Annotated in this window: 49 protein-coding genes, 1 tRNA gene and 2 pseudogenes (1 of these 52 only partly in view); 22 read left to right on the forward strand and 30 right to left on the reverse strand. The window is 74.8% G+C overall.

What is annotated here, in order from left to right; genetic code table 11:
* Window positions 1-53 precede the first annotated feature (53 nt).
* A complete protein-coding gene (locus tag DMP17_RS14600) occupies window positions 54-902 on the forward strand; it encodes a class I SAM-dependent methyltransferase (protein WP_337829819.1) in 849 nt (282 codons plus the stop codon).
* Between the two features lie 4 nt (window positions 903-906).
* Here the strand turns inward: DMP17_RS14600 and DMP17_RS14605 are convergent, their stop codons facing one another.
* Window positions 907-1,500: a carbonic anhydrase gene (locus DMP17_RS14605; protein ID WP_226356470.1), complete on the reverse strand. Its 594-nt coding sequence runs from the start codon at window positions 1,498-1,500 to the stop codon at window positions 907-909.
* Window positions 1,501-1,613: 113 nt separating this feature from the next.
* Entirely contained in the window at window positions 1,614-2,351 is a 738-nt protein-coding gene (locus DMP17_RS14610) for a carbonic anhydrase (RefSeq protein ID WP_226356469.1), read from the reverse strand.
* A 144-nt stretch (window positions 2,352-2,495) separates the two neighbouring features.
* Between DMP17_RS14610 and DMP17_RS14615 the strand changes: the two genes are divergently transcribed.
* The 6 genes from DMP17_RS14615 (at window position 2,496) to DMP17_RS14640 (ending at window position 8,309) form a co-directional block, all read left to right on the forward strand.
* Window positions 2,496-2,945, forward strand: a complete 450-nt coding sequence (locus tag DMP17_RS14615; RefSeq protein WP_226356468.1) for a PaaI family thioesterase — start codon at window positions 2,496-2,498, stop codon at window positions 2,943-2,945.
* A gap of 239 nt (window positions 2,946-3,184) precedes the next feature.
* On the forward strand, window positions 3,185-4,411 hold the full coding sequence (locus DMP17_RS14620; protein ID WP_374203873.1) for a branched-chain amino acid ABC transporter substrate-binding protein: 1,227 nt from the start codon (window positions 3,185-3,187) through the stop codon (window positions 4,409-4,411).
* A gap of 125 nt (window positions 4,412-4,536) precedes the next feature.
* Window positions 4,537-5,547 carry a branched-chain amino acid ABC transporter permease gene (locus DMP17_RS14625; RefSeq protein ID WP_178375070.1) on the forward strand — a complete coding sequence of 337 codons (1,011 nt, stop codon included), beginning with the start codon at window positions 4,537-4,539 and terminating at the stop codon, window positions 5,545-5,547.
* Window positions 5,544-6,698, forward strand: coding sequence for a branched-chain amino acid ABC transporter permease (locus tag DMP17_RS14630; protein ID WP_178375071.1), 1,155 nt, complete (start codon window positions 5,544-5,546; stop codon window positions 6,696-6,698). The genes DMP17_RS14625 and DMP17_RS14630 overlap by 4 nt, the downstream gene beginning before the upstream one ends.
* Window positions 6,695-7,609 carry an ABC transporter ATP-binding protein gene (locus tag DMP17_RS14635; RefSeq protein ID WP_226356466.1) on the forward strand — a complete coding sequence of 305 codons (915 nt, stop codon included), beginning with the start codon at window positions 6,695-6,697 and terminating at the stop codon, window positions 7,607-7,609. The genes DMP17_RS14630 and DMP17_RS14635 overlap by 4 nt, the downstream gene beginning before the upstream one ends.
* Entirely contained in the window at window positions 7,596-8,309 is a 714-nt protein-coding gene (locus tag DMP17_RS14640) for an ABC transporter ATP-binding protein (protein ID WP_178375072.1), read from the forward strand. Before DMP17_RS14635 ends, DMP17_RS14640 begins: the two co-directional genes overlap by 14 nt.
* A 72-nt stretch (window positions 8,310-8,381) precedes the next feature.
* On the opposite strand, the gene DMP17_RS14645 is transcribed toward DMP17_RS14640, so the two are convergent.
* From DMP17_RS14645 to DMP17_RS14670, 6 genes are all read right to left on the reverse strand, one after another.
* Entirely contained in the window at window positions 8,382-9,014 is a 633-nt protein-coding gene (locus tag DMP17_RS14645; protein WP_062402721.1) for an ANTAR domain-containing response regulator, read from the reverse strand.
* A 192-nt stretch (window positions 9,015-9,206) separates the two neighbouring features.
* Window positions 9,207-9,494, reverse strand: a complete 288-nt coding sequence (locus tag DMP17_RS14650) for a hypothetical protein (RefSeq protein ID WP_337829820.1) — start codon at window positions 9,492-9,494, stop codon at window positions 9,207-9,209.
* 93 nt (window positions 9,495-9,587) lie between these two features.
* A tRNA-Leu gene (locus DMP17_RS14655) sits at window positions 9,588-9,664 on the reverse strand.
* Between the two features lie 73 nt (window positions 9,665-9,737).
* On the reverse strand, window positions 9,738-10,448 hold the full coding sequence (locus DMP17_RS14660) for a metallophosphoesterase (RefSeq protein ID WP_337829821.1): 711 nt from the start codon (window positions 10,446-10,448) through the stop codon (window positions 9,738-9,740).
* Window positions 10,445-11,605, reverse strand: a complete 1,161-nt coding sequence (locus DMP17_RS14665) for a class I SAM-dependent RNA methyltransferase (protein WP_337832688.1) — start codon at window positions 11,603-11,605, stop codon at window positions 10,445-10,447. Before DMP17_RS14665 ends, DMP17_RS14660 begins: the two co-directional genes overlap by 4 nt.
* Before the next feature lie 32 nt (window positions 11,606-11,637).
* On the reverse strand, window positions 11,638-13,719 hold the full coding sequence (locus DMP17_RS14670; protein WP_226356463.1) for an APC family permease: 2,082 nt from the start codon (window positions 13,717-13,719) through the stop codon (window positions 11,638-11,640).
* 140 nt (window positions 13,720-13,859) lie between these two features.
* On the opposite strand from DMP17_RS14670, the gene DMP17_RS14675 reads away from it, so the two are divergent.
* Both DMP17_RS14675 and DMP17_RS14680 read left to right on the forward strand, forming a co-directional pair.
* Complete coding sequence (locus DMP17_RS14675; RefSeq protein WP_226356462.1) at window positions 13,860-14,522, forward strand: potassium channel family protein; 663 nt, start codon at window positions 13,860-13,862, stop codon at window positions 14,520-14,522.
* A complete protein-coding gene (locus tag DMP17_RS14680; RefSeq protein ID WP_226356461.1) occupies window positions 14,522-15,175 on the forward strand; it encodes a potassium channel family protein in 654 nt (217 codons plus the stop codon). The genes DMP17_RS14675 and DMP17_RS14680 overlap by 1 nt, the downstream gene beginning before the upstream one ends.
* 45 nt (window positions 15,176-15,220) lie before the next feature.
* On the opposite strand, the gene DMP17_RS14685 is transcribed toward DMP17_RS14680, so the two are convergent.
* The 4 genes from DMP17_RS14685 to dut all read right to left on the reverse strand — a co-directional run bounded on the left by DMP17_RS14685 (window position 15,221) and on the right by dut (window position 20,840).
* Window positions 15,221-16,000 (reverse strand): DUF3159 domain-containing protein, encoded by a 780-nt coding sequence (locus tag DMP17_RS14685; protein ID WP_226365516.1) that lies wholly within the window; start codon window positions 15,998-16,000, stop codon window positions 15,221-15,223.
* Between the two features lie 48 nt (window positions 16,001-16,048).
* Window positions 16,049-16,426, reverse strand: coding sequence for an OB-fold nucleic acid binding domain-containing protein (locus tag DMP17_RS14690; RefSeq protein ID WP_020622832.1), 378 nt, complete (start codon window positions 16,424-16,426; stop codon window positions 16,049-16,051).
* Window positions 16,427-16,676: 250 nt separating this feature from the next.
* On the reverse strand, window positions 16,677-20,324 hold the full coding sequence (locus tag DMP17_RS14695) for a DUF3710 domain-containing protein (RefSeq protein ID WP_337829822.1): 3,648 nt from the start codon (window positions 20,322-20,324) through the stop codon (window positions 16,677-16,679).
* On the reverse strand, window positions 20,325-20,840 hold the full coding sequence (gene dut / locus DMP17_RS14700; protein WP_226356458.1) for a dUTP diphosphatase: 516 nt from the start codon (window positions 20,838-20,840) through the stop codon (window positions 20,325-20,327). It abuts the gene before it with no gap.
* Window positions 20,841-20,865: 25 nt separating this feature from the next.
* Here dut and DMP17_RS14705 point away from each other — a divergent pair, with 25 nt between their 5' ends.
* Window positions 20,866-21,363: a DUF3093 domain-containing protein gene (locus DMP17_RS14705; protein ID WP_226356457.1), complete on the forward strand. Its 498-nt coding sequence runs from the start codon at window positions 20,866-20,868 to the stop codon at window positions 21,361-21,363.
* Between the two features lie 72 nt (window positions 21,364-21,435).
* Here the strand turns inward: DMP17_RS14705 and DMP17_RS14710 are convergent, their stop codons facing one another.
* Window positions 21,436-21,738 carry a DUF4193 domain-containing protein gene (locus DMP17_RS14710; RefSeq protein ID WP_010223990.1) on the reverse strand — a complete coding sequence of 101 codons (303 nt, stop codon included), beginning with the start codon at window positions 21,736-21,738 and terminating at the stop codon, window positions 21,436-21,438.
* 313 nt (window positions 21,739-22,051) lie between these two features.
* Here DMP17_RS14710 and DMP17_RS14715 point away from each other — a divergent pair, with 313 nt between their 5' ends.
* Both DMP17_RS14715 and cei read left to right on the forward strand, forming a co-directional pair.
* Window positions 22,052-23,137, forward strand: a complete 1,086-nt coding sequence (locus tag DMP17_RS14715; RefSeq protein ID WP_226356456.1) for a phosphotransferase family protein — start codon at window positions 22,052-22,054, stop codon at window positions 23,135-23,137.
* A complete protein-coding gene (gene cei / locus DMP17_RS14720) occupies window positions 23,137-23,766 on the forward strand; it encodes an envelope integrity protein Cei (protein ID WP_226356455.1) in 630 nt (209 codons plus the stop codon). The genes DMP17_RS14715 and cei overlap by 1 nt, the downstream gene beginning before the upstream one ends.
* 20 nt (window positions 23,767-23,786) lie before the next feature.
* Here the strand turns inward: cei and DMP17_RS14725 are convergent, their stop codons facing one another.
* Window positions 23,787-24,617, reverse strand: coding sequence for an inositol monophosphatase family protein (locus tag DMP17_RS14725; protein WP_226356454.1), 831 nt, complete (start codon window positions 24,615-24,617; stop codon window positions 23,787-23,789).
* Between the two features lie 230 nt (window positions 24,618-24,847).
* On the opposite strand from DMP17_RS14725, the pseudogene DMP17_RS14730 reads away from it, so the two are divergent.
* Window positions 24,848-26,308 (forward strand): annotated as a pseudogene (locus tag DMP17_RS14730) (RNA polymerase sigma factor); the annotation flags it as partial.
* Window positions 26,309-26,371: 63 nt separating this feature from the next.
* Here the strand turns inward: DMP17_RS14730 and DMP17_RS14735 are convergent.
* The 6 genes and pseudogenes from DMP17_RS14735 to DMP17_RS46410 form a co-directional block, all read right to left on the reverse strand.
* Window positions 26,372-27,229, reverse strand: coding sequence for an alpha/beta fold hydrolase (locus tag DMP17_RS14735; RefSeq protein ID WP_337829823.1), 858 nt, complete (start codon window positions 27,227-27,229; stop codon window positions 26,372-26,374).
* Between the two features lie 73 nt (window positions 27,230-27,302).
* Entirely contained in the window at window positions 27,303-28,160 is an 858-nt protein-coding gene (locus tag DMP17_RS14740; RefSeq protein ID WP_337829824.1) for a vWA domain-containing protein, read from the reverse strand.
* An 86-nt stretch (window positions 28,161-28,246) separates the two neighbouring features.
* Window positions 28,247-29,155 (reverse strand): AAA family ATPase, encoded by a 909-nt coding sequence (locus tag DMP17_RS14745; RefSeq protein ID WP_337829825.1) that lies wholly within the window; start codon window positions 29,153-29,155, stop codon window positions 28,247-28,249.
* Window positions 29,152-29,964 carry a mycofactocin-coupled SDR family oxidoreductase gene (locus DMP17_RS14750; RefSeq protein ID WP_226365521.1) on the reverse strand — a complete coding sequence of 271 codons (813 nt, stop codon included), beginning with the start codon at window positions 29,962-29,964 and terminating at the stop codon, window positions 29,152-29,154. The genes DMP17_RS14745 and DMP17_RS14750 overlap by 4 nt, the downstream gene beginning before the upstream one ends.
* Window positions 29,965-29,974: 10 nt before the next feature.
* Entirely contained in the window at window positions 29,975-30,811 is an 837-nt protein-coding gene (locus tag DMP17_RS14755; protein ID WP_226365522.1) for a mycofactocin-coupled SDR family oxidoreductase, read from the reverse strand.
* A 169-nt stretch (window positions 30,812-30,980) separates the two neighbouring features.
* A pseudogene (locus DMP17_RS46410) lies at window positions 30,981-31,736 on the reverse strand (SDR family NAD(P)-dependent oxidoreductase); the annotation flags it as partial.
* Window positions 31,737-31,813: 77 nt separating this feature from the next.
* On the opposite strand from DMP17_RS46410, the gene DMP17_RS14765 reads away from it, so the two are divergent.
* Window positions 31,814-32,527 (forward strand): helix-turn-helix domain-containing protein, encoded by a 714-nt coding sequence (locus DMP17_RS14765; protein WP_337829827.1) that lies wholly within the window; start codon window positions 31,814-31,816, stop codon window positions 32,525-32,527.
* Window positions 32,528-32,532: 5 nt separating this feature from the next.
* Here the strand turns inward: DMP17_RS14765 and DMP17_RS14770 are convergent, their stop codons facing one another.
* Window positions 32,533-33,102, reverse strand: coding sequence for a CHRD domain-containing protein (locus tag DMP17_RS14770; protein WP_226356445.1), 570 nt, complete (start codon window positions 33,100-33,102; stop codon window positions 32,533-32,535).
* A gap of 240 nt (window positions 33,103-33,342) precedes the next feature.
* On the opposite strand from DMP17_RS14770, the gene DMP17_RS14775 reads away from it, so the two are divergent.
* The gene (locus DMP17_RS14775; RefSeq protein ID WP_337829828.1) at window positions 33,343-36,840 is read left to right on the forward strand and encodes an ABC transporter ATP-binding protein; all 3,498 of its coding nucleotides are present in this window, start codon (window positions 33,343-33,345) and stop codon (window positions 36,838-36,840) included.
* 25 nt (window positions 36,841-36,865) lie between these two features.
* On the opposite strand, the gene DMP17_RS14780 is transcribed toward DMP17_RS14775, so the two are convergent.
* The 4 genes from DMP17_RS14780 to DMP17_RS14795 are packed head-to-tail and all read right to left on the reverse strand — an operon-like array spanning window position 36,866 to window position 39,750.
* Window positions 36,866-37,639, reverse strand: coding sequence for an alpha/beta fold hydrolase (locus DMP17_RS14780; RefSeq protein ID WP_337829829.1), 774 nt, complete (start codon window positions 37,637-37,639; stop codon window positions 36,866-36,868).
* A complete protein-coding gene (locus tag DMP17_RS14785) occupies window positions 37,636-37,785 on the reverse strand; it encodes a hypothetical protein (RefSeq protein ID WP_226356442.1) in 150 nt (49 codons plus the stop codon). Before DMP17_RS14785 ends, DMP17_RS14780 begins: the two co-directional genes overlap by 4 nt.
* Before the next feature lie 38 nt (window positions 37,786-37,823).
* A complete protein-coding gene (locus DMP17_RS14790) occupies window positions 37,824-38,753 on the reverse strand; it encodes a cation diffusion facilitator family transporter (RefSeq protein ID WP_226356441.1) in 930 nt (309 codons plus the stop codon).
* Between the two features lie 55 nt (window positions 38,754-38,808).
* A complete protein-coding gene (locus tag DMP17_RS14795; RefSeq protein WP_337829830.1) occupies window positions 38,809-39,750 on the reverse strand; it encodes a hypothetical protein in 942 nt (313 codons plus the stop codon).
* 215 nt (window positions 39,751-39,965) lie between these two features.
* Here DMP17_RS14795 and DMP17_RS14800 point away from each other — a divergent pair, with 215 nt between their 5' ends.
* Entirely contained in the window at window positions 39,966-41,459 is a 1,494-nt protein-coding gene (locus DMP17_RS14800) for an APC family permease (protein WP_443217962.1), read from the forward strand.
* Window positions 41,460-41,481: 22 nt separating this feature from the next.
* Here the strand turns inward: DMP17_RS14800 and DMP17_RS14805 are convergent, their stop codons facing one another.
* Both DMP17_RS14805 and DMP17_RS14810 read right to left on the reverse strand, forming a co-directional pair.
* Window positions 41,482-42,735: an FAD-dependent monooxygenase gene (locus DMP17_RS14805; protein ID WP_226356438.1), complete on the reverse strand. Its 1,254-nt coding sequence runs from the start codon at window positions 42,733-42,735 to the stop codon at window positions 41,482-41,484.
* Window positions 42,736-42,868: 133 nt separating this feature from the next.
* Window positions 42,869-44,104: an FAD-dependent monooxygenase gene (locus DMP17_RS14810; protein WP_226356437.1), complete on the reverse strand. Its 1,236-nt coding sequence runs from the start codon at window positions 44,102-44,104 to the stop codon at window positions 42,869-42,871.
* A 219-nt stretch (window positions 44,105-44,323) separates the two neighbouring features.
* On the opposite strand from DMP17_RS14810, the gene DMP17_RS14815 reads away from it, so the two are divergent.
* Window positions 44,324-45,754, forward strand: coding sequence for a lipopolysaccharide biosynthesis protein (locus DMP17_RS14815; protein WP_337829832.1), 1,431 nt, complete (start codon window positions 44,324-44,326; stop codon window positions 45,752-45,754).
* A gap of 1,550 nt (window positions 45,755-47,304) precedes the next feature.
* On the opposite strand, the gene DMP17_RS14820 is transcribed toward DMP17_RS14815, so the two are convergent.
* The gene (locus DMP17_RS14820; protein ID WP_226356435.1) at window positions 47,305-48,195 is read right to left on the reverse strand and encodes an ATP-grasp fold amidoligase family protein; all 891 of its coding nucleotides are present in this window, start codon (window positions 48,193-48,195) and stop codon (window positions 47,305-47,307) included.
* Window positions 48,196-48,443: 248 nt separating this feature from the next.
* On the opposite strand from DMP17_RS14820, the gene DMP17_RS14825 reads away from it, so the two are divergent.
* From DMP17_RS14825 to DMP17_RS14840, 4 genes are all read left to right on the forward strand, one after another.
* A complete protein-coding gene (locus DMP17_RS14825) occupies window positions 48,444-49,454 on the forward strand; it encodes a glycosyltransferase family 2 protein (protein ID WP_337829833.1) in 1,011 nt (336 codons plus the stop codon).
* Window positions 49,455-49,482: 28 nt separating this feature from the next.
* Entirely contained in the window at window positions 49,483-50,502 is a 1,020-nt protein-coding gene (locus tag DMP17_RS14830) for a DNA topoisomerase IB (RefSeq protein ID WP_226365535.1), read from the forward strand.
* A 44-nt stretch (window positions 50,503-50,546) separates the two neighbouring features.
* A complete protein-coding gene (locus DMP17_RS14835; protein ID WP_337829834.1) occupies window positions 50,547-51,749 on the forward strand; it encodes an MFS transporter in 1,203 nt (400 codons plus the stop codon).
* A gap of 66 nt (window positions 51,750-51,815) precedes the next feature.
* On the forward strand, window positions 51,816-53,144 hold the full coding sequence (locus DMP17_RS14840; RefSeq protein ID WP_226356431.1) for an MFS transporter: 1,329 nt from the start codon (window positions 51,816-51,818) through the stop codon (window positions 53,142-53,144).
* Window positions 53,145-53,147: 3 nt separating this feature from the next.
* Here the strand turns inward: DMP17_RS14840 and DMP17_RS14845 are convergent, their stop codons facing one another.
* Window positions 53,148-54,623, reverse strand: a complete 1,476-nt coding sequence (locus DMP17_RS14845; protein WP_337829835.1) for an MFS transporter — start codon at window positions 54,621-54,623, stop codon at window positions 53,148-53,150.
* Window positions 54,624-54,740: 117 nt separating this feature from the next.
* Between DMP17_RS14845 and DMP17_RS14850 the strand changes: the two genes are divergently transcribed.
* A complete protein-coding gene (locus DMP17_RS14850; RefSeq protein ID WP_337829836.1) occupies window positions 54,741-56,297 on the forward strand; it encodes an acetolactate synthase large subunit in 1,557 nt (518 codons plus the stop codon).
* 248 nt (window positions 56,298-56,545) lie between these two features.
* Here the strand turns inward: DMP17_RS14850 and DMP17_RS14855 are convergent, their stop codons facing one another.
* On the reverse strand, window positions 56,546-57,671 hold the 3' portion of the coding sequence (locus tag DMP17_RS14855) for a hypothetical protein (RefSeq protein ID WP_337829837.1). It continues 212 nt past the right edge of the window; only the last 1,126 of its 1,338 coding nucleotides appear in the window; the start codon falls outside the window, past its right edge; its stop codon occupies window positions 56,546-56,548.

Genomic DNA, 57,671 nt, shown 5'->3' on the forward strand with positions numbered 1-57,671 from the left:
AATGCGGGTCCGCCATCCGCGGGAGCGCATGCGCTTGCGACGATCGGGTGGTCATGAGCAGCCGCGACGAGTACTTCTCCGCCGAGGACGCCGTGGGCACCACGGGTGTCGCCCGGCGCCGCGTCGGCAGCGCCGAGTCCGAGGCGGCCGGGCGCCGCTGGTGGGACGCCGACGCCGACGACTACCTGGCCGAGCACGGCTCCGACATCGGCGACGAGGCGTTCGTCTGGTGCCCGGAGAACCTGCACGAGGACGAGGCGGGCCTGCTCGGCCCGCCCGCGGACCTGGCCGGGAAGCGGGTGCTGGAGGTGGGCGCCGGCTCCGCCCCGTGCAGCCGGTGGCTGGCCCGCCGCGGGGCGCACCCGGTCGCGCTCGACGTCTCCGGCGGGATGCTGCGCCACGCGGCCCGGCTGAACGACGCGCTCGGGCTGCCGGTGCCGCTCGTGCAGGCCGGCGCCGAGCACCTGCCGTTCGCCGACGCCACGTTCGACCACGCCTGCTCGGCGTTCGGGGCGATCCCCTTCGTCGCCGACCCGGGTCGGGTCATGCGCGAGGTGCACCGGGTGCTGCGGCCCGGCGGGCGCTGGGTGTTCGCGGTGAACCACCCGATGCGCTGGGTCTTCCCCGACGACCCCGGCGAGCAGGGGCTCACCGTCGTCCAGTCCTACTTCGACCGGACCCCGTACCTGGAGGTCGACGGCGACGGCCGGGCCACCTACGTCGAGCACCACCGCACGCTCGGCGACCGGGTGCGCGACGTCGTCGCCGCCGGCCTGGTGCTCGACGACCTGGTCGAGCCGGAGTGGCCGGAGGGCCACGAGCGGGTGTGGGGGCAGTGGTCGCCGCTGCGCGGCGCGCTGTTCCCCGGCACCGCGATCCTCGTGACCCACCGGCCGGGCTGAGCCGTCAGACCTCGAGGACCGCGCCGGTCTCCAGGTCGTAGCGGGCACCGATGATCGTGAGGTGGTTGTTGCAGACCGCCCCCGACAGCGACGGGTCGGACGTCAGCTGCGCGACGACCCGGCGGACGTTGGCGTCGACCGCGCCGGCCACGGCGCCCTCGCCCTCCCCCTCGCACACCGGGACGATGTCGCCGACCAGCGCGCCCAGCGTCGCCGGCGCCGGCGCGGGCTGCCCGGCGGCGACCGACACGGCCGCCTTCACCGCGCCGCACTGGGAGTGGCCGAGCACCACCAGCAGCGGGATGCCCAGCGCCCCGGCGCCGAAGGCCAGCGTGCCCAGCACGGCGTCGTCGACGACCTGGCCCGCGGTCCGGACGACGAACAGGTCCCCCAGGCCCAGGTCGAACACGAGCTCGGCGGGCACCCGGGAGTCCGAGCAGGACAGGATCATCGCGGCCGGGGTCTGCCCCGCCACGGCGGCGGCGCGCTCCTCGGCGGACCGGCGCGGGTCCTCGCGCTCGTCGCGCTGCCAGCGGCCGTTGCCCTCCACCATCATCTGCCACGCCTGGGCCGCGGTCGGCCTGCTGTCGTTCGCCATAGGGTCTCCCTCGGTCGGCTTCTCACCGACCAAGATCGGCGAACGGGTCCGCGCGGGCAAGCATGCACGCCGCCGCACCCCTCCCGTGTGACGAGACCCGCACGGCCGGCGGCTCAGAGCGTCTCGAGCCACTCCACCCGGCCGGTGGCCAGGTCGTAGCGGGCACCGGCGACGGCCGGGGCGCCCGGGCCCGCCGCGGCCAGGTCGGGGTCGCGGCGCAGGGCGGCGACCGTGCGCCGCACGTGCGTGTCGACCCCGGCGGCGATCCGCTCGGCCCGGGTCCCGGTGGCGGTCAGCGACGGCCGCAGCGCCGCCACCAGCTGCGCCAGGTGCCCCGGCGCCCGCTCGCCGCTGTCCACCGCGTCGACGGCGGCCGCCACCGCACCGCACGAGGAGTGCCCCAGCACGACGACGAGCGGCACCCCCAGCTCGCCGCGGCCGAACTCGATGCTGCCGCGGACGGCGTCGTCGAGCACCTCGCCCGCCGTGCGCACGGTCAGCAGGTCGCCCAGCCCCTGGTCGAACACCAGCTCGGGCGGGACCCGGGAGTCGACGCAGCTCAGCACGGTCGCGAACGGGTGCTGCCCGCCCACCAGCGAGGTCCGGACCTCGGCGCCCTCGTGCGGGTGGGCGGGGTGGACCTCCTGCCAGCGCCGGTTGCCCTCGCGCAGCCGGACCAGTGCCCCCGCCGCGTCCGGCGGGCCCGGATCCGCCCGCGGGGCCGCCGTGGCGGCCGTGGTGGCAGCAGTGGCGGCCTCCGTCGTCCCCCGCGTACAGGCCCCGGCGCCGAACAGCGCCACCCCGGCACCGACCGCGCCCCGCAGCACCGCGCGCCGCCCCGTCGTCCCCACCCGGCCACCTCGGATCGCCCGTTCGTTGCCAACGCTCACCATTCCGGTACGAAACGTTAGATCCGGTCGAACGGGCGGGCAAGAGCGATGTGGACCACGTGGCACGACGTCGTCCCGGGCCACGGCGCGTCGTAGGGTCGTCGGGTGCCGATCACCCCCGACCAGCTGCCGGAGCTGAGCTCCGAGCACGCCGACGAGCAGCTCACCGACCGGATGGGCATCGAGATCCTCAAGGCCGACCTCGACGAGGTCGTCGGCCGGATGCCGGTCGCGGGCAACCGCCAGCCCTACGGGCTGCTGCACGGCGGCGCCAGCGGCGTCCTCGCCGAGACCCTCGGGTCGACCCTGTCCGCGATGCACGCGCTCCCCGAGCGGTTCCCGGTCGGGCTGGAGCTGGCCTGCACCCACCACCGTTCGGCCACGTCGGGCTGGGTCACCGGGACCGCGCGGCCGATCCACGTCGGGCGGTCCACCTCGACCACCGAGATCGTCCTCGTCGACGACGACGGCCGCCGCGTCTGCACCGCGAAGCTGACCTGCCTGCACCGCGACACGCGTCCGCCCGTCGACGGGGCGACACCCCGGCCGCGGTAACGATTCCGGCCGCGCGGTCGAATCAATTCCTTCTGAGCTCCGCCTTCCATTGTCACGCTTCGGTTAAGAGCGTGACGGAACCGCTTTTCCGGCACGCAACCCGAGGGCTAGCTTTCCGACCGACCTCGCCCGACGGGCGCAGGCGTACGGAGACCGGCTCTTTTCGGGGGGAGCGGTCGAGCAGGAGGGTCGACGTGTTCGGATCACGACTCAAGGGAGCCGGCAGGCGAGGGCGCACCATCGCCGTCGCAGGCGGCGTCGCACTCGCACTCACGCTGTCGGGCTGCGCCGCCGGGCAGGGTGGCGGCCAGCAGGGCGGTGGTGGCGAGCAGCAGGGCAACCGCCCGGACATTCCCGCCGTGAGCACGCTCCCGGTTCCGGCGAACGCCGCGAACCCGGCGGGCAACGGCCAGGCGCAGTGCGCCGCGACCACCACCCTCGCCTACGCCGGTGCGCTGACCGGCAGCAACGCGCAGCTGGGCGTCAACATCGTCAACGGCGTGCAGCTGGCGATCGACCAGCACAACAAGGCGAACCCGAACTGCCAGGTGCAGCTCAAGCGGTTCGACACCGAGGGCACCCCGGACAAGGCGCCGGGCATCGTCACCCAGGTCGCGAGCGAGCAGCCGATCGTCGGCGTCATCGGCCTGCCGTTCTCCGGTGAGTCCAAGGCGACCGGCGGCATCTTCGAGCAGGCCGGCCTGGTCCACCTCACGCCGTCGGCGACCAACCCGGCGCTGACCAAGAACGGCTGGACCACGTTCTTCCGGGCGCTGGCCAACGACAACGTGCAGGGACCGGCCGCGGCGAAGTTCATGGCCGGCAAGCTGGGCGCCAAGAAGGTCTGCGTCATCCAGGACGACTCCGACTACGGCGTCGGCCTGGCCGCGGCGACCAACCAGGCCCTGCAGGCCACCGGCATCGACGCCAGCTGCCAGGACAAGGTCACCACCGGCCAGAAGGACTTCGCGGCCGTCGTCTCGAAGATCGTCTCGGCGCAGCCGCAGGCGGTGTTCTACTCCGGCTACTACGCCGAGGGCGCCCCGCTGGACCAGCAGCTGTCCAACCGCGGCTTCACCGGCGTGTTCCTCGGCCCGGACGGCGTCAAGGACGACCAGTTCATCCAGCTCGCGGGCGACGCGTCCAACAACGCGTTCTTCACCTGCCCCTGCACCCCGGGTGAGCTGATCCCGGAGTTCGCCGACGCCTACAAGACCGTCAGCAACGGCGCCGCGCCCGGCACCTACTCGCTGGAGGGCTACGACTCGGCCACCATCCTGCTGAAGGCGATCGACTCCGGGGCGACCGACCGTGCCGCGGTGAAGAACTACGTCAAGAACTACGACGGCGCCGGCCTGTCCAAGCAGTTCAAGTGGGACTCCACCGGCGAGCTCGCCACCACGGCCGTCTACGGCTACAAGGTGGAGAACGGCAAGATCGTCTACGTGGGAGAGATCGGCAACTGAGCCGGCCCCGACCGGCCGCGGGCCTCGGCCGGAGACGCAGTTCCGACCGTGCCCGCCCGCCCCGCCGTCGTCGCCACCGCGACGACCGGGGCGGGCGGGCACGCCCACGCACGTGAGGAACCCCCGTGCTCCTGACCTCCATCGGACCGGTGCTCGCCCAGGGCCCGGACTGGATCAGCTTCGACGTCGGCGCCCTCGCCGACCAGTTCTGGGCCAACACCGTCGACGGCCTGGCCTACGGCGCGATCTACGCGCTCATCGCCATGGGCTACACGATGGTCTACGGCGTCCTGCAACTGATCAACTTCGCGCACTCCGAGGTGTTCATCGTCGGGGCCTACGCCCTGTTCTTCACCCTCGCCGCGCTCGGCTTCGGCCCGTCCTCCCCCGACCTCTCACCGGTCGCCCTGGTCGCGGACCTGATACTCGCGATGCTGGTCGCGATGGTCGCGGCGGGGATCGTGGCGGTGCTGCTCGAACGCATCGCCTACCGGCCGCTACGACGGCGGAACGCGCCCCGGCTCGCGTTCCTCATCACCGCCATCGGCGCGTCCTTCGCGCTGCAGTACCTGATCTTCGCCTGGCGCGGGCCCAACCCGGAGCCCGCACTGATCATGTTCCGGCCCGAGGTCGTCTTCACGATCTTCGGCGCACCGGTGGACAGCCAGCAGATCACCATCTTCGTCGCCGCGATCGCGCTGATGATCATCGTGGACCAGTTCGTGAACCGGACCCGGCTCGGACGCGGCCTGCGCGCCGTCGCCCAGGACCCGGACACCGCGACGCTGATGGGGGTCAACCGCGAGCGCGTCATCGTCCTGACCTTCCTCATCGGCGGCATCCTGGCCGGCGCGGCCGCGCTGTTCTACGTCATGAAGGTGCCCGCGGGCGTCCAGTACAACGGCGGCTTCATCCTCGGCATCAAGGCCTTCGCCGCCGCGGTGCTCGGCGGGATCGGCAACATCCGCGGCGCGCTGCTCGGCGGGCTGCTGCTCGGGGTGATCGGCAACTACGGCCAGACCCTGCTCGGCAACGCGCAGTGGACCGACGTCGTCGCCTTCGTCGTCCTGGTCGGGATCCTCATGATCCGGCCGACCGGCATCCTCGGCGAGTCGCTGGGGAGGGCCCGGGTATGACGACCTCGACCACTCCCCCGGCCGCCCCGGCGCGCACGTCCGGCCTGCGCGGGCTGCGTGACCGCTGGAACGACCTGCCCCGCTGGCAGCAGTGGCTGTGGCTGCTCCCGGTCGTCGCGCTGATCTACGCGCTGCCGGTGCTCAACCCGCCGCTGATCACCACCGAGCCGGGCACCAACTTCCCCATCGCGCTGTTCGACGCCGCCCGCTTCGCGCTGCTGGCGATCGGGCTGAACGTCGTCGTCGGCCAGGCGGGCCTGCTCGACCTGGGCTACGTCGGCTTCTTCGCCGTCGGCGCCTACGTCGCCGCGCTGTTCACCAGCCCCGACTCGGTCGTCTGGCACATCCCGTACCTGTGGACGCTGCCGCTGGCCATGATCGTCACGATGCTCGCGGGCCTGCTGCTCGGCGGACCGACGCTGCGGCTGCGCGGGGACTACCTCGCGATCGTCACCCTCGGGTTCGGGGAGATCATCCGGCTGCTGGCGACGATCGTCGGCCCGCTCAAGGGCCAGGTCGGCTTCCAGGGCGTCGGACGCCCGCCGGGGACCGACTCCGCGGGCCAGCCGCTGTTCTCCAACTCCAACGGCACCAGCTGGTACTGGCTGGTCGTCACGATCACCATCGTGATCCTGGTGCTGGTCGGGAACCTGGAGCGCAGCCGGGTCGGCCGCGCGTGGATCGCGATCCGCGAGGACGAGGACGCCGCGCAGATCATGGGCGTCCCCACCGTGCAGTTCAAGCTGTGGGCCTTCGTCATCGGCGCGGCCATCGGCGGTCTGTCCGGGGCGCTGTTCGCGGGCCAGGTCGGCTTCGTGAACAACCAGAAGTTCGACGTCCCCACCTCGGTGCTGTTCCTCGCCGCGGTGGTGCTCGGCGGGTCCGGCAACAAGGTCGGCGCCGTGGTCGGCGCGTTCATCGTGTCCTACATCCCGAACCGGTTCGTCGAGCTGGCGGGCTACAAGTACCTGATCTTCGGAGTGGCGCTCATCGTGCTCATGGCGTTCCGGCCGCAGGGCCTGCTCGGTGCCCGGCAGCGGCTGCTCACCTACGGCCGCGAGGCCTACCGGCGCCTCGTCGGACGGCCCGACCAGGTCGCCGCCGACGACCCCATGACCGCGGGCACCGCGAGCTCGGGGCCCGTCCGGTGAGCGCCCCCGACCAGGAACCGGTCGAGGGCGGCATCGTCGCCGAGGTCGCCCGGATGACGCCCGAGGAGCGGGCCGAGCACGAGGCGGCGGTCGCCGAGGTCGTCGCCCCGGACCGGGACATCGCCGTCGACGTCGGGGACACGCTGCTGTCGATGGAGGACGTGGGGATGCGCTTCGGCGGCCTCGTCGCCCTCGACGGCGTCTCCTTCGACATCCGGCGCGGCGAGATCCTCGGGCTGATCGGCCCGAACGGCGCGGGCAAGACCACCTGCTTCAACGCCCTCACCGGGGTCTACCGGCCCACCTCGGGCCGGGTGCTGCTGGAGGGCGCCCCGCTCGGGCGTCGCCAGCGGTTCCAGATCACCCGCCTCGGCATCGCCCGCACCTTCCAGAACATCCGTCTCTTCGGCGAGATGACGGCGCTGGAGAACGTCGTCGTCGGCACCGACGCCCGGCACCGGACCAGCGTGCTGGGCGCGCTCGTCCGCTCCCCGCGCCACCTGCGCGAGGAGCGGGAGGCGATCGAGAAGGCGATGGCCCTGCTGGAGTTCGTCGGCATCGCCGACCGCGCCGCGGAGAAGGCCCGCAACCTGCCCTACGGCTACCAGCGACGCCTGGAGATCGCCCGCGCGCTCGCCACCGAGCCGAAGCTGCTCTGTCTGGACGAGCCGGCCGCCGGCTTCAACCCGGCGGAGAAGGACGACCTGATGGGGCTCATCCGCACCATCCGCGACGACGGGTACACCGTCCTGCTCATCGAGCACGACATGCGGCTGGTCATGGGCGTGACCGACCGCATCGTGGTGCTCGAGTTCGGCCGCAAGATCGCCGAGGGGCTGCCCGCCGAGATCCGGGAGAACCCGGCCGTGATCGCCGCCTACCTGGGGGTTCCCGACGATGGCTCTGCTTGAGATGACCGGGGTGGGTGCGCACTACGGGCGCATCCAGGCCCTGCACGAGATCTCGCTGACCGTGAACGAGGGCGAGGTGGTGACCCTGATCGGCGCGAACGGCGCCGGGAAGACCACCACCATGCGGGTCGTGTCCGGGCTGCGCCCGCTCTCGTCGGGCTCGATCACCTTCGACGGCGACGACATCAGCACCCTGCGCGCCGACCTGCGGGTGGTCCGCGGGATCAGCCAGGCACCCGAGGGCCGCGGGATCTTCCCGGGCATGACGGTCCTGGAGAACCTGGACATGGGCGCCTACACGCGCAGGGACCGCAAGGAGCTGCCCGCGGAGCTCGACCGGATCTTCGAGCTCTTCCCGCGGCTCGCCGAGCGCCGCTCCCAGGTCGGCGGGACCCTGTCCGGTGGCGAGCAGCAGATGCTCGCGATCGGCCGGGCGCTGATGGCCAAGCCGCGGCTGCTGCTGCTCGACGAGCCCTCGATGGGCCTGGCCCCGCAGTTCATCGCGCAGATCTTCCGGATCGTCTCCGAGATCAACCGGCAGGGCGTGACCGTGCTGCTGGTCGAGCAGAACGCCCAGCAGGCGCTGTCCCGCGCCCACCGGGCCTACGTGCTGGAGTCCGGGCGGATCGTCCGGTCGGGCACCGGGGCCGACCTGCTGGCCGACCCCGCGATCAAGGACGCCTACCTCGGCGTCGCCTGACCGCCGCCGTGACGACGAGGGGCCCCGCCGGTACCGGCGGGGCCCCTCGTCGTGGTCGCGGGTGGTCGTCGGTCAGGACGACTTCGCCGGGGCGAGCCCCTCGACGACGGCCTCGGCCACCGCCTTCATCGTGGTGCGGCGGTCCATCGCGGTCCGCTGGATCCAGCGGAACGCCTCCGGCTCGGACATCTTCTGCGCGGTCATGAGCAGGCCCTTGGCCCGGTCGACGACCTTGCGGGTCTCGAACCGCTCGTTGAGCGAGGCGACCTCGTCCTCGAGCGCCTTCTTCTCGGCGAACCGGGAGACGGCGAGCTCGATGGCCGGGACCAGCTCGTGCCGGGCGAACGGCTTGACCAGGTAGGCCATGGCGCCGGCGTCGCGGGCGCGCTCGATCAGCTCGCGCTGGCTGAACGCGGTCAGCATGACGACCGGCGCGATCTTCTCCTCGACGATGGTCGACGCCGCCTCGATGCCGTCCTTCTTGGGCATCTTGACGTCCATGATCACCAGGTCGGGCTTCAGCTCGCGGGCCTGGGTGATGGCGGCCTCGCCGTCACCGGCCTCACCGGCGATGCGGTAGCCCTCCTCAGAGAGCATCTCGGCCAGGTCCATGCGGATCAGCGCCTCGTCCTCGACGACCAGCACCCGCCACCCGGGCTGCGGGCCGTCCTCGGCCGGCGTCTCTGCGGGAACGTTGTCGGTCACCGGAGAACTCCTTCATCGGTCAGTGGGGTGTCCGGAGCGCCCAGGCTACCGGCGGTACGGGTGCACAGCCGAACCACTTCGGCCTTTCGTGTGCGGAAACACGCTCCGTCGACCGCATTACCCGTCCGATCGGACAGGGGCGGCGGCGCTCACGCCGTCAGGCCGATCGCCGCGTCCAGCGCGGCGACGGCGTCACGTCGCGCGACCGACAGGGAGGTCGCGCGGCACCCGACGGTGCGCGATCCCCGGCCGGTCCGGGGCCGCCTCGGCGAGCCGCACGACGTCGTCGGAGGTGGTGCCGAGGAACCGGCGCCGAGAGGCGTACCCGCGCACGGAACCGTCGGGCCGGCGGGATCGGACACGGTTCGTGGTGTGACGGCCGTCGAAAGGGAACAGGCCGCGCAAGAAGTGGTCGGGGTGGCCGTCGACGATGTCGCGCTGACATTGCCCGAGCCGGATCCGGCGGGCGTGCTCGACCACGATCCCCGGAGGAGACCTGCAGGCCAGGAGGTGGAAGCACCCCGGGACGCGGGGCCCGGAGCCCTGGGCCGACACGTCGGTCGGATCGGAGAATGGTGCCCCCGGTGGGATTCGAACCCACACTGTACGGTGTTTGAGACCGCTTTCTCTGCCAGTTGGAATACGAGGGCGAAAGCAATTCAGTGCATTCTGTTGTGAACCGATCCTAGCGGGTTCCGGGCAACCCGCGGCAGCCGACCCGCCTCACACCGGCCAGCTCAGGAACCGGCTGCGCGGCGGCCCGTCCCCGAGCACGTGCAGCACCCCGCCCGGTGCCGGGACGGGGTCGCTCCCCCCGGTCCCGGGCACGTCCGGCCAGCGCAGGGCGGGCGCCACCGACGGCGCGACGACGAGCGGGTGCCCGGCGACCGTCGTCGCCAGTGGGGTGTGGACGTGCCCGCACACCACCAGCGTCGGGTCGCGGCGCGCGGCGAGCAGGGCCTCGAACACACCGGCCTCGAGCAGCCGCATCCCGTCGAGGACCGGGTGCCCGACCGCGACCGGCGGGTGGTGCAGGGCGACCAGCAGCGGCGCGGGGTCCCGGACGGCCTCGGTGAGCAGGGCGACCGCGGCGTCGGACAGCGCACCGTGCGGTGCCCCGGGGACCAGGGTGTCGAGCAGCGCGACGGTGGTCCCGCCGGTGCGGTGCAGCCGGTCGCCCACCGGGCCGACGGCGTCGGCCATCACGGCGCGGTCGTCGTGGTTGCCGGGCACGTGCAGCGCGCCGAGGCCGTCGAGCAGCCGTGCGGCGGAGGCGTAGGCCTCGGGGGCGCCGTCGTCGGCGAGGTCGCCGGTGACGAGCACGACGTCCGGCGCCGGGTCCAGCGCCCGGACCCCCGCGACGGCGCGGGCGGCCCGGCCGTCGGTGTCCGGGCGGCCGAGGTGCAGGTCCGAGAGCTGGACGACGGTGGTCACCCCGGGATCCGCTCCAGCAGGGCGGCCGCCTCCATGTGGTGGGTCATCGGGAACGCGTCGAACGCCCGCAGCGCGGCGGTGCGGTACCCGGCGGCGGCGAACAGGGACAGGTCGCGGGCCAGCGCGGCCGGGTCGCAGGCGATGTGCACGATCCGCTGCGGGGCGCGGGCGGCGAGGTCGCGCACCGCGGCCTTCCCGAGCCCGGCGCGCGGCGGGTCGGTGACCACGACGTCGGGGTCGGGGCCGAGCCGGCTGATCTCGCGCTCGGCGCGGCCGCGGACGAACTGGACCTGCGGCAGATCGGCGAGCGCGGAGGCGCCGTCGGCGACCGCGGACGTGGCGGACTCGACGACCAGCACCGTCCCCGACTCCCCCACCTGGTCGGCGAGGACCGAGCCGAGCAGCCCGACGCCGCCGTAGAGGTCCCAGGCGACGCCACCGGTGGGGGCGTCGGCCCAGTCGCGCACGACGGACGCGAGGGTGTCCGGCAGCGCCGGGTGGACCTGCCAGAACGTGCCGGCCGACAGCTCCCAGGTGCGGTCCGCGGCGTGCACGGTCGCGCCGGAGCCGACCCGGGCGGCGCCGTCGCCGACGACGGTGACGTCGAGCTCGGAGTCGGGCCGGAAGCGGCGCTCCAGCACCGGCGGTAGCGCGCCGGCCGGGACGAGCGGGCAGTCGCCGATCTCGCACACGTCGTGGCTGCGGTGGGCGCGCAGGCCGGGGACGCCGTCGTCGTCGACGGCCAGCCGCACCCGGGTGCGCCAGCCGAGCGGACCGCCGGGGAGCTCCTCGACCTCGACGGCGGCGAGGTCGGCGGTGGCGACGACCGCGGCGCCGGCGCCGAGACGCTCCAGCTGCTCGCGCAGGACGGTCGTCTTCAGGGCGCGCTGGGTGGCGTGGTCGGTGTGCTGGAAGTCACAGCCGCCGCAGCCACCGGGCCCGGCCCACGGGCAGGCGGGCTCGACCCGGTCCGGGGACGCCTCCAGCACGGCGACGGCGTCGGCGCGGCAGAACGCCCCGCCCGGGTCGTCGGTGACCACCGCGCGGACCAGCTCACCGGGCAGTGCGTGCCGGACGAACACGACCCGGCCACCGTCCCCGTCGCGGGCCACGCAGTGGCCGCCGTGCGCGACGGGGCCGACCCGCAGCTCCAGCATGCGGTCGGTCCAGTCGGTCGCCGTGTCGGCGTTCACCGGTTCTCCTTCTTCGTCACCCGGGGTGCGGACGGGGTGCCGCCACCCGTCCCGACGCCCGCGCCGTCGCGGCGTTCGCCGGGCAGCTGCTCCATGCCCGGGTAGCCGCGGCGGGACGCCCCCGGCGCCTGCAGCGGCGACAGCGCCCGCGTGCGCGACGACGACGGCAGCTGCCACGGCACGCTGGTCACCATCACCCCCGGCTGGAACAGCAGCCTCGACTTGAGCCGCAGCGCGCTCTGGTTGTGCAGCACCTGCTCCCACCAGTGCCCGACGACGTACTCCGGGATGTAGACGGTGACGACGTTGCGCGGGGAGTCGCTGCGGATGCGCTTGACGTAGTCCAGCACGGGCCGGGTGATCTCCCGGTAGGGCGACTCGACGACTTTCAGCGGGACCGGCAGGTTCCGCTTGTGCCACTGCTCGACGAGCTTCTTGGTGTCGGAGTCGTCGACGTTGACCGTGACGGCCTCGAGGATGTCCGGGCGGGTCGCTCGGGCGTAGGCCAGCGCCCGGAGGGTCGGCTTGTGCAGCGTCGAGACCAGGACGACGGCGTGGTTGCGCGAGGGCAGCACGTCGTCGGACTCGTCGGCGACGAGTGCGGCCGCGACCCGGTCGTAGTGCAGCTGGATCAGCCGCATGAGCACGAAGAACCCGGCCATCGCGACGATCGCGATCCAGGCGCCGAGGGTGAACTTGGTGATCAGCACCGTGATCAGCACGACGCCGGTCATGCAGGCGCCGAACCCGTTGATCGACTGCGCGCGGCGCATCCGGCGGCGTTCGGACGCCGAGGGGTCCAGCGCGAGCTCCCGGTTCCAGTGCCGGACCATCCCGGCCTGGGACAGCGTGAACGACACGAACACGCCGACGGTGTAGAGCGGGATGAGCCGGGTGACCTCGGCCTGGAAGCCGACGACCAGCAGGATCGCGAACAGCGCGAGCGCGACGATGCCGTTGGAGAACGCGAGCCGGTCGCCGCGGGTGTGCAGCTGACGGGGCAGGTAGCGGTCCTGGGACAGGATCGAGCCGAGCACCGGGAAGCCGTTGAACGCGGTGTTCGCGGCGAGGACGAGGATCAGCGCCGTCATGACGATGACGAAGAAGTAGCCCGGCGGGAAGTTGTCGAACACGGCGTCGGCGAGCTGGGCGATCATGGTGTGCTGCTCGTAGCCGGGCGGGGCGTCGGGGAACTGGCGCGCCGGGTCCTCGGCGATCTGGACGTGGGTGAGCTGGGCCAGGGCGATCAGCCCCATGAACAGCGACACCGACATCGCGCCGAGCAGCAGCAGCGTCGACGCCGCGTTCTTCGACTTGGGCTTGCGGAAGGCGGGCACGCCGTTGGAGATGGCCTCGACGCCGGTCAGCGCGGCCGCGCCCTGGGTGAAGCTGCGCAGCACGAGCAGCACGAGCGCCAGGCCGGTGAACGCGTCGCCCTCGGCGACCAGGTGCAGGTCCGCGCTCTCCGCCCGGACGGAGTCGCCGAGGATCAGCACCCGGGTCAGACCCCAGATGATCATCGTCGCGACGCCGATGACGAAGGCGTACACCGGGATCGCGAAGGCGGTGCCGGACTCGCGGATGCCGCGCAGGTTGATCGCGGTGAGCACGGCGATGGCCGACACCGCGAACAGCACCTTGTGCTCGGCGACGAACGGCACCAGCGCACCGATGTTCGCCGCGGCCGCGGAGATCGAGACGGCGACCGTGAGGGTGTAGTCGACCAGCAGGGCGCTGGCGACGGTCAGCCCGGCGTTCTTGCCGAGGTTCACCGTCGCGACCTCGTAGTCACCCCCGCCGGAGGGATAGGCGTGGACGTTCTGCCGGTAGCTGGCGACGACCGTCAGCAGGACGACGACGACGGCGAGACCGATCCACGGCGACATCGCGTAGGAGGCGACCCCGGCGACCGACAGGGTCAGGAAGATCTCCTCGGGGGCGTAGGCGACCGACGACATGGCGTCGGAGGCGAACACGGGGAGGGCGATCCGCTTCGGGAGCAGGGTGCTGGTCAGGCGGTCGCTGCGCTGCGGTCGTCCGACCACGAGCCGCTTGAGAGCGACGGCGAGCTTGGACACGGGGCGCAGCCTATGCCCCCGCTCCGTTGCGCTTCGCGATAGCGTTCACTCCGCGTCGTCGGCGTCCCCGTCGCCGTCCGTACAGAAGGAACGAATCGTACATCCCGGGCTCCCCACCCGGCGGAAGGACCCCTGACGCCATGCACGTCGTGATCATGGGATGTGGCCGCGTCGGCGCGTCCCTGGCCTCGGGCCTGGAGCGGCTCGGCCACGAGGTCGCGGTGATCGACCGCGACCCGCAGGCCTTCCGCAGGCTCGGCCCGGACTTCCGCGGGCGCCAGGTCGTCGGTTTCGGCTTCCACCGCAGCGTCCTCGACGAGGCCGGGCTGGAGTCCGCCGACGCGTTCGCCGCCGTCTCCTCCGGGGACAACTCCAACATCATCGCCGCCCGGGTGGCGCGCGAGAGCTACGGCGTCGGCAAGGTCGTCGCCCGGATCTACGACGCCAAGCGCGCCGCGGTGTACGAGCGTCTGGGCATCCCGACGGTCGCGACCGTCCCGTGGACGACCGACCGGCTGCTGCGCATGCTGCTGCCCGACGGCGTCGCCACCGCCTGGCGCGAGCCCACCGGCACCGTGGCCGTCCTGCCGCTGCCGCTGCACGAGGACTGGGTGGGACGCCCGATCCGCGACCTGGAGCGGGCGACGAGCTCGCGGGTCGCGTTCATCGTGCGGTTCGGCACCGGGGTGCTGCCGACCAAGGACACCACCGTGCAGCACGAGGACACCGTCTACGTGGCGGCGGTCTCGGGCACGGTCAGCGACGTGACGGCGGCCGCCGCGGCGCCGCCCGAGGAGGACTGATGCGGGTCGCGATCGCGGGGGCGGGCGCCGTCGGGCGGTCCATCGCGCTGGAGCTGGTCGAGTCCGACCACCGGGTCATGCTGATCGAGCGCGAGCTGAACCACATCGACCCCAACTCCGTCCCCGAGGCCGAGTGGGTGCACGCCGACGCCTGCGAGCTGTCCTCGCTGGAGGACGCCGGCATCGAGGGCTGCGACGTCGTGATCGCCGCGACCGGCGACGACAAGGTCAACCTGGTGGTCTCGCTGCTGGCGAAGACCGAGTTCGGGGTCCGCCGGGTGGTGGCCCGGGTGAACGACCCGCGCAACGAGTGGCTGTTCGGGGAGAACTGGGGCGTCGACGTCGCGGTGTCGACGCCGCGGCTGCTGGCGGCGCTGGTCGAGGAGGCCGTCGCCGTGGGTGACCTGGTGCGGCTGCTGACGCTGCGCCAGGGGCAGGCGAACCTCGTCGAGGTGACGCTGCCCGAGGACACGCCGCTGGCCGGGCGGCCGGTGCGGGTGCTGGAGCTGCCGACGGACTCGGCGCTGGTGACGATCCTGCGCGGCGGCCGGGTGATCGTGCCCCAGCCCGACGACGCCCTGGAGGGCGGCGACGAGCTGCTGTTCGTGGCGACGACGGCGGTCGAGGAGGACATCCGCGCCGCCCTCATGTGACCCCGCCCGGGACCGGCGCGCGGGTGTCCCGCGCGCCGGTGCGGGTCAGGCGGTCGCGGTGCGGGCGCGCTCGGCGCGGCGCACGATGAGGATCGTGGCCAGGATCGCGACCCCGGTGAGCGGGTAGCCCATCGCGAGCCGCGCGACGCCCAGCCAGGTCTCGGAGTCGGCCAGGTACAGCCCGCCCTGCACGAGGACCTTCGCGAGGAAGGTCGTCGCCCACACCGCGGTGGCCCAGCCGTAGGCGCGGACCAGGTGGGGGTCCCGGCGCCACTCGGTGCCGTGGCCGTTGATGCCGTGCCAGATCACCCCGGCCAGCGGCCAGCGGGCGATGATCGAGACCAGCGCGACGATCCCGAGGGCGCCGCTGTAGAGCAGACCGGGCAGGTAGAAGCCGCGGGCCTCGCCGGTCCGGCTGGCCACGAGCGCGCACACCCCGACGCCGAGCAGGCCGGAGATCGCCGGCATCACCGGGTCGCGCCGGACCAGGCGCCAGACCAGCACCAGCACCCCGGCCCCGATCGCGGCGTACAGCGCGGTCCGCAGGTCGCCGAGGATGTTGGCGACGACGAACACCACGACCGGGATGGTCGAGGCGACGATCCCGGTGACCCCGCCCATCTGCTCGAGCAGGGTGGGGGTCGGAGCCTCGCCGCCCGCGTCCGTGGCCGGTGGCGCCGCGGGCCCGGACCGGTCCGGTTCGGGCCCGGCGGCGTGCGCCGGTGCCGTCACCGGCCGGCCGAGGGGCGCGGTCCGGTCCTGCGGGTCCACGTCGGGGACTCGCGGGATCCGGGTGGTCGGGGCGTCGTGGTGGTGGTCGTTCAAGCCGGTCCGATCCGTCGGCTCAGGAGCAGGCCGCGAGGGTCCCGCGGGTCACTGCGCCTGGCAGATCTCGTAGTACGGGTTGTAGAGCACCTTGCGACCGTCGCGGACCGAGATCCGGCCACGGACCCGCATGGTGCGCCCGGCCTCGATACCGGGGATGCTGCGCCGGCCCATCCAGACCAGGGTGACGCCGTCGGTGCCGTCGAACAGCTCGGCCTTCAGCGTGGCGTCGGCGCTCTGCGGACAGAGGTCGACGCTGCGGATCCGGCCGAGCATCGTGACCTCCTCGCCGCAGGCGCAGTCGCGGGCCGGGCGTGCCCCGGTCTCCTCGACGTCCTCGGCGAGATCGCGCGCGTCGAGCTCGTCGACGTCGCTGGTGAGTTTGCGGAGCATCCGGCGGAACGCTCCGCCATCCGTGCTGCCCATGTCTCTCCTCGGCCCGCATCCGGTACCGGCCCGGGGTCACCGGACCCTCCGGTGACCCGCACTCGCGTGGCGACCCGACAGGGTGTCGTGGTGGCGCCGAGAGCGTAACGCGCGGACGCTCCGGTTTGTGCCCGTGGCGGCCCTGACCTCCCGGTCGCCGCCCCGCCGACCGGTTCCCGGGCCGCGCCCGGTGGTCGGCGGGCGGGCGCGGGCCGGGCGTACCGGACACCCGCGCCCACCGCGCTCCCGCTCAGTCCCGGCGGTGCCGTCCGAGGTCGCGGGGACCGGTGCCGCCCGCGCGCCGACCGGACGACCACTGGCCGGTGAGCCCGGACCCGCCCGCGGCGCGGCCGGCGTCGAGTGCGCCGGGGACGTCGTCGGTGTCGTCGTCCGCGGTGCCGGTGCGGGCCGGGTCCGCGTCCGCGGGGTCCTCGGCGGCGCGGGCCGCGGCCCGTCCGGCGGCCGCCCGGCTGGCCCGGTAGTCGGCCAGGCCGGTGACGCCGCCGTGCCCGTTGGTGCGGTCGGCACCCGGACCGTCGGCGTCGGGTCCGCGGTCGGCCGACGCGCTGCGGAGCAGGTCCTGCAGGGCGCTGCGTGCCTCGTCGGCCGAGGTGGGGCCGCCTCCGTGCCAGGGGCGGCCCGCGTCGCCCGCGGCCCGGAACAGGTCGTCCCCGCCCGGGCCCGGCGCGGCCCGGCCGTTCGTGCCCGGCTCGGCCCGGCCCGGTTCCGACCGGCCCGGTTCCGCCGGGTCGTCCGCTCCCCGGCCGGACGGGCCCGGCGCTGCGGGGCCCGGCAGTGCGGGGTTGGCCGACGCGGGGTTCGGCGCCGCGGGGCCGGGCGATGCAGGGCCGGGCGATGCGGGCGCCGGGTCGGCGCGGTGTCCGGCACCGGTCCCCCGGCCCTCGTCGGCGTCCGCGCCGAGCGGCGCGGAACCGGCGAGCGCGGAACCGGCGGGCGCGGAACCGGCGGGCGCGGGACCCGCGGTGCCGCTCCCGGAGGCGGGGGCGGCGTCGGGTTCGCGGCGGCGTCCACCGCCCGCGGGGGCGTCGAGGGCGACGGCGGCGAGCAGGTCGGCCACCGAGGTGCCCGCCCCCGCGCCGTGCCGGCCGGAGCGGCGGCTGGCGGCGATCTCGGCGGACAGCCAGCCGTCGTCGTCCGGGGTGGGGTCGGCGGGTGCCGTGTGGCCGGGCGCGTCCGCGGTGGGGCGGGCGCCCCGCCGACGACGGGTGGGCGCGGGTGCGGCGGGCTCCGGCGGGGCCGGGAGCCGGTCGAGCGTGGCCTCCATCAGCGGCACGTCCGACAGCGGGATGTCCTCGATGGCCCCGGTGGGCTGCGCCGCCGGTCCGGGCGTGGCGGCCGGGGTGTCCCGGGTGCGCCCGGCGAGCAGGTCCGCGGCATCGACGCGGGTGGCGTCGGCGGCGCGGTCGCGCCGGGAGCGGCGGCCCGCCCCACCGGTGCCCGGTGCGGTCCCGCCCGCGACACCGCCGGCGGTGGTCGCACTGCCGAGCGTCTCGCGCCCGTCCGCGGCGTCACCGTCCACGGGGCCGGTACCGGCCCCGATGCCGGTGCCGCCGCCGAGGGCCGGGCCGCCACCGGGAGCCGTGCCGGGATCGAGAGCCGTACGGCCGTCGAGGGCGGTGCCGGACAGGGAGGCGCCGGACAGCGCGGTACCGGACAGGGAGGCGGCGTCGTCGAGGGCGGAGGCCGGGACGGGGGTGCCGGTGTCCAGGATGTCGCCGGCCGCCGCGCCCCGGCCGAAACCGGTGAGCGGGGTCGCGGACCGGTCGTCCTCGGCGCCCGCGAGCAGGTCGGCGACCGACAGCGCGGTCACCGCCGGGTCCCGGCGGGCCGGGGGCTCCACCGGCTCGGGCTCGGGGGCCCGGACCGGGGCGGCCGCGGACGGCGCCGGGTCCGGCGCGTGCAGCGGCGCCGGGGCGTGGATCGACTCGCGGCCCGGCAGCGGGCGCGCGCCGGTGTCGGTCCCGGGCCGGACCGGGCCGGCCGCGGGCGCGACGCCACCCGCGGTCGGGATCGCGCCGGTCGGGGTCGCGCTGCCGGGGATGCCCCCGGCCGGTGTGGCACCGGCCGGGGCGCCGCCGAGCCGGTTCGCGCCGGTCCGGTCGGGCCGGACCGGACGTCCGCGACGGCGGCCGGGCCGCGCCTCGGACCCGGGGGTGACCAGCGGGCCGCCGGTCAGCGCGGTGCGCTCGGCGGGCGACTCGTCGGCGCGGACGGCGGGGGTGAGCTCCGTGCGCTCCGCGGGCACCTCTGCCGGGGCCGCCGCGGCGGGGCGGCGGACCTGCGGCAGCGCGCGGGTGCGCGGGTCGGCGTCCTCGACCGACGGGCGGGGCCCCACCGGCCCCGCGGGGGGCTGCGTGGCCGGGGCCGCGGAGGCGGCGGCGGGCGCGGTGCGGCGCGGACGTGCCGGCCGGGCGGGCTCGACCGGCGTCGCCGGTTCCGCGGAGGCGGCGGCCGGCACCGGGCGGGCGCCGGTCGCCGGGCCGGATGGCACCGGGGTCGCGCCGGTGGTGCCCGACGGCACCGGGGTCGACCCCGTCGCGCCGGTGGGGGCCGGGACGGAGACGGTGATGCTGGGCTTCTGGGGCGCGACCTCGGGCTGCTGCTCGCGCAGGTGCTCGGGCAGCTCCAGCGGCAGGACCGTCCGCGGCGGGTACGGCGACTTCCCGCGGACGACGATGATCCCCCGCAGCACGCGGCGGAGCTCCACGTCGAGGGCCTCGACGGTCTCCAGCGACGCCGTCGCCACGCCGTAGACCATCCAGCGCGGGCCGTCGCAGCCGACGAACACCGAGGCGGCGTTCTCGGTGCGGGCGTGGAGCTCGCGGCCCCAGTCGCCGCGGGCGTTGCGCACCCGGGCGCCGCCCTTGCGCAGGGACTGCTCGATCTCCGCGGACAGGTCCGCCCACAGACCGGACGACCGCGGCGCGGCGAGCGCGCTCACCGCGATCCGGCCCTCGGCGAGCAGCAGGTGCACGGCCTGGGGGCGCTCGGCACCCGCGGGCTCCAGCTTCAGCTCGGCGCCGTAGGGCACCGGGACCTGCAGGGCACCGAGGTCGACGCGGGCGAGCGCGTCGGTCATCGACGGGTCGAGCTCCTCGACGTCGGCCGGGCCCAGCGGGCGGCCGCCGCTGCCGGGCGGCGGGACCGAGAGCGGGGCGTCGCCGACGCCGTACTCGTCCTCGTCGTACTCGTCCTCGTCGTACTCGTCCTCGTCGTACTCGTCCTCGTCGTCGACGTCGTCGTCGTAGTCGAGGTCGTCGGAGGGCGGCGCGGACGGGCGCCGGCCCCAGGACGGGTCGTCGGGGTCACCGCCGTCGAAGCCCTGCGGGGTGCGGTCGCGGGCGTAGGCGAGCTCGTCGTCCTCGACCCGGTGCGACAGCAGCGGCGGCTCCTCCTCGTCCCAGCGGCCGTCCGGGGCGACCCGGTCGTCGTGCGCGGCGGGGGCGGGGGCGGGCAGGCGCCCGGAGGCGCCGGTGGCCGGGGGACGGCCGGTGGTGTCGCGGCCGACCGCGCGCACCGCCGTCGTCGCCGCGGCGGGGCCGTCGGGGGCGGGGACGGCAGCGGTCCGCGGGCCGGCCGGGCGGCCGTTCGCCGGTACCGGGCGGGGGCCGGCGGCGGGCACGGAGCCGTTGCGCCCCGGCGCGGGCGGCCTGCCGTTCGGCGCACCGGGTCCGGAGCCGTTGCGCGGGGCCGCGCCGTTCACCGGCGGCGCCCCGCGACGGGCGTCCTGCTCGGCGTAGTGGTCGGCGTAGTCGTCGAAGTCGTCGATGTCGGAGTCGCCGTAGCCGGGATAGCCCGGATAGGCACCCGTCCCGGTGTCCTCGACCCCGTCCTCGGGACGGATGTCGAACATCCGACCGCGTGCGCGTCCCGGCATCTACTGGTCCCCTCCCCCGGCGACGAGCGCGGCGTTCCCGCCGGTCGAGCCGTGACCGGCGGCGCCGCGTACCGACGCGGGCAGCGCGGTGACCTCCACGAACCGGGCCGTCTCGACCCGCTGCACCACCAGCTGCGCGATGCGGTCCCCCCGGTGAAGCTCCACCGGCGTGTCCGGGTCGGTGTTGACCAGGCACACCTTGATCTCGCCGCGGTACCCGGCGTCCACGGTGCCGGGTGCGTTGACGATCGACAGCCCGCAGCGGGCCGCGAGGCCGGACCGCGGGTGCACGAACCCGGCGTAGCCCTCGGGCAGCGCGATCGCCACCCCGGTCCCGACGAGCGCCCGGCGCCCGGGCTGGAGGACCACGTCGGTGGTCGTCACGAGGTCGGCCCCGGCGTCCCCGGGCCGCGCGTACGCGGGGTGGGGGACGTCGGGGTCGAGCCGCGTCAGCAGGACGTCGACGGACGCTGCTGCCGGCGGCTGGTCCGGGGGAGCGGGCACGGAACCGGGCACGGCGGGCGACGCTACCCTGGGCCCCGTGAGCGAACGGGTTCCGGAGACCGACTCTGCGACGGCTGGCCCTGCTGCGTTCGACGAGCGGTTGTCCGTCCCGGTGTGGTGGTACCTGCTCGCCGTCGGGCTCGGTGTCCTGATGGGCGCGCAGATCCACATGGGCTACCCCGGCCTGCGGGCGTGGCTGGGCTACCTGACGATGGTGCCGCTGTGCGTCGGCGTCCTGTGGTGGATGGGCCGCAGCCGCACCACGGTCCGCGGCGGCGTGCTGATCTCGAACGGCCGGGAGCTGCCGCTGTCCGCGGCCGGGGTCACCGACACCGTCGCGCGCGCCGACAAGCAGCAGGCGATGGGCCCCGACCTCGACCCGCAGGCCTACGTGCTGCACCGGGCGTGGGTGGGGCCGCTGGTGCGGGTCCAGGCGACCGGCCGTGACGAGCCCTACTGGGTGCTCAGCACACGCCGTCCCGACGCGCTGCGGGCGGCGATCGCCGCGCAGGCGCCGCACCCCCAGCAGAGCTGACCCGGGATGTACGACGGGCCCCGGCGGAACTCCGCCGGGGCCCGTCGTGGTCCTCCCGTCGTGCGGGCCCTGTCAGGCCGCACAGTCGCGGCAGAGGAACTGTCCGCCCGAGGTGCTGGCGAGCCGGCTCCGGTGGTGCACCAGGAAGCAGCTCGCACAGGTGAACTCGTCCGCCTGCTTCGGCAGGACGTTCACCGTCAGTTCCTCGCCCGACAGGTCCGCGCCCGGGAGCTCGTAGCTCTCCGCGGTGTCGGTCTCCTCGACGTCGACGACCGCGGACTGCGCCTCGTTGCGGCGCTGCTTGAGCTCGTCGAGCGAGTCCTCGGCCATCTCGTCGGCCTCATTGCGACGTGGGGCGTCGTAGTCGGTCGCCATCAGGTCTCACCCTTGCCTTACGTCCGTGCTGCTCGATTCGGCCCTCGAGCAGCGGTACTTCGCATCGGTTGGTCGTCGCGTGCCGCTGAGGAACGTCGCGGGGACCGGGTTTGTGCCCGGCTCCGGGAGTGACGCCGGTCTCACCGGGCCCGGTGACCCGGGTGGCTCGTCCGTCGTGTGTCCTGTCGCGGCCGGTCCGTCACCGGCGGCGGGGAGGGTAGCCCAGCGTCCGCCGGGCGTCGCAGCGAGTCCCCCGATCATGCCGGGTGTCGCCCGGGCGCCACCGCCGCCGGGCGCACTAGTGTCGCCCGGTGTGACGACGAGCGCCCGCACGCCCACGCCCGGTGCCGACCCCGCCACCGTCGGCGCGTGGCTGTCCACGGCCCTCGGCGACGAACGGTGGCGCGAGGCGCAGCTCACCTCGATCGGCGCCGGGCGGTCCAACCTGACCTACCGGGTCTCCTCCCCCGCCGGCGCGGTCGTGCTGCGTCGTCCGCCGGTCGGCGAGGTCGCCGCGACCGCCCACGACATGGGCCGCGAGCAGCGCGTGATCTCCGCGCTCGGGCCGAGCGCCGTGCCCGTCCCCGCGGTGCTGGCCGCCGACGACGGCGACGTGCTCGGCGCCCCCTGCTTCGTGATGGAGCTCGTCGACGGCGTCGTGCCGCTCGACGACCTGCCGGAGGGCTGGGCGTCCACCGAGGCGGAGCGCCGCGCCGCGGGCGACGCACTCGTGGACGTCCTCGCCGCGCTGCACGCCGTCGACCCGGCCGCGGCGGGGCTGGGTGACTTCGGCCGTCCGGACGGCTTCATGGAGCGCCAGATCCGGCGCTGGGGCAAGCAGTGGGCCACCGCCCGCGACGGCGACGACCCGGTCCCCGTCGACGCCGACGAGGAGGCCGAGCTCACCCGGCTGTCCGAGCGGCTGGCCGCCGACGTCCCCGCCGCGCAGCGGCACACCGTCGTGCACGGTGACTACCGGCTCGACAACTGCGTGTTCGACGCCGAGGACCCCGGCCGCATCCGCGCGGTGCTGGACTGGGAGATGTCCACCCTCGGCGACCCGCTGGCCGACCTCGGGCTGCTGCTCGTCTACTGGAAGCAGGACGGCGACGACGCCGTCTGGTCCGCGGCCCAGCCGCTGCCGAGCCCGACCGGCCTGCCCGGCTTCCCGACGCGGCGCGAGCTCGTCGAGGGCTACACCGCGCGCACCGGCCTCGACGCCGGTCCGCTGCCCTGGTACGTCGGGTTCGGCGCGTTCAAGCTGGCCGTCGTGCTCGCCGGGATCCTGGCCCGGGTCCGGGCCGGGTCGGTGCCCGAGGAGATGGCCGAGGGCCTCGACGGGTCGGTCGGCCCGCTCGTCGCGCTGGGGCACCACGTCCTGGACGGAGGGTCGTTCTGATGCTTTCCACCCGTACCCGCGGCGACCGCCCCTACGAGCGGCGCCGGACCCGCCCCATCCTGGTCACCACCGCGCTGCTGGCCGTGCTGGCCGTGGCCACGTGGGCGGTCGTGCTGGGCACCGCCTCCGACGGCTCGGCGTCGACGAACTGCCCGGCGCCGTCGTCGGGGACCCTGGCCGGCTCGAAGGTCGACCGCACGGAGCTGGAGTCGGCCGCCCCGACCGCGCCGGACGACGTCCGGTTCCAGGTCCGCAACGCCGGCGGGCAGCGCGGCCAGGCCAACCTCGTGTCGGCCGAGCTGAAGGACCTGCAGTTCGGCGAGGCCGGTACGCCGGGCAACGACACCGTGTTCCCCGACGGGGACCTGGACTGCATCGGGCAGCTGCGGTTCGGACCGGACGGTGCGGCGTCCGCGTCGACGCTGGCGCTCGCGCTGCCGTGCGTCGAGCTGATCCGCGACGACCGGCAGGGCGCGGTGGTCGACGTCGTCGTCGGGTCGGCGTTCACCGACGTCGCACCGGGCCGCGCGGCCCGCGACGTGCTGGACCAGCTGTCCGCGCCGGGGACCGAGGGCGGTCCGCGGGCGGACCCGGGCCTGCTGGCCCAGGCCCGCGCCGCGACCTGCTGAGCCGGGGCCGTCCGGACGGCTCAGACGGTGTCGGCGCCGCTGCGGCGGGCCAGCGCGGCCAGCGCGGCGGCGACCCCGGGCGCGGCGGCGAGGGTGACGTCGGCGCCGAGGGCGTCGCCGTCGACGGGACCGCGGACGCCGGGGCTGCCCGCGACGTGCACGACGGCACCGGCCTCGGTCGCGATCAGCGCGCCGGCCGCCCAGTCCCACCAGTTGCAGCCGTGCTCGAGGTAGCCGTCGAGCCAGCCGGCCGCGACCGCGCACAGGTCCAGCGACGCCGCGCCGGCCCGGCGCACGTCGCGGACCTCGGGGAGCATCGCCGCGACCATCCGGGCCTGGCGGGCGCGCCGCTCGGCGCGGTAGGCGAACCCGGTGCCCACCAGGGACTGGCCCAGCTCGGTGGTCGCCGCGGCGCGCAGCGGGCGCCCGTCGAGGGTCGCGCCGAGACCGCGCCCGGCCGACCAGAGCCGCCCGGAGGCGGGCTCGGACACCGCACCGGCGACGCCCTCCCCGTCGAGGACGGCGGCGATCGAGATCCCGTACCAGGGCAGCCCGTAGAGGTAGTTCACGGTGCCGTCGATCGGGTCGACCACCCAGCGCGCGGCGGCGGCGTCGCCCGCACCCTCCTCCCCGTACACCGGCTCGCCGGGGCGCAGCTGCGCGAGCCGGTCCCGGACGAAGCGCTCCACCGAGGCGTCGGAGGCGGTGACGACGTCGGTCGGCGAGGACTTCGTCGTGACGCCGTCGTCGTGCGGTGCGGGCAGGCCGCGCAGGTGCTCCGCGGCCTCGGCCGCGACCTGCTCGGCGACGGCGCGCAGGGTGGCGGGATCGCTGCTCTCGTGCGGGCTCACCACCCCATCCGACCACGTGCGGAGCCACCCGGACGCGCGGGGCGGCGTGAGGTGCGTCCCCCCGGCCGGTACGCAGTTACAATGGAACGCGTACCCCGTCTCCGGGACGCGCGGCGACCACCATCGACGCCGGCGACCGAGGCGGTGGCAGGACAGGACATCCCGGCCGTCGTGGCCTCGTCTCCCCCGACGAGCGCGCCGCGACCGGGCCGCGTAACGACTCCAGCGCACGTAGCGAGAGGGCCCAGGTGGCAGCCGCAGACTCCGCAGCACGCAGCGACTCGACCGTCGAACCGACGTCGGGTACCGCATCCCGCAGCCGCCGTACTTCCGGCACCACGAGCACCGCGTCGGCGACGACCGGCACCGCCAAGAAGCCGGCCGCGCGCACCCGCAAGCCCGCCGCGGCGGGTGGCACGGCGACCAAGGCCGCGCCGAAGACCGGCCCGCGCAAGGCCGCTCCGAAGAAGGCCTCCACCAAGAAGGCCGACGGCGACGAGCCGGACGCCGACGGCGACGAGGTCGTCCTCGAGGACGGCGAGATCGACGCCTCGGACATCGAGGCCGACCTCGCCGAGGCCGCGAAGGAGGAGAACGCCGACGAGTCGTCCGACGACGACGATGACGACGACTCCGACGACGAGACCAACACCGGCAAGAACCGGGTGGCACCGACCACCCGGGCGTCGCAGCAGAAGTCGGCGGACTTCGTCTGGGACGAGGAGGAGTCCGAGGCCCTGCGCCAGGCGCGCAAGGACGCCGAGCTCACCGCCTCGGCCGACTCGGTCCGCGCGTACCTGAAGCAGATCGGCAAGGTCGCGCTCCTCAACGCCGAGGAGGAGGTCGAGCTCGCGAAGCGCATCGAGGCCGGCCTCTACGGCGCCGAGCGCATCCGCAAGGTCTTCGAGTCCAACGAGAAGCTGTCCCCGCAGCTGCGGCGCGACCTGCGCTGGATCGTGCGGGACGGCGAGCGCGCCAAGAACCACCTGCTCGAGGCGAACCTCCGGCTCGTGGTCTCGCTGGCCAAGCGCTACACCGGCCGCGGCATGGCGTTCCTGGACCTGATCCAGGAGGGCAACCTCGGCCTCATCCGTGCGGTCGAGAAGTTCGACTACACCAAGGGCTACAAGTTCTCGACCTACGCCACGTGGTGGATCCGGCAGGCCATCACCCGCGCGATGGCCGACCAGGCCCGCACCATCCGCATCCCGGTGCACATGGTGGAGGTCATCAACAAGCTCGGCCGCATACAGCGTGAGCTGCTCCAGGATCTCGGGCGCGAGCCCACTCCCGAGGAGCTCGCCAAGGAAATGGACATCACCCCGGAGAAGGTGCTGGAGATCCAGCAGTACGCCCGGGAACCCATCTCCCTGGACCAGACCATCGGCGACGAGGGCGACTCGCAGCTCGGTGACTTCATCGAGGACTCCGAGGCCGTCGTCGCGGTCGACGCGGTGAGCTTCACCCTGCTGCAGGACCAGCTGCAGTCGGTGCTGGCGACGCTGTCCGAGCGCGAGGCGGGCGTCGTCCGGCTGCGCTTCGGTCTCACCGACGGCCAGCCGCGCACCCTCGACGAGATCGGCCAGGTCTACGGCGTGACCCGCGAGCGGATCCGCCAGATCGAGTCGAAGACGATGTCGAAGCTGCGGCACCCGTCGCGGTCCCAGGTGCTGCGCGACTACCTGGACTGAGCACCACCCGTTCCACGACGAGGGCCCCGCCGGACGATCCGGTGGGGCCCTCGTCGTCAGCGGTCAGAACAGGTCCGGCGTCGCGGGTACGACGTCGTCGAGGAACGCGGTGATCGCCGGTACGAGGGTCGCCGTCTCCCCCACCAGCCCGATGTGCGAGGTCGCGGGCAGCACCACCAGGCGCGCCCGGGGGACCTCCTGCAGCATCCCCGTCGCCGCGGCCCGTTCGTCACCGCCGCCGAGCAGGCGGAACATCTCCACCGCGTGCTCGGGCCGCACGCCGTCGGCGTCCCCGACGATGACCCTGGACCGGGCCGTGATCGCACGCATCCGGTCGTCGGGGATCTCCTGGTCCTCGGCGTTGAGGACCTTCACCTTCTCCACCCAGGCCGCGAACGCGACGGGGTCCGGCGTGTGCTCCAGGAACGCCGTCTCGACGGGCGAGCCGGCCAGCGTCGTCGCGTCCATCCCCGTGATCGCGGAGTGCACGGAGGGGTACCAGCCGTCGCGGCGGAACGTCGCGGCCATCACGACGAGCTTGCCCACGAGGTCCGGATGCCGGAGCGCGAGCTGCAGCGCCACGCCGCCGCCCTGCGAGTAGCCCATCACGTCCGCCCGGTCGACGCCCAGGCCGCGGAGCAGCGCCGCGGCGTCGTCGGCGAACTGCTCGTAGGACAGCGCACGGGGCACGTCCGGTGTCCGGCCCTGGCCCTGCATGTCGGCGACGACCACGGTGCGGTGCTCGGCGAACCCGGCCGCCCACGCCGCCATCGAGCCGGCGGCCATGAACGCGCCCGGCAGCAGGAGCAGCGGTGGCGACGTCCCGAGCTCGCCGTACACCTCGTGGTACAGGTCCAGCCCGTCGACCGGCAGGTGCCCGCTCGAGGTCGGCGACGGCGTGGTGGTGGCTGCTCCGGTCATGGTGTCTCCCGCGGTGGGTCGAGGGTCCGTCCCCCTACCGACCGCGCCGCGGCGCCGGACTCATCGGCCCGGGTCACCGGCGCAGCAGCCGCGCGAGCCCGGGGGCGACGTCGCGGTGCGTGCGGACGCGGGCGAGGCGCCCCCGGCCGCGGCGCGCGAGGTCGCGGCCCAGCGGTTCGTCGTGCTCGCCGTCGACCTCCAGGAGCACGTGCAGCTCCCCGAAGCGCCGGGCGACGGTGCGCGGGTCCGGTCCCGCGTTGTGCACCGCGTCGCTGAGCAGCAGCGCGATCCGGCGCCGGGCCGGTGACCGGGCCAGCTCGGCGTGCGCCACCGACAGCCCGAACCCGACGTCGGTGAGCCCGCGGGCCGGGATCCGCTGCAGCCGGTCCAGCAGCCGGGCGGGGTCCACCGGCTCGCCGAGCGCGGCGAGTACCGCGGCGTCGGACCAGAACGCGACGACGGCGAGCCGGTCCCCCGCCCCGGCCAGGTCCGCCGACAGCGCCGCGACCGTCGCCGCGGCGATCCGGACCTTCTCCCCGCGCATCGACCCCGACACGTCGACGGCGAGCACCACGTCACGCGGGGTGCCGGTGCGCTCGCGCACCACGATGTCGGTGTCCTCGGGGACCGGGCGCTCGGTGAGGACCTCCAGCGTGCGGTCCAGGTCGATGTCGTCGGACCGGTACCGGTAGGGCACCGGCGCCGGGCTGCCGCGGCCCCGCTCCGCCCGCGCGTCCCGGGGTCTGCGCAGCGACAGCCGCCGGGCGATGCGCCGCGCCATGGCGCCCACCTCGGGGTCGGCCGGGCGGTCCTCCAGCAGCTCGTCCAGGGCGCGGCGGCGGGACCGGCGCGACGTGGTCGTCACCCCCTGTCCCCCGGCCGGCCCGGTCACGGTGCCGTCGCGGTCGTCGACGGCCCGCTCGACCACCACCGGAGCCCCGGTGCCGCCGAACAGGGTCGGCGCCCCGGTCAGCTGCTTGGGCCTGCGCCGCAGGGGCGTCCGCTCCCCCGGTGCGGTCAGCTCGACGGCGTTGTCGACGTCGATGCGGTGCGGTCCCGGCGCGGCACGCCGGGCCGCGAGAAAAAACGGTCCTCCCAGATGCGGATGATCACCTCCTCCGGGGTGCCGTCGAACGCGTCGTCGACGGCGATCCGCGCGGACAGCGCCAGCAGCGCGGCGTCGAGCACGATGCGCGGGTGGTCGCCGTCGTGGCTGCCGAGCGCCCGCAGCTCGACGGCGATCGCGGTGAGGTCGATGGCGCCGCGCACGCTGGCCCCGCGCCGCAGGTCGGGGTGGCCGCGGGTGGCCCGGGTGAGCGCGACGGCGTCGGCGACCAGCCCGTCGTCGTCGACGCCGGTGCGGGCGCGCACGATCTGCGCCTCCTCGGTCTCGTCCTGGTAGCCGACGACCAGCCGGCACCAGCGGTCGTAGACCGAGTCGGAGATGCGGGCGGTGCCGACGTCGTCGAACGGGTTCATCGACGCCAGCACCCGGAACGTCGGCCGGGCGGTGACGGTGCCGACCCGGGGCACGGTGAGCTCCCGCTCGGCCATCGCGGCGAGCAGCACGTTGAGGGTGTCCTCGGGGGCCCGGTTGAGCTCCTCGATGTAGAGGAACCCGCCGTCCTGCATGGCGGAGACCAGCGGGCCGGCCACGAAGTTGTCGCTGCTGTAGTCCTCGCGCAGCACCCGGGCCGGGTTGTGGTGGCCGACCAGCCGGGCCGGGGTCAGCTCGGCGTTGCCCTCGACGAGCACGAACGGCACGCCCCAGTGCGCGGTGATCGCGCGGAGCATCGTCGACTTCGAGACGCCGGGCGGCCCCTCCAGCATCACGTCGCGGCCCGCGGTCACCGCCGCGAGCACGAGGTCGAGCTCGCGGCGGCGGCCGACGACCGCCCGCGCGACGGCGGCGCGGCGGTCGCTCACTTCTGCAGGAACCCGGCGTCGACGGGCAGCATCGTCCCGGTCACGTAGCGCCCCTCGTCGGAGGCGAGGTAGACGATCGCGTTCGAGATGTCGACCGGCTCGACCATCTCGACCGGCAGCATGTTCTGCAGGTTCGCCCCGAACGACGGGTCGGCGGCGATGATCCCGCCGATGTAGTCGTTGGTGACCATGGGGGTGTTCACGCCGGTGGGGTGGATGGTGTTGACCCGGATCGAGTGCGGCGCCAGCTCGGTCGCGAGGTTGCGCATGAGCCCGACGACGCCGTGCTTGGCCGCGACGTAGTGCCCGGTGCGGCTCATCCCCTTCACCCCGGCCGTGGAGCTGGTCAGCACGATCGCGCCGCCGTTGCCCGCGGCGATCATGGCCGGGACGGCGGCGCGGACGGTCTTCCAGACCCCGGTGAGGTTGACCCCGATCATCTCGTCCCACTCGTCGTCGGTGAGCGACCAGGTGTTGTCGGCGAACCCGGCGATGCCGGCGTTGCCGCACACGATGTCGAGGCGGCCGAACTCGGCCACGCCCTCGTCGACGACGGCCTGCACCGCCGCGGTGTCGCGGACGTCGGCCTCCCGGGCGACGACGCGGCGGTCGCACTCCTCGACCAGCCGCACGGTCTCCTCCAGGTCCTCCCGGGTGGACAGGGCGTAGTGCACCGTGTCCAGCGGGCGGCAGCGGTCGAACGCGATGACGTCGGCGCCCTCCTGGGCCAGGCGTACCGCGTGCGACCGGCCCTGGCCGCGTGCCGCCCCGGAGACCAGCGCGACCTTCCCCTGCAGTCGTCCCGTCATGGCGTCCCCCTCAGGCCGCGTTGCCGGTGTTCATCCCCGCGGCCACGGCGACGGTCTCCCCGGTGATGTACCGGGCGTCGTCGGAGGCGAGGAAGAGCATGGTGTTGGAGATGTCGGAGACCTCGACCCAGGGCACGGGCACGGTGTTCATCGACTGGAACGCCGGGGCCGCGTCGTCGCGCGTGGGGTGCGGGGTGTCGGGCAGGAACAGCTCGTAGGCCGCCGCGTTCTGGATCATGTCGGTGTCGACCGAGGTCGGGCAGACGGCGTTGACGGTGATCCCGTTGCCGCCGACCTCGATGGCGGTCGACTTGACCAGGCCGATCACGCCCCACTTGGCCGCGACGTAGTGGGCGATGTTGCCCATGCCGACCTTGCCCGCCATCGACGACGTCGCGACGATCCGCCCGTACCCCTGCTCGATCATCGTCGGGAGCACCGCGCGGAACGCGTGGTAGACCCCGGTGAGGTTGACCGCGATCATCTGCTGCCACATGTCCTCGGACATCTCGGCGACCGTGCCGAAGGAGAAGATCCCGGCGTTGGCGAGCAGCACGTCGATGCGGCCCAGCTCGGCGCGGGCCCGCTCGGCGAACTGCTCCACCTGCGCGCGGTCGCGCACGTCGGCCCGGACCGCGACGCAGCGCCGGTCCAGCTCCTCGACCAGCTCGACCGTCCGGTCGAGGTCGGCCTGCGCGCTCATCGCGTAGGGCACCGTGTCCAGCTGGTCGGCGATGTCGCAGATCGCGATGTCGGCGCCCTCCCGGGCGAACGCCAGCGCGTGCGACCGGCCCTGCCCGCGGGCCCCTCCGGTCACCAGGACCACCTTGCCGTCGAACCGTCCCATCGCTCCTCCTCGTCGAGAACCGTGCGTGCGTGTCGTGCGTGTGCCGTTCAGCGGGCCAGTGCTCCCCCGTCGACGGCCAGGCAGTGGCCGGTGACGTGCCGGGCGCTGTGCCCAGCAGCCAGAGCAGTGCGCCGGTGATCTCGCCGGGCGCGATCACCTCGGCGACGAGCTGGTCGTGCAGCCAGCGCTTGTGCACCTGGTCCGGGGCCAGCCCGAGCTCGTCGGCGAGCCCGGCGAGCATCGGGGAGTCCACCGCCCCGGGCAGGATCGCGTTGACCGTGACGCCGGAGCCGGCGAGCTCGATGGCCATCGCCCTGGTCAGCCCGACGACGCCGTGCTTGGCCGCCACGTAGTGCGCGAACTCGGGGACGGCGCGCATCCCGCCGGTCGAGGCGATGTTGACGATGCGGCCGCGCCCGGACCGGCGGACGTGGGGTGCGGCGGCCCGCGCGACCTGCCAGGTCCCGGTGAGGTTGACCCCGACGACGACGTCCCACTCGGCGTCGGTGAGCTCCCAGAACGGGGCGCTGGTGACGACGCCGGCGTTGTTGACCACGATGTCGAGCCGTCCGTGGGCCCCGACGAGCGCGGCGACCGCCGCCCGGACGGCCGCCGGGTCGCGGACGTCGGCGACCAGCGGCAGCGCCCGCCCGCCGGCGTCGGTGACGGCGGTGACCACCTCGGCCAGCTGCTCCTCGGTGGCGAGCGGGTAGGCGGGGACGGCGAGGTCCCGGCACACGTCGAGCACCCCGACCACCGCCCCGGCCGCGGCGAGGGCGAGGCAGTGCTCCCGGCCCTGCCCGCGGGCACCGCCGGTGACGAGCGCGACCTGCCCGCCCAGATCCGTCACCACCGTGGCCTCCCCGAACCGTGCGGAACCGTCCGGAACCGCACGGTTCCGCCGGGCGTCGTCGTCGACAGACACGGTCTGTGAGGTGTAACACCACGGGTGGGAACCGGACGAATCGTTCCCGGACGGTTCCCGGGGGATCGGGGGGACGCATGCACACGGGTCGTTGGTTCTCGGTCGGCGAGGCCTGCCGGATCCTGGGGGTGAGCCGCACGACGCTGCTCGCCGCGGAGGGCGCGGCGCTGCTGGTCCCGTCCCGCACGCCGGGCGGTCACCGGCGCTACTCCGCCGAGCAGCTGGAGCGCTATCTGGGCGTCGCGGTCCCGGACCTCCCGCAGCCGGACCCGGCGCCGCCGGAGCCGGGTGCGGTCGACGCGACGTCGGCGGCGGTGGTGCGCGACGCGGTGCGCCCGCTCGCCCGCACCCTGGACGCCGAGTGCGCCGGGGTGTACCTGCTCGACGGCCGGCGCTGGCAGCTGGCCGGCACCGCGGGGGTGCACCGGTGGCTGGTGGAGCGGCTCTCGGCCGGTACCCCGCCGCCGGAGGTGCGGGCGGTCCTGCACGCGGCCGGGCCGCGGCTGTTCGTGCCGGCCGAGACCGGCTTCCCCGACGGCCGCTCCGCGGGACACGGCGTCGCGGTCCGGGTGCGGGCGCCGGACCGCGAACGCGGTCTGCTGTTCCTGGTGTCGCGGCCGGGGCGGTCCCCGCTGCCCGCCGAGCTCGACGTCGTCGAGGCGGCGGCCGACGTGCTGGGTCTGCTCGTCGCCCAGCTCGACCAGAACGCGGTGCTGCGGGGCCGGCTGCGGAGCATCGCCGCACTGTGCCCGCCCGCGGCCGCGCCGGCGCCCGCGCGGGGCGCCGGCTGAGGCCGTCAGCCGCTCTTGGACAGCTGCCCGCGCACCGCGCCGGTCCGGTACTGCTCGGTGTGGGTGTCGACGAACCAGGCGGCCGGGTTGGCCTCCAGGTCCGTGACCGTGAACCCGGTGCCGGTGTCGACGCCGCCGACGATCACGCCGGTGGTGAACGGCCCCTGCAGGCAGCCCTTGCTGGTCATCGGGCCGCCGGGCGGGCCCTGCGGGTCCGGGAAGACCATCCGCGGGTTGCCGGACTCGTTCGGCTGCCCCTCCTGCAGGTGCGTGGCGGTCCGCGCGGGGCTGCTGAACGGCGGGGTGACCCCGGTCATCCGGATGTCGTAACAGACGATGTTCTGCTGGCTGTTCAGGCGCAGGGTGAACGTCCCGCTCGCACCCTGCTGGCCGGGCACCGGTGCGCCGTCGTCGGCGCGGACCGCGTCCGGGGTCAGGGTCGCGGTGAGCGTGCTGGTGAACGTGGGGGGCTCCGGTACGGGTGCGTCCTCCGCCAGCGCCGGTGATGCGGTGAGTGCCAGTGCCGCCACCGCGCAGAGCGCGCCCCCGGCCCACCTGGTCGACCACGGTCCCATCGGTTCCCCCTCGTGCTCCACGCGTCGCTGCGGGGCAAGCATGCGGACACCGGGGCCCGGCCGCGCCCCCTCGGGGCGTTGTCGACCGCTTCGGGTGGGGCACGGCCCGATCCGGTTTCGACCGGGCGATCGGGGGCAGGGCCGCCGAAAACCGGGCGATTCTGTCGGGGGTCGCGATTACCGTCGATCACCGACGGCGCCCGGAGATCCCGTAGCGCGGTCTCGTCGGGGGTGTCGAGGGTGCGCGCGCTGTCCTGGCGTCGGCTGGGTGGACCGGTGTCGGTCGTGGCGGTGGGCGCCGCGGTGGTGGCCGCGGTGGCGGAGGCGACGGCGGCGACCGTGGTGGGGGCGGTGGTGAGCGGGCCGACGGCCACCCTGGTCGCCGTGCTGGCCGCGCTGCTGCTGGGCGCCGCGCTGCTGGACACCCTGGGCCGGGTCCTGTTCTCCGGGGTGGTCGGGCGCGCGGAGGGCAGGCTGCGGTCGGACCTCGTGGGGTCCGCGCTGGCGCAGCCGCTGCCCGCGCTGGAGGACCAGGCGGTCGGTGAGCTCCTCGACCGGGTCGACGACGACTGCCGCCAGCTCGCCCAGCTCATCCGGCGGATCGGCTGGGAGACCGGCCGCTCGCTGCTGCGCTCGGTCGTCGCGTGGATCGTCGCCGGGCTGGTGTTCTGGCCGGCGTTCGTCGTGTTCCCGCTGGTCGCCGCCGTGATCGTGCTGGTGGCGCGGCCGTTGACGCCGCAGATCGCGCGGGCCAAGGTCGCCGAGGAGACGGCCTGGTCGGACCACGCGGCGCAGCTGGAGGAGGCGGTCGCCGGGCAGGACGACGTGCGCACCTCGCTGGGCCAGCCGCACGTGGTCGCCGGGTTCGCCCGCCGGGCGGCGACGGTCGTCGCGCGCACCCACGAGGTGTGCCGGATCGCGACCCGGCTCGGGCTGCGGACGGGCACCGTCGCGCACGCGCTGCTCGGGGCGCTCGCGCTCGGCGGGGTGTGGCTGGTCGCCGGCGACCCGGGCGGGATCGCCGCGCTGGTCACGCTGTGGCTGCTGGTCACCGCGTTCGTCGGGCAGATCGACGCGGTCGTCGACCGGATGCCCGACATCCAGGCCGGTCTGGGCGCGCTCACCCGGGTGTCGTCGCTGCTGGAGACCGAGCGGGAGCCCGAGGGCGGCCGTCCGCTGCCGCCGGGGCCCGCGTCGGTGGAGCTGCGCGGGCTGACCGCCGGGTACGCCGACGGGTTCCGCCTGGGCGGGATCGACCTGACCGTGCCGGCCGGGACGACGTGCGCGCTGCTCGGCCGTACCGGCTCGGGGAAGTCGACGGTCACCAAGGTGCTCTCGCGCGCCGTGGAGCCGCCGCGCGGGCAGGTGTTCCTGGCCGGGGTCGACGTGCGCGACCTGGACCTGGACGGGCTGCGCCGCGGGGTCGGCGTGGTCACCCAGCGCACCGAGATCCTGGCGGCGACGCTCGCGGAGAACGTCACGCTGTTCGACCCCGCGGTCCCGCGCAGCGCGGTCGAGGCCGCGACGGCCGCGCTGGGTCTCGACGAGTGGGTCGAGGCCCTGCCCGACGGCCTGGACACCCGCCTCGGCACCGGCGGGATCGCGCTGTCCTCCGGCGAGGAGCAGCTGGTGGCGTTCGCCCGGCTGCTGGTGCGCGACGTCGCCGTCGTCGTGCTGGACGAGGCCACCGCGCGGATGGACCCGCGCACCGAGGAGCGGGTGACCCGGGCGTCGCGGGCGCTGCTCGCGGGCCGCACCGGGATCGTCGTGGCGCACCGGCTCTCGACGATCCGCCGCGCCGACGCCGTCGCGGTGCTGTCCGACGGCCGCCTGGTCCAGCACGGCGAGCGTGAGCAGCTGGCCTCGGAACCCGGCCGCTACGCCGACCTGCTCGCCGCCGACCGGTCCCTGCCCTCCGGCACCCCGGGAACCACCGGAGCGGCCGGCACCGGGCGCACGGCGCCGCAGCGCGACGGTGCGGTGGCCCTCGCCGAGCCGGAGTCACCGCTGCTGCACCGGGCGGTCCGGCGCGCGGTGCCGCCCGCGGACCCGGTGCCCGCTCCCCCGTTGTGGCGGGTCGTGCTGCGGCTGGCGCTGGCCCACCCGCGCTGGGGGCTGGCCGGCGGGTCGATGTTCACCCTCGCCACCCTGGGCTCGGCCACCGGTGTGCTCACCGGCTGGCTGTGGGGGCTCGTCGTCGCGGGGCTGGAGGGCGGCGGCACGCCATGGGGGCCCGCCGTCGCGCTGACGGTGGTGCTGATGCTGTTCCCGGTGTGGATCGCCGTCGCGTTCCGCACCTACCCGCGCTGGTGGTCGGCGACGTCGCTGCGGCTGCGGCTCGGGGTGCTGCGCGGGCAGACCATGCAGCGGCGTGGTCCGCGCTCCCCCGCGGGCGAGGTCGTGGCGCGGGCGCTGGACTCGGACCGGATGATCCTCTACGTGGACCGCTGGGTCGACGTCACCAACTCGGTGATCGTCGTCGTGGTGGCCGGGCTGGTGGCGGCCGACGTGCGCGCGGCCGCCGTCATCGGCGGGTTCCTGCTGGTCTGCGTGGGCGTCGCGGCGATCGGGGCGCCGTTCGCGGGACGCTCCGGGCGGATCGCGGCGGACGCCCGGGCCCGGTTCGGCACCGCGCTGGGATCGGTCCTGGAGTCGGTGCGCACGGTGAAGCTCGCCGCCGCGACCGGAGCGCTGCGGGCCCACCTCGCCGCCGTCGACGGTGACCGGGTCCGGGCCACGGTCCGTGAGTACCGGGTGCGCACCCTGCTCGACGGTGTCCCCGGTGTGCTGCTGCAGGGCGCGGTGGTGCTCACCTGGTCGCTGTACCTGGCCGGGACCTGGCCGCTGGCGACGGCGCTGCTGGTGTCGACCACGCTGAACGGGGCCGGGTTCCTCGGGCAGGTGTGCGCGGCCGCGGTCACCGAGGCCCCGATCGCGCGGCGCTGGCTGCGTGCCGTCGCCCCGTTCGCGGGTCCGGCGGACCTGACCCGGCTGCCGCCGGGGGTCGACCTGGCCACCGGGGCCGCGCCGGCCCCGGAGCCGGTGGAGCGCGAGCCGCTGCAGCGGCTGAGCCTGGAGAAGGTCGCCGCCGTGCACGACGACGGCACCATCGGCGTCGAGGGTGTGGACCTCGACATCGACGCGGGCTCGCTGGTGCTGGTCACCGGCCAGGTGGGGTCGGGCAAGTCCAGCCTGCTCGCGGGCCTGGCCGGGCTGGTCGGGCACGAGGGCGTCATCCGCTGGAACGGGCGCGCGGTCGAGGATCCGCAGACGTTCCTGCGTCCCGGGCAGGTCGCCTACGTCGGGCAGGTCCCCCGGGTGCTCTCGGGCACGTTCGGCGACAACATCGCCCTCGGGCACGACCGGCCGGTGCAGGACGCGGTCGGCGACGCCCGCCTCGACCGGGACGTGGCCGCGGCGGGCGGGCCGGACGCCGTCGTCGGGCACCGGGGCATCCGGCTGTCCGGCGGGCAGGTGCAGCGGGTCGCGATGGCCCGGGCGCTGGCGACCGGCGCCGAGCTCATCGTCGCCGACGACGTGTCGTCCGCGCTGGACGTCCGCACCGAGATCGAGCTGTGGGCGGCGCTGCGCCGCCGCGGCAGCACCGTGGTCGGCGCGAGCACGAAGCGGGCGGCGCTGGCCCGGGCGGACCGGGTGGTCGTGCTGGACCGCGGGCGGGTCGCCGACGAGGGCACCTGGGACGAGCTGTCGGTGCGCTGGTCGCACCTGGCGGGCTGAGCCCGGCACCGCTGGTCCGGTCTGCTCAGCCGGGCGGGAGCGGGTGCCGGGCGAGGAACGTCAGCACCTCGTCGGTCGCGCGCCGCTCCAGGAAGTAGGCGTGCCGGGCCCCGGGCAGCACGACGAGCTCGGCGCCGGGGATGCGCCGGGCGAGGCGGAACCCGTTGTCGGGCGGGGTGAGCTCGTCGTCGCCGCCGTGCAGCACCAGGGTCGGGGCGGTGATCGTGGCGACCGCGTCCCACGCGTCGTGCCTGGCGCTCGCGCGGCGGTGGCCCGCCCGCGCCGCCGGACTCATGGTGTCGTCGCCGAGGACGGGCAGCGGGTCCGGGATCTGCGGGCCGGCCATGAGGCGGCGCAGCTCGCCGTCGTGGGTCGCCGGGTCGGCCAGGCGGCGCGGCACCTCCGGGTCGGGGGCGACGGTGCCGGGTCCGCCCGCGGTGGTGCAGCCGAGCACCAGCGCGCCGACCCGGTCGGGGTGGTCGGCGGCCACCCACTGCGCGACCCGGCCGCCCATCGACGTGCCGTAGACGTGGGCGCGACCGATCCCGGCCGCGTCGAGGACGGCGACGACGTCGCGGGCGAAGCGGCGGGTGCTCCAGTCGTGGTCGGCCGCGTCGTCGCTGGTCCCGGTGCCGGCGGTGTCGACGGCGACGGTGCGGTACCCGGCGAGGCCCTCGCGCACGGTGCTCCACCAGTGCCGCGCGTTGGCCTGCCCGGCCAGCAGGACCAGCGGCTCGCCACTCCCCCGGACGTCGAACCCGATCCCGGTCCCGTCCGGTGCGACGGCCCGCACGCTCACCGGGACGCCCGCGGCTCGGGCCGGCCGACGCCCGGGGTGTGGCCGCGCATGTTCCGCAGCCACCGGGCGTGGTCGTCGCGCGAGCGGGACAGGGTCATCGGCGTCGCGATCCCGTGGAACGTGTACGGGCTGAACAGGTGCGCCATGCCATGGACCACCCCGGGCGGCTGTGGATCACCGCGACTCAGCCGCAGTGGTTCTCGTGCCCGGTGTGCGCGGCGTGCTCGACCTGCAGGGTGGAGTGGTCGAGCCCGAACCGCTCACGCAGCACGTGCCCGGCACGGTCGAGCACCGAGGAGTCCCCGCAGTGCGCGGAGACCTCCTCGTCGACGACGACGTGCGCCGACATCGCGGGGGTGCGGTCGTTGATCGCCCACACGTGCAGGTCGTGGACGTCGGCGACGCCCTCGACGGCCAGCAGCGCCGCCTTGACGTCCTGGGCGTCGATGCCCTTGGGCGCGCCCTCCAGCAGGACGTGTGCGGCCTCGCGCAGCAGCGACACCGCGCGCGGGAGGATCAGCGCGACGATGAACAGCGAGGCGATGGTGTCGGCGTAGGGCCAGCCGGTCGTCATCAGCACGACGGCGGCGGCGAGCACGCCGACCGAGCCGAGCGCGTCGCCGAGGACGTGCAGCATGGCCCCGCGCATGTTCATGTTGCCGCGGTCGCCGCCGGCCAGGACGGCGAGCGACACCAGGTTCCCGAGCAGGCCGAGCACACCGATGACCAGCAGCGGCAGGCCCGGGATCTCGGCCGGCTCGAACAGCCGCTGCACCGCCTCCACCCCGACCCACACCACGACCGCGACGAGGGTGAGCGCGTTCAGGGCGGCGACGAGCACCTCGGCCCGGCCCATCCCGTAGGTCCGCGACGTCGTCGCCGGGCGTGCGGCGAGCACGCTGGCGATGAGGGCGGCGACCAGCGCACCCGCGTCGGTCAGCAGGTGCCCGAGGTCGGCGAGCAGCGCCAGCGAGCCGGTGTACACCGCACCCGCCGCACCGAGCACCGCCGTGACCAGCGTGACGCCCAGCGCCGTCGCCAGCCGGCGGCGGTCGGTGCCCGCCCCGGCGTGCCCGTGCCCCGAGCCGCCTCCGTGACCGTGTCCGTGACCCATGCCGGTCACCATACATGCACGTATTCGCATACGAGAACCCGCGACGGGTGGTGGGTCAGGAGACGGACAGCACGTCCCCGGCGACGTCGCGGCACACCGTCCAGCCGTACTCGACGCCCCGCTCGGCGGGGTAGGTGGTGAGCACCGCGAGGGCCCGGTCCTCCCAGGCCAGGACGCAGTGCACGTTCCACCCGTCGGCACCGTGCAGGGTCCAGCCGTTCTTCTCCGCGACGACCCCGGGCAGCGCGGGACGGACGCCGGAACGGCCGTCGGGGGTGACGGCGTCGAGGTCGGCGAGCAGGGCGTCCCCACCCGGCCACTCCGGCGCGCGGTCGCGCACGCAGGCCAGGATCCGGGCCGCGTCGAGCGCGGTGACCCGGGTGTAGGACCACCACCCCGGCCGCGACGTCGACACCTCCACCCCGCACTCCGGCTCCAGCCGCGCGGTGCTCGCGTCCCCGCCGAGCGCGCGGTAGAGCCGTTCGGCGGCGTCGTCGTCGGAGGCGCGCACGGCGGCGGAGATGTCAGCACGCAGAGTGTCCGGCACCGGCCGGCCCGCCTGCGCGGCGGCGCGCAGGGTGTCCGCCGCCAGCCACGCCTTGATCGTGGACTCGGCCTCGGAGCGGCCGGTCGCGGCGTCGGCCGAGCCGGTCCACCGGCCGTCGTCGGTGTCGAGCAGCGCCCAGGACAGCGTGAGGCCGTCCTCGCCCTCCCGGTCGACGAGCAGCGAGCCGGGGGCGAGGTCGAGCGGGTCGGCGACGGCGGAGCCGGTCATCGCCGCGAGCAGCTCGCGCAGGGTGCCCGGCCCGGGAGCGCCCCCGCCGTCCTCGTCGGGGTCCGCCGGGGCGCTCTGGTGGTGTGCGGGGCGCGCCACCGGGCCGGCGGAGGTGACGCCGGCCCCCCACACCGCGGGCACCGCGACCGCCACCGCGACGGCCACGGCGGTCACCACACGGGCGCGGGAGAACCGTCGACGGCGTGACGCTGGTCCGGACACGGCCCCTCCGGTCGGGGACGGCCGGACGGCCGTCCCGCCTTCGATGGTGCACCACCGAACTCCGATCCGGACAGGGAGGACGGAGGGTTCACACAGGATTTTCAGGATGCTGCGCGCGCCCCGCCCGGCACCGCACCCCGTCGCCGACATACCGTGCCGCAACGATCGATCGACCGACGACGAGTGGGGGTGGCGGAGTGGGCTGGACGCGCACGATGCCGGTGGAACGGATCCTGGCCCGGAGCAGATCCGGTGACGGGTCCGAGGACGGCGGCGGCGACGGGCAGGGCACGCCGCTCAAGAGCACGCTCAAGGCCCGTGACCTGGTCGGTTTCGGTGTCGGCATCATCATCGGTACCGGGATCTTCACCCTGGCCGGGGTCGAGGCCCAGCAGCACGCGGGGCCCGCGGTCACGCTGTCGTTCCTGATCGGCGCGGTCGTCGCCGGGCTCGCCGCCGTCTGCTACGCCGAGCTGGCCTCCTCGGTCCCGACGGCGGGCTCGGCCTACACCTACGCCTTCGCCACCCTCGGCGAGGTCTTCGCCTGGATCATCGGCTGGGACCTGCTGCTGGAGTTCGGCCTCGGCCTCGCCGTCGTCTCGCGGAGCTGGTCGGGCTACCTGGCGTCGCTGTTCGGGCTGCCGACGGCGTGGTTCGGGGAGGAGGCGACGGTCAACGTCGGCGCGGTGCTGATCATCGCGGTGCTGACCGTCGTCGCGGTCGCGGGCATCCAGCAGTCGGCGCGGCTGACGAACCTGCTGGTCCTGGTGAAGCTCGCGGTCTGCGTGCTGATCCTGGCCGTGGGCGTGTTCTACATCGACCCGGCCAACCTGCAGCCGTTCATCCCGCCGGCGCAGGCGCCCGAGGGCGGCGGCTCGGTGTTCACCCAGCCGATCATCTCCGGGGTGTTCGGGCTCGCGCCGACCGTGTTCGGCGTCGGCGGCATGCTCACCGCGGCCGCGGTGGTCTTCTTCGCCTACACCGGGTTCGAGGCGCTGGCCAACCTCGGTGAGGAGGCGAAGCGTCCCAACCGCGACCTGAAGATCGGTCTGCTCGGCGCACTCGCCATCTGCGCGGTGCTCTACGTGGGCGTCTCGATCGTGCTCACCGGGATGGTCCCCTACACCGAGATCGACACCGGCGCCCCGCTGGCGTCGGCGTTCGCCGGCGTCGGGCTGCCGTGGGTGGGCGCGCTGATCGCGCTCGGCGCGGTCACCGGGCTGACCTCGGTGATGATGGTGGAGCTCGTGACGATCGGCCGGATCGGCTTCGCGATGGGTCGCGACGGTCTGCTGCCGAAGGCCATCGGCACCGCGCACCCGAAGTGGGGCACCCCGCACCGCATGACGATCATCGGTGGTGTCGTCTGCGCGGTGATCGCGGCGTTCACCCCGATCACCGCACTGGCCGACATGGTGTCGATCGGCGCGCTCTCGGCGATGATCATCGTGGCGATCGCGGTGCCGGTGCTGCGCCGGACCCGCCCCGACCTCGACCGGCCGTTCAAGGTGCCGTTCTCTCCGGTGGCGCCGGCGATCACCGCGATCGCGTGCCTCTACCTGATGCTGAACCTGAACCTGGACACGTGGATCCGGTTCGTCGGCTGGCTGCTGCTCGGCCTGGTGGTCTACGCCGTCTACGGGCGCAAGCACTCCTTCCTCGCGCGCGAGGAGCGGGAGGGCTCCGGGGCCGGGCGGGACCGGGACTGAGCCGGCCCCGCCGGGCCACGGGTCAGCGCTGCAGGGCCTCGCGGGGGGTGATCTCCCCGCGGGCCAGCGCCCGGCGGACCCGGCGGGCCGCGGTCAGCCTGCGGCGGACCTGACGGACCGGCTCGACCTGCGTCGCACGGTGCAGACGCTCGTTGAGCCGGCCCTGGTCCTGCCGGCGGTCGAGCAGCGACCAGGAGAAGGCCAGCGCGTCGTCGGCGCCCTCGAGGCGCTCGGGGACGGTCTCGAACCACTCCATGCTCGCCCGGGCCATCCGCTGGATGGGCGCCATCGCGGCGCGGCGACGCGCGTCGTACCCGGCGAGGGCGGCCTCGACGTCGTCGGTGCCGCGGGTGCCGCGCGGGTAGAGCTCCTCGGCCAGCGCGATCGAGTCGGCGACGGCGAGCACGGTGCCCGAGCCGATGGCGAAGTGCGTGGTGTGGGCCGCGTCGCCGGCGAGGACGACGTTGCCGTCGCGCCAGGACATGTTCCGGACCTCGCGGAACTGCAGCCACGGCGAGGACCCCATGCCGGGCGGGGCGATCAGCGAGTGCCCGTCGAGCGAGCGGGCGAAGACGCCCTCGAGCATCCGCATGGCCTCGTCGGGCGCCATCGTGTCCAGCCCCAGGCCCGTCCAGGTCTCCGGCGTGCACTCCACGATGCAGGTGCTCACGCAGTCCGCGGCGGGGTAGGCGTGGAACCAGATCCAGCCGGCGTGGGTCTTCTCGAACGCGAAGGTGAACGGCCGGAACGGCTTGCTCGTGCCGAACCAGACGTAGCGGTTGGAGCCGTGGGCGACCCGCGTGCCGAAGACGTCGGCCCGGGCGGCGCGGATCGCGGACCCGACCCCGTCGGCGGCGACGACGACGTCCGCGTCGGCGGTCAGCGGGTCGTTCGCGGTGTCACCGTCCGCGGCGACGGCCGTGTCGAACATCAGCTTCACGCCGACCTGGCGGGCCCGCTCTGCCAGCACCTCCAGCAGCCGCGCGCGGCCGATGGAGTAGCCGTAGCGGCCGCCGAGATGCACCGGACGCCCGGAGACCTCCACGACCTGGGAGTCCCACACGTGCGCCGCGGCCCGCACCTTCTCGGCGCCGAGGGGGTCGGTGCGGAAGAGCTCGTCGAGGATGTCCTCACCGAGTGTGACCGCGAAGCCGGAGGCCGTGCCGGGCGCGTTGCGCTCCGCGAGGACGATCTCGTCCTGCCCGCCCGACCGGAGCCGGGCCAGGATCGAGAAGTACAGACCGGCCGGTCCACCACCGACGACCACGATCTTCACACCGGACCTCCATCGGATGTCATCGATCTGGGACGCAACGACCCTACGAACGTGGCGGACCTGTGTGGACACCGGGTCCGGCCACGATCGGTGACGGTGCGCATGCCGTCGGCGAGCGGTTTCGCGGCGGAACTCAGCTCTGCCGACCGCGCAGGGCCGACCGCCGGACGCGGCGGGCGGTGGTCAGACCGCGCCGCACCTGACGCAGCGCGGGCACCTGGGTGGCGCGGTGCAGGGTGCGGTGGATGCGGCCCATGTCGCCCCGGCGGTCGGTGAGCGACCAGGCGAACTCGACGGGGTCGGTGACCTGCTCGAGCTGGCGTCCGGCCTGCTCGAACCACTGCATGTTGCGGCGGGCGGCGTCCTGGATCGGGCCGATCTCCGCGCGCCGGCGGGCGTCGTAGGCCGACAGTGCGGCGCCGCGGCCGTTCGGGCAGGTCAGGTCGGCCGCGGCCGTCTGGCCCGCGACGCCGTAGAGGGCGTCGACCAGACCCATCGAGTCCTGCATGGCCAGCACGGTGCCCGAGCCGATCCCGAAGTGCGTGGTGTGCGCGGCGTCGCCGGCCAGCACGAGGTCGCCGTCGCGCCAGGTCCGGTTGCGGACCTCGCGGAAGCGCAGCCAGGGCTTGTCCCCGAGCCCGCCGAGGGGCTCGATGAGCCGGCGCCCGGCCAGCGTGCGGTGGAAGACCGACTCGACGAGCCGGACGGCCTCGGCCCCGGACATGTGGTCCAGGCCCAGCGCCTCCCAGGTGTCGGGCTCGCACTCGACGATGCAGGTGCTGACCCCGTTCGACGACGGGTAGAGGTGGATCCACATCCAGCCCGCGTCGGTCGGCTGGAAGTCCCAGACGAAGGTGTCGGAGTCGCTGTCGGCGCCGAGCCAGACGTAGGGGTTCGTCCCCTCGTCGACGGTGGTGCCGAAGTGCTCGGCGCGCGCGGTGCGGATCCGGCTGCCGACGCCGTCGGAGGCGACGACCAGGTCGGCGTCGAGGTCCGCACGGTCGACCGGGGAGCCGTACTCGATCTTCACGCCCAGCTGCTCGGCCCGGCGCGCCAGCACGTCGAGCAGGTCGACGCGGGCGATCGCGTAGCCGTACTTGCCGCCGACGTGCACCGGGCGGTGGTCGGCGACCCGGATCTCCTGGGCGTTCCACAGCCGCGACGCGCGACGCAGGGCCTCACCGCCCTCGGGGTCGTTGCGGAACGCGTCGTCGAGCATGTCCTCGCCGTAGGTGACGGCGAACCCGTGGGTCCGCCCCGCCTCGTTGCGTTCGTGCACGACGACCTCGTCGCGTCCACCGGACCGGAGCCTGGCGAGGACCGCCAGGTACAGACCGGCCGGCCCACCTCCTGCGCAGGCGATACGCACGCAGACCCCCTTCGGTTCATCAGGTCACCGGAAGAAATGAACCGTAGCGCAGGGGTTGCGGAGCGCGACGGGGTGTGTATGTCCGCGGTGTCCGACCCGGCCGGTGACGGGCCGTCCGGCGCCCCTCCCCCGGGCACCCGGGTGGTCGACCCCTGGTTAGCGTGGTGGTGTGCACGCACTCAGCGGGACCTCCCGCGCCGCCGTCCGGTGGTGCGCGCGATGAGCGTCGGGGAGATGGTCGCCGGCCGGGTCCGCTCGGTCCGCCGCGAGATGGGCAACCCGCTCTACCGCAACGCGTACGCCCTGATGCTCAACACCGTCGTCAACTCCGGCTTCGGGTTGCTCTACTGGGTCTTCGCCGCGCGCGTGTTCAGCACCGAGGACGTCGGCCGTGGCAACGCCATGGTCAACCTGATGATGCTGATCTCGGTCCTGACCTCGCTGAACTTCGGTCAGGCCCTCATCCGCTTCCTCCCGACGGCCGGACGCGACTCGCGGTCGCTGGTGCGGCTCGCGTACGGGATCAGCGCCGCGATGGCCGTCGTCGGCTCGGCCGCGGTCATGACATACTGCCACTTCGCCTACGCGCCCGGCGACCCGCTGCACGTCTCCCCCGGCTTCGCCGCGTGGTTCGTGGTCTCGACCGCCGCGTGGTCCATCTTCAACCTGCAGGACCAGGTCCTCACCGGGCTGCGCTCGGCGATGTGGGTGGTGCTGGAGAACGGCGTCTACGGCGTCGTGAAGCTCGGGCTGCTCGTGGTCGTCGCGTTCACCTCGGTGTCCGACGGCGTGTTCACCTCCTGGAGCGCGCCGGTCATCGCGCTGCTGGTGCCGTTCACCCTCCTGATCTCCCGGCGGCTGCTCCCCCGGCACACCGCCGAGACCGCGGACCGCGACGACGCGGGCGCCCCGGACCGCGCCACGCTCGCCCGCTACATGGGCGGCGACTACCTGGGCCAGGTGTTCAACCAGGCCATGTCGTCGTTCCTGCCGGTCCTGGTGGTCATGACGATCAGCCAGGCGGCCAGTGCCTACCTGCTGCCGGCCCAGACGGTCTTCCTCGCCATGAGCATGCTGTCGATGGCGATCACCTCGGCACTGGTCGTGGAGGGCTCCCGGAACCCGGCGCACGCGCACGTGTTCGCCCGGGCGGTGCTGCGGCGGATCTGCCTGCTGGTGTGGCCCGCGTCGCTGGTCATCGCGCTGGCCGCGCCGCTGCTGCTGTGGTTCTACGGGCCGCAGTACGTCGAGAACTCCACGACGCTGCTGCAGCTGCTGATGGCCTCGATGTTCCCGCGCGTGATCGTGACGATGTGGATGACGAAGTCCCGTCTCGCGAACCGCACCTTCCCCCTGGCCGTTCAGCAGCTCGTGCACTGCGCGATCGTCCTCGGCGGGATCCCGCTGTTCGCCCCGATGCTCGGGGTCGACGCCGTCGGCTGGATGTGGCTCGCGGGTGAGCTGGTCCTGGCGATCGTCTTCCTGCCGTCGGTGGTGCGCTGGCTGCGCCAGCCGGTCCCGCCGCACCCGCCCGGCGACGGCGGCGTCACCACCCCGGACGGCCCGGATCCCCTCGACCGGGACGACGACACCCGGCCCATCGGTGGGCCGGAGGCGCGGACCCACGAGTTCCCCCGCGTCCGCGACTGACCCGCGGTACAGCGGGCTCCGGCGCTCCCTGGCTCAGGGGGCTCGGGCTCGGAGCCGCGGGGCTCCGGACTTCCGGGGCTCCGATGCACCCGAGCTTCCGGCTTCCGGGGGCTCCGGTCCACCGAGCTCCGGGCTTCCGGGGGCTCCGAACCACCGAGCTCCGGGCTTCCGGGGGCTCCGAACCACCGAGCTTCGGACTTCCGGGGGCTCCGAACCACCGAGCTTCGGACTTCCGGGGGCTCCGAACCACCGAGCTCCGGGCCTCCGGGGGCTCCGATCCACCGAGCTCCGGGCTCCCGGGGCTCCGATTCACCCGAGCTTCCGGCTTCCGGGGCTCCGAACCACCCGAGCTTCCGGCTTCCGGGGCTTCGACCAGTGAACTCCGGGCTTCCGGGCGGCAGACCGGCCCACGGTCCGCCGGCCACCCGGGGCAACGGCCACCAGCTTCTTCTGCTCGCCGGCGACCACAGCCGCGAGGCCGCGCCGCGACACAACACGGCACGCCGGTCCCCGGCCCACCCTTGTCCCCGGCCCGGCCCGGCGGCCCTGTCGCACCCTCGCGAGGTCGTCGCACCCGCCGCGTGGGGTGCGACGACCTCGTCAGCGGTGCGGCAGGCCGGGCGAGGGCGACCTCGCCGGCTGCAGCGATGCGGCCGGGCCCCCGCCGGACGGCCCGGGTCGTCCGCACCCCGCGGAATCGCACGCCGCCCGACGGGGGCGGTCCTCACCCACGCGCCGAGGAGCGCCCCGCCGGGCGACGTGCGCGACAGACCTGTCGATCGGTACGTGAGCGCTGTCCGACCAGGCGTCGGCAACGCTCAGGTACTGATCGATCGGCGGCGGGCGCCGTCGTCGCACGCTCTCCACGGCTCACATCCCGGCTCCGCCTCGACGACGGCCACGACAGCACCTCGGGGACCGGAGCAGGGGGCACACCCCTTCATGGGCAGCCACACCTGTTGCAGAGGGTGTGACTGCCCGCGAAGGGGTGTGGAGGTGCGGCGACCCGCGACGACGCACGGCGACCGTCGCGTGGGGTGCCGCGGCCGGCGGCGGGTCGCCACGGGGTCGTCGGGGCTCGGCGCGGCGGACAGGTGGGCGGGCGTGGGGCGGACGGGTGGGGCGGACGGGTGGGGCGGAGGGTGTGCAGCGGCGAGGGCGGGGCAGGACGAGGGGCTGCGCGAGAACCCGGTGAGTGCGGGCGTCCGGTGTGCAGGAGCCCGGTGAGTGCGCGAGCCCGGTGAGTGGACGAGCCCGGTGACCGGACCAGCCGGGTGCATGCACGAGACCGGTCCGTGCACGCCCGGTGGGTGCGCGGACTCGGCGCATGGGTGGAGCCGGATGGGTGCGCGCCCGGTGAAACGCACAGGCCGGGGAGCAAGCGAGGCCCAGCCGGTGCACGCCCGGCGGGTGCACGAGCCCGGACGCAGGCGGAGCCCGGTGGGTGCACGGGCCCTCCGAGGTGCACCGCCCCGGGGAAACGCGCGAAGGCTCCGGTGGAGGCGACGTCCGGGGCCCGTACGAGAGCCCGGGTGGACCCGAGAGCCCGGTCAGGAGCGCTGGATGAACTTCTCCGGGATCGGGGTCCCGTTGCGCCACAGGTTCCCCAGCGCCCGGTCGAAGGCGCGGGGCCGCAGCCGGACGAGCCCGCCGCCCGGGTTGTGGGTGATCTCGCCGAAGTAGACGTGGCCGTCGACGTCGTAGAGGTCGACGCGGGCGAAGGTGAAGTCCTTGCCCAGCGCGCGGGCGATCTCCAGCATCCGCTCGTAGGACGCGGGCTTCTCCGGCAGCGCGTCGGCCTGGGAGAAGCGCCCGGAGATCCGGAACGGCACCCAGTCCGGGTGCAGCATCGTCGAGGTGTGGGCGACGAAGCGGTCCTGGTCGATGACGACCATCGCGGGCTCGCCGTGGAAGACGAAGAACTTGTAGTCGGCGGGCGGCTTGGTGCCGTCGCCGATCATCTCCTCGACGACGGCGCGCGGGGTGAGCCCCTCGTAGGGGCGCTCGCGCCAGCCGTGGGTGAAGAAGTCGGTGCGCAGCCAGCGGGCGACCGTCGAGCGGATCTTCGCGTGATCAGCGGCGGCCGGGTGGCGCACCAGGATCGTCATGTCGCAGCCGTGGGTGCCCTTGACGACGTAGGGACCCGCGGGGGCCTCCAGGTCGAGGTCCTCGGGCCGCTCGACCACCTGGATGAGCGGGATGAGGTGCTCGGCCCCGATCCGCTCGGCGACGTGCTCCCGGACGGCGTACTTGTCCGCGGTGACGTGCACCAGCTCGGGCTGGTCGTCGAGGTTCTTCTTCGCGAGCAGCTGGGACCAGGTCCGCGGCCGCCGGAACGTCGTCAGCTCCCCCTGGAACAGGGCGTGGTGGGCCATCGCGAAGGCGCGGTGCGGCAGGAACCGGAGCCGTCGGGACAGCATCACCCGTGCGTCGAACGACATTCTCCGGACGATAGCGACCCTCTCCCACCACCCGGCGCACCGGCCCCGGACCGGGTGGCCCGGCCGCACCGGGCAACCCCGGATGCCGCACGGACGTCACCAACAGTGCGCACGCTCGTTGCCATTCGCGAGGAATGCCCGCAGCAGGGCCTCGGTCGAGGGCGTGCCGAATGCTCTGCGTCACCCCTTACGGTGAATGCGGGGCCGACGGCGCCGAAGACGGGCGCACCCCGGAAGGAGCACCGACTGTGCCGATCGTGCGGAACCCCCACGTTCTCGTCACTGTGATCACGCCGGCCTACAACGTCGGTCCGTGGATCGGTGAGGCCATCGACTCGGTGCTCGCGCAGACCGAGTCCCGGTTCGAGTACCTCGTCGTCGACGACGGGTCGACCGACGACACCGCCGACGTCGTCCGCTCGCGCGCCGAGCGCGACCCGCGGGTGCGGCTGATCCAGGTGGAGAACGGCGGCTCGGGCGCGGCGCGCAACCGCGCGCTGGCCGAGAGCGCCGCCCCCTTCGTCGCGTTCCTCGACGGTGACGACCGCTGGCACCCCGAGTTCCTCTCGCACATGCTCGAGACCATGCACACCGCCCCGCCCGGGGTCGGGATGGCGTACTGCCACACCCGCGTGATGCTGGAGTCCGGGCAGGTCGTGGCGCTGCGCTGGCAGCCGTCGGGCCGGGTCGACATCGACAAGCAGCTGGTGGAGAACAACCCGCCGCACAACGGCAGCTCGCTGATGATCCGCCGGGCCTGCTTCGACCAGGTCGGCGGCTTCGACTGCTCGCTGCCCTCCGCGGTGGACTTCGAGATGTGGCTGCGGATCGCCGCCGGCTCGAACTACCCGCTGATGTGGGGCACCCGCCGCTGGCTGCTCGACATGCGCCTGATGCGCACCGGGTCGATCAGCTCCAACCGGCAGCGCCGGTTCGAGTGCCTGGACAAGGTCATCGCCGACTACGCCCCCCGGATGGGCCGCCAGCACCCGGGCATGGCCTACGTCCGGCCCGCGGTGTTCGCCTACCGCGACGGGCTGGACGACTTCGGCGACCGGTGGGCGCTGCTCGCCCGCGAGGCCGGCGCGAAGGAGCTCGCGAAGGACTCCTGGGGCCGGTCGCTGCTGGCGTGGAGCAGCGCGGGCCGCGAGCGTCGCGCTCAACTGCGCAACGTCCGCGACACCGCCCGCAACGGTGCCTACAAGGGCATGTCCGGGGCGCTGCGCACCGCGGTGAAGATCAACTCGCTGCGGGGATGATCCCGGCGCGCGGCGGGTATCCCCCGGCGTGCGACTGACCAGGGCGATCCCGTACCGCGGCGGCCTCACCCGCCGTCGTCGGGGACGGGGGTTCAGCTACCACGACGCGACCGGCGCCGCCGTCGCCGCGCCGGTGCGGGCCCGGATCGAGGAGCTGGTGATCCCGCCCGCCTGGCGGGACGTGTGGATCTCCGAGCGGGAACGCGACCACATCCAGGCCGTCGGCTACGACGACGCGGGCCGCCGCCAGTACGTCTACCACCCGCGCTGGCACGCCGACCGCGACACCGAGAAGCACGACCGCGTGCTCGAGCTCGCCCGCAGGCTGCCCCGCTTCCGTGAGCGCGTGCAGCGCGCCCTCGACGGCCGCGGGACCGGTCGCGACCGGGTGCTCGGCGGGGCGATGCGCATCCTCGACCTCGGGGTGTTCCGCACCGGCGGCGAGCAGTACGCCGAGGAGAACGGCACCTTCGGGCTGTCGACGCTGCGCCGCGAGCACGTCCGGCTGCGCGGTGGCGGCTGCGAGTTCTCCTACACCGCCAAGGGCGGCATCCACCGGCGCGTCCGGATCCGCGACGACGGCCTGGTCCGCCTGGTGCAGGCGCTGCGCCGGGCCCGCCCGGACGGCGACCGCTTCCTCGTCCACCGCGACGGGCGGCGCTGGCGCGAGATCCGCTCCGACGACGTCAACGACCACTTCCGCTCGCTCACCGACGCCGCGCACACCGCGAAGGACCTGCGGACCTGGAACGCCACCGTCGTCGCCGCGGTCGCGTTCGCCGAGCACGGCTCCGCCGGGGGCGCCGAGCTGTCCGCGACCGCGCTGAAGCGGGCCGAGGCCGCCGCGATGCGCCAGGTCGCCCGGGCGCTGGGCAACACCCCGGCCGTCGCCCGCAGCAGCTACGTCGACCCGCGCGTGGTGCGGGCCTTCGAGGAGGGCCACACGGTCGCGGCCGGGCTGCGCCGCATCCCGCGCGGCGCCGACGAGCACCGCAGCCGGGTCGCCGTCGAACGGGCGGTGCTGCGGCTGCTGGAACGCCACACCTGACCCCGCGGCCCGCCGGTGCCCGGCCGGTCCCGCATGATGGGCCCGTGGTGGCAGTCGAGGCGGGCCGGACGGAACGACGGGCCCGGGCGGCGGTGGCCCTGGTCTTCCTCACCAACGGCCTGGTCTACGCCAACCTGCTGCCCCGCTTCCCGCAGATCAAGGCCGACCTCGGCCTGTCCAACACCCAGCTCGGGCTGGCGGTGGCCGCGATGCCGTTCGCGGCGCTGCTGGCCGGGCTGACCGCGGGCCCGCTCATCGCCCGGTTCACCTCGGCGAAGGTGGCCTCGTTCGGGATGGCGGTGATCGCGCTCGGCGTCGTGCTGGTGGGGTTCGCGCCGTCCTGGGCGCTGTTCGCCACGGCGATGCTGCTGGTCGGGGCGTCCGACGCCGTCGTCGACGTCGCGCAGAACGCGCACGGGCTGCGGGTGCAGCGCCGCTACGGCCGGTCGATCCTCAACGGGTTCCACGCGCTCTGGTCGGTCGGCGCGGTCGCGGGCGGGCTGATGGGCTCGGCCGCCGCCGGGATCGGGCTGGCGCTGCCGGTGCACCTGGGGGTGTCGTCGCTGCTGTCGGTGGTGATCGCGGTCGCGGTGTACCCGCTGCTGCTGCGCGGCGCCGACGGCGACGACCGCCCGGCCCCCGACGCGGCCGACGGTGCACCGCCGCGGCGGCCCTGGACCGGGCTCGGCCCCCGCACCGTGGCGCTGCTCGCCGTGTTCGGGCTGGTCGCGATCTCCGGCACCCTGGTCGAGGACTCCGGCGCGACCTGGGCGGCGGTGTACCTGCAGGGGCTCGGGGCCGGTGCGGCCGTCGCCGGGCTCGGGTTCGTGGCGCTGCAGGGCTGCCAGTTCGTCGGCAGGCTGATCGGTGACCGGATGGTCGACCGGTTCGGCCAGCGCGCGGTGGCCCGCGCCGGCGGCGGGCTGGTGCTCGCCGGGATGGGGCTCGCGCTGGCGTTCCCGACGGTGCCCGGGACCGTCGCCGGGTTCGGTCTCGCCGGGTTCGGGGTGGCGACGCTCGTCCCGGCCGCGATGACCGCCGCCGACCACCTGCCGGGGCTGGCGCCGGGGACCGGGCTGACGATCGTCACCTGGCTGATGCGGGTGGGGTTCCTGGTGTCACCGCCGGTGGTCGGGCTGGTCGCCGACGCGACGTCGCTGCGGGTCGGGCTGCTGGTCGTCCCGGTGGCCGGGCTCGTCGTCGTGCTCGTCGCGGGGGTGCTCTCCACCCGTCGCACCCGGGCCTGAACGCCGGCCGACCGGACCACTCGTGCGTCTCGACACGAATCGGACGACCCCTTAGCGTCAGGGCGCATGTCCTCCACCGTCCCGCCGGCGTCGCCGGGACCCGCACTCCGGTCCTCCCGGAAGGTCGCCACCGCCAGCCTGGTCGGCACCACCATCGAGTGGTACGACTTCTTCATCTTCGGCACGGCCGCGGCCCTGGTGTTCAACCAGGTGTTCTTCCCGTCGGTCGACCCCGTCACCGGCACCCTGTCCGCGTTCGGCGCGTTCGCCGTCGGGTTCATCGCCCGCCCGCTCGGCGGGGCGGTGTTCGCGCACTTCGGCGACCGGGTCGGCCGGAAACCGATGCTCGTCTACTCGCTGCTCCTGATGGGCGCGGCGACCGTCGGGATGGGCCTGCTGCCCGGCTACGACACGCTCGGCGTCTGGGCTCCGGTCCTGCTGGTGACGCTGCGGTTCCTGCAGGGGTTCGGCGTCGGCGGCGAGTGGGGCGGTGCGGCGCTGATGGCCGTCGAGCACGCCCCGTCGCACCGGCGCGGGTTCTACGGCAGCTGGCCGCAGGTCGGTGTGCCGCTCGGCCTGGTGCTGGGGACGGCGACGTTCGCGGTGCTGTCCGCGACGCTCACCGACGAGCAGTTCCTGGCGTGGGGCTGGCGGGTGCCGTTCCTCGCCAGCATCGCGCTGATCGGGGTCGGGATGTGGATCCGGCTCGGCGTCCACGAGTCGCCGGTGTTCCGGAAGGCGATGGACGAGAAGGCCGCGAACCGGATGCCGGTGCTGGAGGCGCTGCGCACCTATCCGAAGGAGATCCTGCTCGCCGCCGGGTCGTTCCTCGCGACGAACTCGACGTTCTACGTCTCCTCGGTCTGGCTGGTCACCTACGCGACGCAGTCCCTGTCCTACGACCGCACGACGATCCTCGCGGCGAACTCGGTGCTGTCGCTGTCGGACATCCCGCTGATCATGGCGTTCGGGCTGCTGTCGGACCGGATCGGGCGGCGTCCGATGTTCGTCGGCGGGATGGCGCTGCTCGCGGTGTTCGCGGTGCCGTACTTCTGGCTCGTGTCGACCGGCAGCATCTGGCTGTTCCTGCTGGGCGGGCTGGTCGTGCAGGTGGCGCGCTCGGCGGTGTACGGGCCGCAGTCGGCGTTCTTCGCCGAGCAGTTCTCCACCAGCATGCGGTACTCGGGGGCGTCGCTGGCCTACCAGATCGCGTCGATCCTGGGCGGCCTCGCGCCGCTGCTGTGCACCGCGCTCGTCGCGCTGACCGGGTCGCTCTACGCCGTCGCCGGCTACGTCGTCGGGATCGCGCTGGTGTCGATGGTCTGCTCGTGGCTGATGACCGAGACGCTCCGGTCCGGGCTGCGCGACGACGCCGGCGTCGTCGCCCGGACCTGACCCCTACCGTCCGCCGGTCGCGGTCACCGGCGTGCCCCGTCCGCGGGTGCGCCGGGCCGCGACCAGGTCGGTGATCCCGAGCACGAGGGCCAGCGCCACCAGCCCGACGGTGATCAGCAGGCCGTGCGAGATGGCGTCCGCCCAGTCCCCGCCGGACGCGGTGAGCCTGCCGAAGAACACCGCGCCGACCGCGGACAGCCCGATTGCCGTCCCGATCCGCTGCCCGGTCTGCAGCACCCCGCCCGCGGTGCCGCCGGAGGTGTGCGGGATCTCCGACAGCGCGAGGGTCTGGTTCGGTGCGATCACCAGCCCGCCGCCCGCCCCGGCGAGCAGCAGCGGCCCGGCGATCGCGAGCCCGGTCCACGGGCTGTGCGCGGTCGCGGCCAGGACGAGGTCGGTGAAGCCGAGCCCGACCATCACCGTCGCCAGCCCGACGACGATCATCGGCTGCCCGAACCGGGCCACCAGGCGCCCGCTGAGCGCGGAGGTGACCGCGGACCCGAGCGCGAACGCCGTGAGCGTGAGGCCGGTCTGCAGCGGGGTGTAGCCCAGCCCGTTCTGCAGGTAGAGGGTGAGCACGAAGAAGATCGAGGTGAACCCGGCGAAGTAGATCGAGCCGAGCGTGGTGCCGACGGCGTAGCTGCGGGTCCGCAGCAGCGCGAAGTCGATCAGCGGGTGGCCGTGGACGCGCTTGGCCCGCCGCTCCCAGGCCACGAACGCCACCAGTGCCGCGACCGAGACCGCGACCAACCACCACGGCGCCGACGCCGGGTCCCGCTCGGCGAGCACCAGCGGCAGCATCAGCGCGACGACGGCGACGCCGAGCAGCACCGAGCCGCCCAGGTCCAGCGGGCGCCGCTCCCCCGTGGTCACGGTGTCGGCGGGCAGCAGCCGGAACGCCGCGACCAGCGCCGCGACGCCGATCGGGATGTTGACGAAGAAGACCCAGCGCCAGCCGTCGGCGTCGCCGGCCCAGGCCAGCAGCAGCCCGCCGAGCAGCGGGCCGACCGCGGTGGAGATCCCGACGACGGCGCCGAACATGCCGAACGCGGAGCCCCGCTCCGGGCCGCGGAACAGGTCCTGGATGAACCCGACGACCTGCGGGGACAGCAGCCCGGCCGCGACGCCCTGCACCAGCCGGACCGCGACGAGCACCTCCGGGTTCGGCGCGAACCCGGCGACCGCGCTGGTCAGGGTGAACAGGGCGAGGCCGGTGACGAACATGCGACGGCGGCCGCGGTCGTCGCCGAGACGGCCGGCGGCGACCAGGACGAGACCGAAGGTGAGCGCGTAGCCGGACACGATCCACGACAGCTGCGCGGCCGAGGCCCGCAGACCGGCCTGCATGGCCGGCAGCGCGACGTTGACGATGCTGACGTCGAGCAGGCTCATGAACCCGGCGACCAGGCAGACCGACAGCGCCCGCCAGCGTCGCGGGTCGGGGGTGTACGCCTCGGGCGCGGTGCGGTCGTCGCTCACAGTCCCTCATTCCGCGTCCTGGCGCTGCGGGCCGCAACTCGAACCCGGGTCCTGCGGGCACGCGTCACATCGTGTGGACTCACCGACCATGTGGACCGTAGAGATCGGGAACCGGTCGTGAGGGGCGCCGAGGCGCTGGTCGGGTCGCTCACCGCGGCCGGTGTCGACGTGTGCTTCATGAACCCGGGGACCTCGGAGATGCACTTCGTGCAGGCGCTCGACGCGGTGCCGGAGATGCGCGGGGTGCTGGCCCTGTTCGAGGGCGTCGCGACCGGCGCCGCCGACGCCTACGCGCGCATCGCCGGGAAGCCGGCGGCGGTGCTGCTGCACCTCGGGCCGGGGCTGGGCAACGGGCTGGCGAACCTGCACAACGCGCGCCGGGCCGGGACGCCGCTGCTGTGCGTGGTCGGCGGGCACGCGACCGACCACGTCCGCTTCGACGCGCCGCTGGAGTCCGACATCACCGCGGTGGCGCGGACCGTGTCCGGGTGGGTGCACACCAGCGGCGACGTGCGCGACGTCGCCGCCGACGCGATGCGCGCCCTCGCCGCGACCGGCGAGCGCGGCGGGCAGGTCGCGACGCTGGTGCTGCCGGCCGACGTGTCCTGGTCGGAGGGCGCGTCGCCCGCCCCGCCGCTGCCGGTCGCCGGACCGTTCCCGCCGGACCCCTCGCGGGTCGCCGCGGCCGCCGACGCCGTCCGCGCGCCCGGCGCGACGCTGCTGCTGGGCGGGCCCGCACTGAGCGCGGCGGGCGTCGACGCCGCCGGGCGGATCGCCGCGGCCACCGGGGCCCGGCTGCTGGTCGAGACCTTCCCCCGGTGCTGGGAGACCGGCGCCGGCCGGACCCGCATCGACAAGCTCGCCTACTTCGCCGAGCAGGCGATCGAGCAGCTGGACGGCACGTCGTCGCTGGTGCTGGCCGGGGCGCGGTCGCCGGTGTCGTTCTTCGGCTACCCGGGCGTGCCCGGGGACCTGGTGCCCGAGGGTGCCGCCGTGGTGGGGCTCGCCGACCCGGCGACCGACGCGACGGCCGCGCTGGAGACCCTCGCCGACGTCGTCGCCGGCGACGCGGCTCCCGCGCTCGCCCCGCACGAGGCGCCGGAGCCCGCGCCGGGCGCGCTCGACGTGCGGGGGCTGTGCGCCGCCGTCGCCGCGACGCTGCCGCAGGACGCGATCTTGGTCGACGAGGCGCTGACGGCGGCGGCGTCGCTGGCGATGTCGTTGCAGACCGCGCCGCGGCACACCCAGATCGCGCTGACCGGCGGTGCGATCGGGATGGGGCTGCCCGCCGCGGTGGGTGCCGCGGTCGCCGCGCCGGACCGTCCGGTGGTGGCGGTGCAGGCCGACGGCAGCGCGCTCTACACCGCCCAGGCGCTGTGGACGATGGCCCGCGAACGGCTCGACGTCACCGTCGTGCTGATCAACAACGCGGCGTACTCGATCCTGCGGGTGGAGCTGGCCCGCACCGGGGCCGGGGAGGCGGCGCACTCCGGGCGGGCGGGCCGGATGCTGGACCTGTCCGACCCGACGCCGGACTTCACCGCACTGGCGACCGGGCTCGGGGTGCCCGCCGAGCGGGTCACCACCACCGAGGGACTGCTCGACGCGCTGCGGCGGGCGCAGGCCGAGCCGGGCCCGCACCTGGTCGAGGCGATCGTCCCCGCCCTGGGCTGAGCCCCGGCGGGCGTGGCCGGGCTCGCTCCTGCGACCCGGTCCGGCGGCACGACCCGCGCAGCCGGACGCCGCACAGGTTCCGGATGCGCCGCACAGGGAGGAACCCGTGCGGCGCACCGTGTACCTGTGCGGCGCTGCCGGAACCTGTGCGACGCGGTCGGCACCGTTGCGGCGCGACCGGAACGCACGCGGCACGGCGCCGAACCCGCGCGGCACGGCCGGAGCCGTGCGGCGCGGGTTCGGGGGCGCTAGAGGGACAGCAGGCGGTCGAAGAACTCGCGGTAGCGGGTGAGCGCCTGGCGCAGGTCCTCGGTCGAGGCGTCGTCGCGGGAGAACTGGGCCTCCAGGTCGTCGCGCTGACGACGGAACAGCGACTCCATCTCGTCGAGGATCTCCCCCACCAGCGCGTTCGCCCCGTGGACGGCGCGGCGGGGCTCGTCGACGAACTCGCCCTTCAGCGTCGACCAGCGGTCCTGGTACTCGCGGGCCCGGTCGGCCGGGAGCAGCGACGAGCCGCCGGTGGCGGGGTCGGTCGCCGCCGGGTCGGCCCCCGGTCCGGTCGCGCCGCCCCGCGGGTCACCGGGGTCGCGCAGGTCGTCGTGCCCGCGGTCCGGTGTCGCGTCGTGGTGACGGCCGCCGGTCGCGCCGTCCTCCCGGACGGGTGCGCCACGGGTGGTCGCCGCGGCGGCCACGCCGGCCGCGGTCCCGCCTGCGGCCGGGGTGGTCCCGGCGCCGCCCGCGGAGCCGGGCGCCGCGTCGCGGGGCGGTGCGCCGGTCCCCGGTGCGCCGGTCCCGACACCGCCGCCGGGCGGGACCCCGCCCGCGTCGGCCGGTCCCCGGCCGCCCGCCGCCGCGGGGTCACCGAGCGTGTCGCGTCGTCCGGCCGGGCCGGCGTCGCGGGGGTCGGCACCCGGTGCGCCCGGGCCGCCGTGGGGGTCGCCGCCGGGCAGGTGCCCGCCACGGGGATCGGCACCGCGCGGGTCACCACCCGGCAGATCGCCCGCACGCGGATCGCCGGTCCGTGGGGCACCACCGGCGAGGTCACCGGCGCGCGGGTCGGCACCACGCGGGTCCCCGCCCGCCATGTCGCCACCACGCAGGTCGCCGCCCCGCGGGTCCCCACCGCGCAGGTCGCCGCCCCGCGGGTCCCCACCCCGCGGGTCCCCACCTCGGAGGTCTCCACCGCGCGGGTCGCCGTCCCGGGGGTCCGCGCCGCGGGGCCCACCGGCACCCGGGTCGGCGCCGAGCGGGTCGGCGCCGCGGGGGTCGGCACTGCGGGGGTCACCGGCACGCGGGTCGCCACCGGGGTCACCGGCACGCGCGGCCCGCGGGTCCCCGCCGGCCGTACGGTCCTCGGCCAGTCGTCCGCCGGGG

The sequence above is a fragment of the Pseudonocardia sp. TMWB2A genome (genome assembly GCF_017312135.1).

Bases quoted from the DNA above. Each gene is read 5' to 3' on its own strand.
- DMP17_RS14800 (WP_443217962.1), top strand. From the start codon at position 39,966: ATGCCGGTGGAACGGATCCTGGCCCGGAGCAGATCCGGTGACGGGTCC.
- DMP17_RS14820 (WP_226356435.1), bottom strand. From the start codon at position 48,195: ATGTCGTTCGACGCACGGGTGATGCTGTCCCGACGGCTCCGGTTCCTG.
- DMP17_RS14770 (WP_226356445.1), bottom strand. From the start codon at position 33,102: ATGGGACCGTGGTCGACCAGGTGGGCCGGGGGCGCGCTCTGCGCGGTG.
- DMP17_RS14840 (WP_226356431.1), top strand. From the start codon at position 51,816: ATGTCCTCCACCGTCCCGCCGGCGTCGCCGGGACCCGCACTCCGGTCC.
- DMP17_RS14710 (WP_010223990.1), bottom strand. From the start codon at position 21,738: ATGGCGACCGACTACGACGCCCCACGTCGCAATGAGGCCGACGAGATG.
- DMP17_RS14600 (WP_337829819.1), top strand. From the start codon at position 54: ATGAGCAGCCGCGACGAGTACTTCTCCGCCGAGGACGCCGTGGGCACC.
- DMP17_RS14735 (WP_337829823.1), bottom strand. From the start codon at position 27,229: ATGACCGGAGCAGCCACCACCACGCCGTCGCCGACCTCGAGCGGGCAC.
- DMP17_RS14665 (WP_337832688.1), bottom strand. From the start codon at position 11,605: ATGCTGGAGCTGCGGGTCGGCCCCGTCGCGCACGGCGGCCACTGCGTG.
- DMP17_RS14790 (WP_226356441.1), bottom strand. From the start codon at position 38,753: ATGGGTCACGGACACGGTCACGGAGGCGGCTCGGGGCACGGGCACGCC.
- DMP17_RS14605 (WP_226356470.1), bottom strand. From the start codon at position 1,500: ATGGCGAACGACAGCAGGCCGACCGCGGCCCAGGCGTGGCAGATGATG.
- DMP17_RS14785 (WP_226356442.1), bottom strand. From the start codon at position 37,785: ATGGCGCACCTGTTCAGCCCGTACACGTTCCACGGGATCGCGACGCCG.
- DMP17_RS14680 (WP_226356461.1), top strand. From the start codon at position 14,522: ATGCGGGTCGCGATCGCGGGGGCGGGCGCCGTCGGGCGGTCCATCGCG.
- DMP17_RS14695 (WP_337829822.1), bottom strand. From the start codon at position 20,324: ATGCCGGGACGCGCACGCGGTCGGATGTTCGACATCCGTCCCGAGGAC.
- DMP17_RS14640 (WP_178375072.1), top strand. From the start codon at position 7,596: ATGGCTCTGCTTGAGATGACCGGGGTGGGTGCGCACTACGGGCGCATC.
- cei (WP_226356455.1), top strand. From the start codon at position 23,137: ATGCTTTCCACCCGTACCCGCGGCGACCGCCCCTACGAGCGGCGCCGG.
- DMP17_RS14675 (WP_226356462.1), top strand. From the start codon at position 13,860: ATGCACGTCGTGATCATGGGATGTGGCCGCGTCGGCGCGTCCCTGGCC.
- DMP17_RS14755 (WP_226365522.1), bottom strand. From the start codon at position 30,811: ATGGGACGGTTCGACGGCAAGGTGGTCCTGGTGACCGGAGGGGCCCGC.
- DMP17_RS14765 (WP_337829827.1), top strand. From the start codon at position 31,814: ATGCACACGGGTCGTTGGTTCTCGGTCGGCGAGGCCTGCCGGATCCTG.
- DMP17_RS14690 (WP_020622832.1), bottom strand. From the start codon at position 16,426: ATGGGCAGCACGGATGGCGGAGCGTTCCGCCGGATGCTCCGCAAACTC.
- DMP17_RS14630 (WP_178375071.1), top strand. From the start codon at position 5,544: ATGACGACCTCGACCACTCCCCCGGCCGCCCCGGCGCGCACGTCCGGC.
- DMP17_RS14815 (WP_337829832.1), top strand. From the start codon at position 44,324: ATGAGCGTCGGGGAGATGGTCGCCGGCCGGGTCCGCTCGGTCCGCCGC.
- DMP17_RS14750 (WP_226365521.1), bottom strand. From the start codon at position 29,964: ATGACGGGACGACTGCAGGGGAAGGTCGCGCTGGTCTCCGGGGCGGCA.